We start from the raw sequence: 57671 nt of genomic DNA, 5'->3' as shown, positions 1-57671 counted from the left end.
ATATACGCATCATACGCTTGCCCAGAAACCCTTTCAATTACTTCGCCGGCCACGATGTACAACAGGTTGTCGTAATCAAATTTAGACCGAAATGACGACACCGGCTTTAAATACCGCAGGTTGTGGATCATTTCGGCTTTGCTCGTGGTGTTGTTTGCCGGGAAGACCATCAAATCGCCAGCGCCTAGCCCCAAACCACTTCGGTGGGTAACTAAATCACGTACCGTGAATTCACTGGTAACATAAGGGTCGTAGAGTTTGAACTCGGGAATGATATCGGTTACCTTGGTGTCCCATTCCAATGAACCGGCATCGATTAACTGGGCCAGGGCAGCGGTTGTAAAAGCCTTGGTATTGGAAGCCACCCCGAACATGGTTACAGTATTCACAGGTTTTTTTGTTTTAAGCGACTGCAATCCGTATCCTTTTTTTGAGACTACCTTTCCATCTTTTAAAACGGCAACCGCCATTCCGGGAACATTAAAGGTCTCCATAGTTTTGAGCACCAGACTGTCAATTTGTTTGGGGGTAAGTGCTTGCGAAAAACCGGTTAGGGTGATTAAAAAGAAAAACAAAGAAGCCGCCAAGGCTTTAAAAGATACGTTTATCATAGCGTATTGGTTATGGAATGAAGAATTATTGAATACGGTATAAAGGTATCAAAATATTTAAAGGTTTTTGATGGTAGGCCTGTGAATATCAAATTGCATTGTACTTGCATTTCTACCGAAGCCACACTTTTGAATGACAATGGGAAAGCCAGTGCAACTTTGTTGTCACTATAAAAATTTGTTGCCTTTCTTATTCTGAACTATTATCCTTCATTTTCTTTTGGCTGCTTTCCTGCTCTTCTTTTAGGCTTAGGTTCGGCCAGGTCGTCCACCATTTTAAAGAACCTTTCGGTATTGTTCACATAATTTTCGGCCAAGCTGTTGTAGTTCTTGATCATTTCTGGAGTCATTTGCCCCGAAGCGGCAATACAGCCGTCATTGTTGATGGTTTCCTTAAACCAAGCCAAGGTAAGTGCCGTCAACTGTACATAGTTGCTTCGGCTTTCCTGCAACCGGGCTGGTGGGTCTGCAATAAAGTGCGCCACGATATCGGCCATACCGAAGGTGCCAAAAGCAATGGCCAAAATGGTCTTGCCCTGTATGGCAAAGAGCACCGCTACCACAATAAGTGCCAGCCCCAACACAAAAGAAAGCACGTACATAATCTTGGTGATGTTCTGTGAATTTTCACTTTCTTTCAAGGTGTGCTTCAGGCTTTCCTTTAGGTCGTGGATCACCTCAAAAGTCTGTTCGCCAGATTGGGTCATTTTTTCTACTTGTGCCAATTGGTTCTTCAACTGTTTTTCTCCCAAAGGCGTCTGTAACAGCTGTATGGTGTTGTACTGGTTGGTCACCGTTTTGTTGATATCGTCAATGCGCGCCAAACTATCTTCAGAAAGTCCATATTTTTCAAAATAAGCCAGATCGGGCTGTAAATTGGGGTTTTTGACAATGTTGTAAATTTCGTGCAGCAGTTTATCGGTTTCCATAATGTGGTGCTTTTGGTTTTCCTTCCATCGAAATTAAAAGGAATTGTGAGCATGGAAACTTAAAGCTTTTCCCTTTTTTTAAATATACCCCGATTTTTTAAGTGTTAAAGATGCTGAACACCGGTACCTGAGCGGAGCCGAAATGAACCGGTCGCATCGGTACATTTCGGCTCCGTTCTATCCTTATTTTAACAAGGAATCAAATTTAAGACTAGCAAAGATGGTTGAGTGATTGTTAAACCCCAGCATGGTTTAATTTGTATCGAAGACCAATCACTTAATCCAGCCCCCGGGCTTTTAACATCGGTTCAATCTTTGGATCACTGCCACGCCAGTCGCGGTACATTTGTTCCAATTCTAAGGTGTTGCCGCGCGACAGCACCATGTCCCGAAAACGCTGTCCGTTTTCACGGGTGAGGCCACCGTGGTTTTCAAACCATCTATACGCATCGTGATGCAACATTTCGGTCCAGATATAAGAATAATATCCGGCAGCATAGCCTCCTGAGAAAATATGTGAAAAATAAGTAGAGCGGTACCGCGGTGGTACGGCATGGACCACATCGAGTTTCATTTTGTTAAGCGCTTTCTTTTCAAATGCATTGGCATCGTTTAGTGCTTCATCTTCCGAAACGGTATGCCACATCATATCCAAAGCTGCGGCGGCCAAGGTTTCGGTCAAGGAATAGCCTTGGTTGAAGGTACCCGATTTTTTAATTTTATCGATCAAGGCTTGCGGAATGGGCTCACCGGTCTTGTAATGCAGGGCATAGTTTTTCAGCACCTCGGGATAAAGCGCCCAATTTTCGTTTACTTGAGAGGGAAACTCAACAAAATCGCGTGCCACGGCCGTTCCTGAAAGCGATGGATACTGCTGGTCGGCAAAAAAACCGTGCAATGCATGACCAAATTCGTGGAACATGGTTTCCACATTGTCATAACTCAACAACGCAGGCTCCCCTTTAGCGGGTTTGGGAAAATTGCACACATTGTAAATAACCGGTTTGGTATCGTATAACTTCGATTGGGTAACAAAATTGGACATCCACGCCCCGCCACGTTTACTGGGCCTTGAAAAGAAATCGGCATAAAATAAGCCCAATGCATCGCCATTTTCTTCAAAAAGCTCGTAAACCAGCACATCGTCGTGATAAGTTGGGATATCGTGGCGTTCTTTATAGGTAATGCCATATAATTTTTCGGCAGCGTAGAATACCCCTTTTTCCAAAACGGTCTTCAGTTCAAAATAAGGTTTTATCTGGTTTTCGTCCAGATCGTATTTTGCCTTGCGTACCATTTCGGCATAATGGTTCCAATCCCAAGGTTCTAAGGTAAAATCGTTGCCTTTGGAGTGGATCATTTTTTGTATCTCGTCGGCTTCGCGTTGTGCTTTTGCCGTGGCTGCAGGTACCAATTTGTTAAACAGCTCAAATACTTTTTCAGGTGTTTTGGCCATGGTTTTTTGCAATTTCCATCCCGAATAACTGTCAAAACCTAAAAGGTTGGCTTTTTGGGCGCGGAGTTCTGCAATTTCGGTTATAATGTTCTTGGTGTCGTGTTCACTGCCATCGGCCCGGTAATAACTAGCGGTAAAGATTTTTTCGCGGGTGTCCCTGTTTTGCAACGACTGCAGTACAGGTTGTTGGGTGGTGTTTTGCAACGGTATTTTCCAACCATCACCATCGGGGTTTTTGTATCCTTCAAGATCAGAGTTGCTCAAGCCGGCCAATGGGGCTTTGTCGTTAAAAACACTGGCTCCTGCATTGTTCGCTGCCAAAAGGGTTTTGGTAAATTTGGTTGTGAGGGAAGCCAGTTGTGTGTTGATGTTTTTAAGGGTCTCTTTATCTTCGGAAGAAAGGTTGGCCCCGGCAATATTAAAGTCTTCCATATAATTTTCGAGCAACTTTTTGGATTCGGCGTCGAGGTCGAGGGTTTCTTTTTTATCGGACAGGGTTTTAAAACGTTGATACAAGGCTTCATTTAAATAAATGGCATCATTTAAAGCAGCGAATTTGGGCGCCATATCTTCTTGAATCGCCTGCAAGGTGTCATTGGTATTTGCCGAGGTCATTGCTCCAAAAACCTGCCGGGTACGATTGAGCAACTCACCGCTTTTTTCCAAGGCAACTACGGTATTTTCGAAGGTTGGGGCATCGGGGTTGGTGGCTATTGCTTCAATTGCTTGTTTTTTTGCTTCAATCCCTTTTTGAAGGGCAGGCCGATAGTCGCCGTCTTTAATTTTACTGAAATCGGGTGCTTGGTAAGGCAGTGAGCTTACCGTAAAAAACGGGTTTTCAATGGAATCGGTTTTCATTTCGGCATCGTTTTTCTCAGGATTTTTTGTGGAATTGTTACAAGCGGTTACCGTTAAGGCCAGCAACAATAGGGAGGTGATTTTTTTCATCGGAACGTGGTTTTTCAATTTATATGAACCATAAAGGCTAAAGGTACATGATTTTATGAAAAAAGCCGCCAACATGGAGATTGGCGACTTTCCTATATTCTTTTGACAAAAGGATGTTTATGCGCTAATGGCATCTTCTGTATCCACTTGTGCCACATTATTATAATGGAACAATTGCGATTTGTAAAACCGTTTGGCTTTGTCAGTCTTCTCCAAGCAGCCTTTTAAGGTTTCTTCCAAGTTGGTATAAGAAATAGTCGTTGCATTCAACTGGTTAATGTTGTACAACGTTCTAGGCGAATGGTCCACAATTGCACCGCCATATAACGTTATGGTCTTTTTACTGCGGTCTATAGATACCGAAGCTGCGTTGAAAAAGAACTTCAACAACGATTTTTGAAAGCTGTAATAATGTGGGTTCAACATCATATCGGCATCACAGCTTTTCTTAATCAATTTGCGCATTTCTTCAAGGATAATCTGACCTTTGTTTTTCATAATACCTTAATTTGATTGTTAAATATAGGAATTGAACACAAAGAACTATGACCGTAGCCGCAAGTTTAGCGTCATTTTAACGGCATGAAAATCAATTTGTTAATTATTTTAAGAATGGAATTGATTGATTTGCGAAGTATGAAATACGAAACACAAAGGAGGCAATAAGCAGTACTATTTACTAATTACAAACTAAAAGCACACTTTACGAAGTACGATTTGAGATTTTAAGATTACAGTTTATGAGGTATGATTTCAATAAAGTTTTACGGAATTGGCACTTTGATCTCCCTTTAAACCATTTGAGCCGTAAAATCATTTACTTAAAATAACAGAACCGGTAAGATTTTAAAAAAAAACAGCTTCCAACTTCCAGCACAGCATCCATCATCCAGCATTCAGCACCTAGCTTCCTACTGTTCGGTCTCTAACCCTTCTTCGTCCCAAGAAGTGATGCCGCCTTGCAGGTCGTACACCTTGGTAAAACCATTTTCTTCCAATATTTTGGCGGCGCGGGCACTACGGTTTCCGCTTCGGCAGTACACATATACTGGTTTGTTTTTATCCAATTCCTTGATGCGTTCTTCAAAATCGGCATCGGTCACACAGATGTTTTGGGCGTCTTTTAAATGGCTCACCTCAAATTCTTCGGTAGTACGCACATCGACCAATTGGCTGGACGAATCGTTTTCCATGGTTTCCAAAAAGTGATGCGGGTTCATAACTTCAACGGTACCGGACTTGTTTTCTTGGCAGGAAGCAAAAAGGACACTAAGACCAAGAAATATATGTAATACGTAATTTTTCATAATTGAACTTTTTTAAGAAACGGTTTCGCCTTCCCATTCGCTGATGCCACCCAATAGGTTATAACAGTTTTCAAACCCTTGCGACTTTAAAATAGCACAGGCTTGCGCACTTCGGGCGCCAGAACGGCAATACACATAATAATTTTTTGAAGCATCCAGTTTTTGCAGTTCCTCCATAAACTTAGGCGGGTTTTGGATGTCCATTTGTTTAGCGTTTGGAAGGTGTTTTTCTTCCACTTCCTCATCGGTGCGCACATCTAAAATCTGCGCGTTATCGTCTGCAGCAAGCTTTTCGCTCCATTCTTGTTGAGTGAGATCCATTGGTTTATTTTTTGTAAAAATAAGGAATCTCATTGCTATAGACATATAAAACAACGAAAAGCTTTTATGTTTGATTGAAGGGCAACATTTAATTTTGCCACCATCACCCGTTCAAGATTCCCATACTCAAAAAAAGCAGCAACCATATTTTGTTTGTTTCAATTTCATTTTTATCTTTGAAACCGAATGATCACACAAAACACACATACCTGGTGGCCTACTTTGCACACGTAACCCAACGTGAACAAAGCACCATGGTAGTTATAAAACCAAAGGCTTGTCTTTCACGATAAGCCTTTTTTGTTTTCAATACAATATGAAATATCACTTAAAAACGCACTCAAAAAAACTGTTGGCAGACACTTTGACCCCAGTCTCGGTGTATCTTCGCCTGCGCGATACGTTTCCAAACAGTTTGCTTTTGGAAAGCAGTGACTATCACGCCAACGATAATAGCTTCAGTTATATATGCTGTAACACCATCGCTTCCATTGAAGTTAAGGAGGGGGTGATTACGCAACAATTTCCAGATGGAAAGAAAGCCGAAATCACTATCAATCCTGAAACCAATGTCCCGGCTATTTTAGATGCTTTTGCCGCTTCATTTGTTTCCGAAGAGAACAATTTGAAGTTTATCAATAACGGTCTTTTTGGCTATATGGCGTACGATGCCGTTCAATATTTTGAAAACATCGACATTTCAAAAAAAGAACAGAATCTGGATATGCCCGATATGTATTATGCCGTGTATCAAAACATCATCGCCATCAACCATTTTAACAATGAAGCCTATTTATTTGCCCATTGTTATGAAACCGAAAGCAACATTCCACAACTGGAGCAGCTGTTGAAAGCTAAGGATTTTTCAGAATATCCATTCCATATACAAGGCGAAGCACAGACCAATATAGACGACGAAGGCTTTAAAGCATTAGTAAAAAAGTGCAAAGAACATTGCGCTCGTGGCGATGTGTTCCAGATTGTGCCCAGCAAGCGGTTTTCGCAGGCGTTTACAGGGGACGAATTTAACGTGTACCGTGCCTTGCGCAGCGTAAACCCGTCGCCCTACCTGTTTTATTTTGACTACGGAAACTTTAAGATTTTCGGCAGCTCGCCCGAAGCACAATTGGTAGTAAAAGGCGACACGGCCGAGATTCATCCCATAGCCGGCACTTTTAAACGCACCGGAAACGACGAACAAGACGCCCAACTGGCCAAACAACTTTCGGACGACGAAAAAGAAAACAGCGAACACGTGATGCTGGTCGATCTGGCAAGGAACGACTTAAGTCGGCATGGGACCAATGTAACGGTGGAGACGTATAGGGAAGTTCAGTTCTTTTCGCACGTCATTCATTTAGTGAGCAAGGTTACGGCCAACAAACACAAAGAAACGTCCACTATGCAAGTGGTGGCCGACACCTTTCCGGCCGGCACATTGAGCGGTGCCCCCAAACACAAAGCCATGCAACTGCTGGAGCAGTACGAAAACCGAAGTCGCAAATTTTACGGAGGCGCGATTGGCTTTATGGATTTCAGCGGAAATTTTAACCATGCCATCATTATCCGTTCGTTTGTAAGCAAGGACCACACCTTACATTATCAAGCTGGAGCGGGCGTGGTTTCAGAAAGTAAAGCAGAAAACGAACTGCAGGAAGTTTACAATAAATTGGGCGCTTTGACCAAAGCGCTGGAATTGGCGGAGGAAATATAAATCCTGATGCTAAAATAACAAAGTATATAATTGAAAAGCTTTGATAAAAACAAAGTAATAACCAAAAAGATACCCGTCTACGTGGGCATATAGATGAAAATACTGGTAATAGACAACTACGATAGTTTTGTGTATAATTTGGTGCATTATCTAGAGGAACTGGATTGCGATGTAACCGTAAAACGAAATGACAAATTTTTACTGGAAGAAGCAGCAGGTTACGATAAAATCTTGTTATCCCCAGGACCTGGCATCCCAGATGAAGCCGGCCTGTTGAAACAGGTTATCGAAAAATATGCTCCCTCCAAACCAATTTTAGGTGTTTGTTTAGGGCAACAGGCCATTGGCGAAGTCTTTGGCGGTAGCATCATCAACTTAAGCGAAGTATTTCACGGGGTTGCCACCAAAGCCACTATTATAGTGGATGATGAACCGTTGTTCAATGGCTTGGGCAATGAAATTGAAATTGGCCGTTACCACTCTTGGGTGGTCAATAAAAAGGAGTTACCCGAGGTTTTGGAAATCACCTCGGTAGATCCTAACGGGCAAATTATGTCGTTGCGCCATAAACTGTACGACGTTCGTGGGGTTCAGTTTCACCCAGAAAGCGTGCTGACGCCCAAAGGGAAAAAGATTATCAAAAATTGGGTGGAAAGTTAGTCCTTCGACTCCGATCAGGAACCGATTGGACAGAAGATAAAAGCTGGACGAGGGATGCTGGATGTCCCATAATTGAAGTTAAAAAAATAATTTAACAGGTGTTTGAGTGAAATTACAGTTGCTCACGCAGCTGTAATTTTGTATCGAAAACACATTTCGTATTTTTACAAGCACTAATGAAGAAAATCATCATCGCGCCTTTTGTGTTTTTAATCCGGGTGTATCAACTTGTGATATCCCCGCTCACGCCTTCCACCTGCCGCTACTCTCCCACCTGCTCGCAGTACAGTATGGAAGCATTGAAAACCCACGGCCTGTTAAAGGGAGGTTGGCTGGCCATAAAACGCATTGCAAGCTGCAATCCCTGGGGCGGTTCGGGCTATGACCCTGTTCCGCCAAAAAAAGAAAGACCCTGAGGTTTGTAAGCCTGTCGGATTTTCTATCTTTACATTCGCAAGCGGCAATGTTTAGTTGAACTTTTAACCGCAAGCCTAAAAAACTTTTCAGATGACACAATTTTTAGCTTTCACCTGGGACCCTTCCAAAGGGATCGACCTTGGTTTTATCATGATTCGCTATTACAGTTTAATGTTCGTGATCGCCTTTACCTTAGGATGGTTCATTATGAAGCGGATTTATAAAAATGAAAACGTTTCCGAAGAAAAACTGGACAGCCTCTTTATCTATACCGTGATCGCAACACTATTGGGTGCGCGCTTGGGTCACGTAATTTTCTATCAAACCGAACTTATTTGGGAAGACCCGCTGGCGGTATTGCTGCCCATTCGCACCGTACCCGAATTTGAGTTTACCGGTTTTCAAGGCCTGGCCAGCCACGGAGCCGCCATTGCCATTATTATTGCCATGTTCATGTACAGCAAAAGGGTGATTAAAAAACCGGTGTTGTGGATTCTGGACCGTGTGGTGATTGCCGTAGCTTGTGGTGGTATTTTTGTGCGCATTGGTAATTTTATCAATTCTGAAATCATTGGAAAACCCACCCATAGTGATTTTGGGGTGATCTTTAAGCAGTTGGGCGAAAGCTTTCCGCGGCACCCGGCGCAACTCTACGAAGCAGCGGGTTATATAATCGTGTTCCTTATCCTTTGGTTTATCTATTGGAAAACCAACAAACGCCAGTATCTGGGCTATATTTTTGGCGTGTTCTTGATTTTGCTCTGGACGGTACGCTTTTTGGTGGAGTTTGTAAAAGAGGCCCAAGTAGAAGACCGGGCCCAATGGGCGCTGAACACGGGACAGTGGTTGAGCATTCCGTTTATTTTAATAGGTATCTATTTAATGGTACAAGCCCCAAAACGAAAGTATCCGAAAGAGGAAATGTAAACAAGTATTATCATCCTGAAGGAGGCCCGCCTGAATTACAAGTATGGCAGGTACGATGATGGATCACATCTGAGTGAGAAAAAATAAATTGGAAAAAAGAATTTTAGAAGTGACTAGCAGGATGTGATTTCTCTCTCGTAACTACGGGAGAGAAATGACCAGAACGTAAGACCTTTATACTATGAAAAAAACACTTATATTATTGCTCAGCATCGCTATCACCGGTGCTGTTTATAGTTGCAAAGACAACAGAAACGAACAAAAAAGCATTACAAAAGAGGTTCAATTTACCAAAGAAGGCGAATTGACCTTGAAAAAAGCCAAGAACGATTCGGTTGTGGCTACGTTGGACATCGAGATCGCCGACGACGAATACCAAACCCAGACCGGCTTGATGTACCGCAAAAGCATGCCCAACAACCAAGGAATGCTTTTTATTTTTGAAAACGAACAACCCCGTTCGTTTTATATGAAAAACACGGCTTTTCCACTGGACATTATCTATATTGACAGCGACAAAAAAATAGTGAGCATCCAAAAAGGCGCCAAACCCATGGACCCCACTTCTTTACCTTCCGAAGGCCCTGCGCAATACGTGCTGGAAGTAAACGCCGGCCTTAGTTACACCTGGGGCTTGGAAAAAGGGGATATTGTGGCGTGGCATGTTGATAATTAATGGTATGGAAATTAGTGGATTGTGTTTATATTTATGTTGTAAACAATTTTGAAAAAAAATGAAAAAGTATAGATTATTACTATCAATTCTTTTAAAAGCAACACTTTTATCCTGTACTTCTGGTAATGATGATACGGAAATCCCAAATGAAAATGAGGTAATTCCACTACGTTATACTATAATTGAATCGGAAGGAAGCAATGATACTTTCAATTTTGAGTATATGAATAAATTGATAAAAAAACTTGATAATAATTTTGGAAAAACTACCATATATAATTATAATGGCAATCAATTAACTGGCTTTGAAACAATTGAAAGTAACGATACCTTAGTAACAAATTTGATTTACGAGAATAATAGACTTTCTGAATTAAGAACCGAAGATGAAAATCTAATAGTTCTCTATACTCACAATGATTCTGGCCAAGTGATTAGCACTGAACGAAATGAAAATGGTAAAAGCACAACGACAACTTATGAATATGACACCTCTGGGAATGTAATCTTAGCTCAAGATAATTTTTCAACTCTGAAATACACTTATAACGAAAGAAACAATCCATTTAAAAATGTTTTTCCGCAATTAGACGCAGAAATCACTTGGGAGTGGTTTGGAAGTCAGATTAACTTGCAACAAGAGGTTCAAGAAAAATTAACATCAGAAACAGAATTCACTACAAAATATACCTATCAGTACACATTTGATGACCCAAACTACTTCCCCTCTGAAAGAAGACAACTTGATAAAGATGGAAATTTAATAGAAACGGTTATCTATTATTATGGAGAATAAAACTGTTTACAGCAATGTATAACTCCAATTGAGGCGTTCCGTTGCTTCGGGAGGCTACATTGTACTAGATTGAAAATAAGCGCATATTAAACCGTAACTGACCGTTATATAAGACGTTTGGCAATATTTGCAGAAAACAAACTTTTCACCTACTTTTGACGTTAGTAACGTAAACCAAAAGTATGATTATCTCCTTTGGCTCGAAAGAAACCGATAAGATTTGGAACGGGATCCGAGTCAAAAAAATGCCCATTGAAATTCAAAACGTTGGACGTCGGAAATTGAGAATGCTGAATAGCTCGCAAGATATTGCCGATTTACAAATTCCGCCATCGAACCGACTTGAAAAACTGACTGGAAACTTGAGCGGATTTTACAGCATCCGAATTAATAAACAATGGCGAATAATATTTCAATGGAACAAAGGAAACGCAAGTGAAGTGGAAATAATCGACTATCATTAAAAGATAAAGAACATGGAAAAGCTGAATAACATACATCCTGGCGAAATTCTACTGTACGAATTTCTTGAGCCTCTAAAAATAAGTGCGTATCGCCTTTCAAAGGACTTGAAAATACCACAGACAAGAATTTCAGAAATTGTAAAGGGAAATCGGAGAATAACAGCAGATACGGCTTTGCGATTGAGTAAATATTTTGGAAATTCTGCCAAATTCTGGCTTGGACTTCAAGACGATTATGATATCGAAGAAAAACGTGATGAAAAAAAAGCGGAATTGGAGGAAATCAAAAAATACGAAAACAAAACCGTTGCCTAACAATGCACCACAAGAAAAACACGAATCCCATTCTTCAATAATACTATTTTAATTATCCCATAATGATGGTTTTGGGGTGTTCCTTTAATCATAGTTTCGAAAGGTTATCCAAATTCCATATCGTATCACTTCCACCGCACCTTCCTGCTGAACGGAGAAATTTAAAAACCGGCTTAAGTACAATCGAATAGACAACATCTATATTCCGTGTTGCCTTTCATCTACTTGACCGCTACAACCTAACAACAAAAAACCCGTCCATTCAACTGAAAAGACGGGGTTTTTATAGTTCCGAAGAAATTAGAAACCTTACTGTGAAACAGCTTCTGGTTGTTTTTCCTCTTCTTCTTTTTTATCGGTAAGATCGATCCCTCGTTTTTTAACGGTATCGAAAAATACCGGTGTAGCGATAAAGAGCGATGAGTAGGTACCTACCACAACCCCGACCATCAAGGCGAAGATCAATCCGCGGATGGATTCTGCACCAATCAAGAATATCGACAACAACACGATCAAGGTAGTAACCGAGGTGTTTAACGTACGGCTCAACGTACTGTTCAACGCCAAGTTGATAACACGGTTTATTTTCCAAGTGCTGTGTTCGTTGAAGTATTCGCGAATACGGTCAAACACCACCACGGTATCGTTTAGCGAGTACCCAATTACCGTTAAGATCGCCGCAATGAACGATTGGTCAATCTCCATATTAAACGGCATAAACTTATAGGTAAGCGAGAAGATACCCAACACGATCAATACATCGTGGAATACGGCCGCTACGGCACCCAAACTGAACTGCCATTTTCTAAAGCGCAGTAAAATATACAAGAACACCACGATCAACGAGCCCAATACGGCCCAGAAGGAGTCCTTTTTAATATCATCGGCAATGGTAGGGCTTACTTTATAGTACTCCATTCTACCTACCTGCTTGTTGTCGTCATCCGATTTAAAATCGTCATACGTCATGTCTGATGGAAAATTAGGCTTCAAGGTTTCAAAAAGCATTTGTTCAATCTCTTGGTCCACACCCTCACTGGCTTCATCTACCTTATATTTGGTAGTGATTTTAAGTTGGTTATCGCTTCCATAAGTTTTTGCTTCCGCACTTCCAAAAGTAGCTACTAAATCCTTTTCAATGTTTTTAGCATCTACGGTTTTATCAAAACGAACGGTATAGGTACGGCCACCCACAAAGTCAACCCCTTGGTTAAGCCCATTGGTAAACAACGATCCTAAACTTATTAAGATTAAAATAGCTGAAATAATATAGGCTACTTTACGTTTCCCAAGGAAGTTAATATTTACGTTCTTAAACAGGTTCTTGGTGGCACCGGTAGAACAGGTCAGCGGCTTTCCGTTTTTGGCATACATATCGATAAACAGTCGCGTAATAAAGATTGCCGTAAACAAGGATGTAAGAATACCTATTAACAAGGTAGTTGCGAACCCTTGAATAGGCCCTGTACCGAACACCAATAAAATCAAACCTGTAAGCCCTGTTGTAATATTGGCATCGAGAATGGAAGACAACGCATTGTTGAAACCATCTTTAATGGCATCGCGCTGCGCCTTCCCTTTGGCAAGCTCTTCGCGTATGCGTTCAAAAATAAGTACGTTCGCATCTACCGAAATACCAATGGTCAATACTATACCAGCAATACCGGGCAACGTCAATACAGCGCCAAGCCCTGCTAATATCCCGAAGATGAACAAAATGTTTACCACCAAGGCGACATCGGCAAACGCACCAGCTTTTCCGTAGTAAAACACCATCCAGACCAATACAAAGGCCAAGGCAAGAACAAACGATATAATCCCACTGTTAATGGCTTCGTGACCTAACGTTGGCCCCACTACTTCTGCTTGGATGATATCGGCAGAGGCAGGCAGTTTACCTGCGCGCAATACGTTTGCCAAATCTTGCCCCTCTTTAATGGTAAAGTCACCGGTAATCTGGCTACTTCCTCCTGCAATGGGCCCTGTGGTTACCCCTGGTGCAGAATACACAATATTATCGAGCACGATGGCTATCTGGCTCTGGTTCTTGTAGGCTTCACCGGTCATTTCTTCCCAGATACGGGCTCCTTTTCCATTCATTTGCATGGAAACGGCCACTTGCCCTCTTTGGTCGTAGGTTTGAGTTGCATCGGTTACTACGCCACCAGACAACGGTGGTTCGTTGTTTCGGTTTCCTTTAACGGCGTATAAAGAGGTTACTTCGCCAACCCCTTCCACTTGGCTTTCGGTGGGCAATCCCCAAGCAAATTCAACGTAACGGTATTCATTTGGCAACAACGATTTTACTTGCGGCATACGCAAATAGCTATTGATTGCTGCGGTATCCTGGACTTCAAAAGTGGCCAACACAGGGCTTCCTTGGAAACCTGGGGAAACCATTTTGTCCAAAATTGGGTTTTCTTCGGCTGCTTCCTCTACATCTTCACCACCTAATAATTTACTAATATCATCTTCATCGGTAGCTGTAGTATCTTGTGCGATTTCTGTGGAATCGGTTTCAGTAGCTGCTTCTGCTTGTTCGGAAACGTTCAACGAATCTGCAGCTTCTGCAGTTTCTTCTTTTTCTGAAACATCATCCCCTTTTAATTCTTTTACCTTTTGGTTGGCTTGGGCTAAAAAGCCGGCCATTTCGTCAAATTTATAAACGTGCCAGAATTCCAATTGGGCAGTACTCTGCAACAGTTTTTTAATACGCTCTACATCTTTTGCCCCTGGTAGCTCTACCAAGATACGACCAGAATTCCCTAAACGTTGGATGTTAGGCTGGGTAACCCCAAACTTATCGATACGCTTGCGTATAACCTCGAATGCTGAAAGGATGGACTCATCGATTTTACGCTCCAGAACCGATTTCACCTCTTGGTTGGTCATAGAAGCGTTGATATCATCTTCTAAGGTTTTATTAAAGAAAATACTGGGCGAAGCCAACGAGTTATCGCCGGGCAAAGCCTCAAAAGCTTTATAAAAAGACTCCAAATACGTGTCTTGACTATCTTTCTGAAGTTCGTTGGCATTGGCCAACGCTTGATTAAAGGCAGGATCTTTAGAGTTGTTTGCCAGTCCTCGAAGGATATCCTGAACCGAAACCTGAAGAATTACATTGATCCCTCCTTTTAGGTCGAGCCCTTTGTTGAGCTCCTTGTCTTTTGCCGTATTGTAATCAATACCGAGTATCACCGGCTCTGAACCAATGGAATCCAAGTAGCTCGATTCTGCCATTTCCCGCTCGTCATGCTGGTTTTCCTGTGGGTATTGGCTTTGTGCAAAAGCCTCTGCATCGCCTTCAACTTTGTTTGCAACAAACGTAAATGACAGTTGGTACAAACTTACCAAGCCAAAGAGTATTGCAAATACTGTAATGAGTCCTTTATTTTGCATTCTTGTACGTGTTTATATAAATTTTAAAACGTGCAAATATAGGTTTTCAATTAAGAAATGCCAATTATTTTCTTTGTAAAAACTTTAACATAATTATTTACATGCAATAAGCCGGCATAAACCGGCTTATCGTTATTGTCTGTTCCGTTTTAAACTTAAAACTCAATTTCAAAATACAGGCTGCTTTCAGGGTTTTCGTCGGTAACGTCTTCGCCTTTTAAAACCGCACCCTCATCATCTACCAATTTCATGTTTATTTTCCAGTATCCCGTCATGGATAGAGACAGTTTTCCCGCGTACATTTGGGTTTGCCCGTTATAGCTTAAATCGACGTTGTTTGGCGAGGAATGATTCCCCATCCCCGGCATCCTTGGATCTATCTCAACGGTATAGCCTTCTACCACGGGAAACTCCATCATGGTTTCCATCTTGTGCAGTACAGCGGTCATATCATTTAGGGCAACTTGAGGAGCTACAGGCCCCACGTATGCGAGCACATAACGGGTTTCGTCGGTGCCCATAAAGGTGTTTACGCGCTTTAAGCCATCGGCCGGGGCAACTACATCTATACGTTCTGTTTTTGAAAACTCCGTTCCGTTTAAGGAATAATTAAAAGTAATATCCCAATATTCGGTGGCATTTCCAGGCATTTGAAATACCACGTACCCGGTATAAACCGTTGGGTTATCAGTAGCCACAACCGGTGAAACAGGTGACGAATGCATCATATTTTCCATGTGCATCATGGGTTTTAAAGACAAGTCGGCGTTTTCTACATATTTTTCGGAAACCTTATCTTTTATACGCATATATAAAGGTGTATACCCTATTTCAAATTGCGTATTGTTTTCTGAATACACTTCCAAAGTGTGCTCATCATAGTCAAATTCCTTCAGAAGAGAAAAATCTTCCATTGGGTTTTCTTCAACTTCAGTATTATCATCGGCATCGTCCTTTGAACAGGAGATACATGTCATTATTGTGATAAGAGCGATTGCTATATATTTTAAATTTTTCATTATTTGATATTTTATTGTTGTTAATTTATGGAATACGATAGGGTAACGAACATATTTCGTCCCATTTGCGGGATGTTGTTCCAATCGTTAAAAGTGGTGTAGTTGGTATCGAAGATGTTCTCTATCCCGGCTTTGGCGTACAAACTGTTCCCAGCCACAAAAAACCGTTTACCAAAAGTAGCGGAGACCACATTATACGCATCGGTCTGTTTTTCGCCATAGGCAGGATTAAAATGTTCTTGGGTGGCATTTCCATTTACCGAAACCGTTCCCGAATACCCGTTTCGTGAATACGCCACACTGGTTTTGTAAGCCAATGGGCTTATCAACGGCAGGTTTTCACCTTTATTATCGGTACCTCGGTGCCACGAAACACGTGCCTTTAAAACCAACCGGTTAAACGGTCGCCACTGGGCCTGCAACGAGGTATTGAAAATTTGCGCATAGTCGAGATTGGTATAGACCTTAACGCCATTGGCGCCAATGGTCATGGGAGCAAACTCGGGGACTACCTTGCCTATTATATAATTGGGCAGGTGAAAATAATTGGCCTCCAATTTCAATTCTACTTGCTTCTCTTTATAGGAAATTGCCGCATGGGTTTCCATGGACGCTTCGGTACTCAAATTGGGATCGCCCAGGTAATCAAAACCATCGTAACTGTTGAACAAATAAAACCCATACCCTTCCGAAACCGACGGGGCGCGTTCGCCATAAGCAGCCCCAAAAGCAACTTCAAAGACATTAAAGCTCTTTTTGTACTCTCCCGAAATGCTTTTCAGCAACCGGGTTTGAGAACGCTCCAGTTCAGGATAAAAAATGGTCAAGCTGTTGAACCCAAAATCGTCCGCTATATGGTTGCGATGCACGCCCAAACGGGTGGAGAACAACAAAGATTGATCGTTTTTAAACGAAACAACGTCTTCCAAGTACAGACCTGTGTTCCATGTACGCACGTCTGGCCAAGTGAGCATAAACATGTTTGGCTCATTGGGGTTATTGGGATACATGGTCATTTCGGCATACGACCGGTTGTAATATCCATCAACTTTTAGCGTAAACACATGCTTGGACGCTGCATATTTTGCCTGTGAGTACATCCCCGCCGTTTCGCTCCACCCAGGCATATCCATGTGGATGGGCACGTTAGGGCGCTGCGTATCGTCCATGACATGTTTAATGGTATTGTAATACAGTTTGGTTTCCCAATCGCCAAACATCGACAATAGCGAATCCTGCTCCAAGCTTACCGATGCGATTACAGCCCGCGCCAAGGAGACATCCATGGGCAGTGCCGGATACCCAACATCTTTCGCCTCGTCGTAAATTAGGGACGCCAACAGTTTTTTACCTTCGGCCAACTTGTACCCCGTTTGCAACGAAGCATTGTACTTTTCATATTGCGAAAACTCAACCTCTTCGCCGCCACCGGCATAGTAATTATCGGCTTTACGGTAAAGGATGTCGCCATTGGCATAAAAACGTTTACTTTCAAAACCGACATCTGCGCCAACTACACGGAGGTTGTTGTTGGTTTCGAACGCATTTTCTATTGTAGCGGACAACCCCTTGTTCTCAAAGGTATTCTTTTGCAAACTAAGGTTGATGCCACCTCCAATGGTATTTCCAAACTGTGCCCCTTGTTGGGACGATTGTATCTGGGCTTCCGCTAAATTTGAAACGTCCACATAAGAGGTAACGGGATCCATTTTATCGGTGCACGCGCCAAATATCTGCATGCCGTCTATGGTCACGACCAATCGTTCGGAAGTCATATTGTTCAATGCAGGTTCCCAGGCGTAGGCCCCGCGTTTTATCATAGTCACTTTCTGCGCACCTTCCAGGTATTCATCAAGCGTCGCAAGGGGTTTCTGACCTGTTTGGTGTTTCAGTTTTTTGGCATTGCCTATCAGTACTACTTCATCTAAATGCACAGGAAATGCCGGCAAGCTGTCCAGTTGTTGTTCTTGCGCCTGCAAAACGGGCACTGCGACCACCACGCACAACAACAGCATCAAGCTACGGCATGCCACAGGCAAGCCAAGCCCATTGTTATAGGTTTTCATAATTCTATAATTTGAAATGTTAAAAAAGAAAAGCAAGAGCCTGTTTAAAAGCCCATTATTGTAGAACAGTTATGCCTGAGGTGGTTTTGGAATGTTATATGCGTAAAGCTGGGAGTCCGCACGTTGATCAGCTCCTACCGGAATTGCACAGACTTCAAAAGCATTAGGGGCGTTTAATGTGTAAGTCGAAACAGGCTCGACATAGACAACTTGAGACCATTCATATTTGGTTTGCGAGTTGCCCAAGGGGTTTGCATCGTCTTTGGCTTCTTTTGCCAATTCTTTTGTAAGGTAACAGGTACCGTTACATTCCAGTTCGGGTTTGTCACGGTTTTCACATACAAAAGCCACTATGTAATCGTAATTTAGCGCATAATCCACGATGGGCCAAAGAGGCTTTAGCATCATAAATATTACGGTAAAAAACAAGGCTGCTTTCATAGGAACAAAGATAGCCAGAACAAAAAGTTTCAAATATGATTTCGGTCAGTAATTTAAAAAAAATATCTCTACGTTTTGGTTGTTGAAGACTCTTGAAAACCATTGCTTTTCATGCAATCCCAGCCACAGCCATTCGTTTGACGGGCTACGTAATAAAAAATAAATATTTGTTAACTTTCTATTGTTGACAAATATTTATTACACTGTTTTTCAGCTTATTAACAATTTGTTCTTGACAACTTTTTAATTTCATTTTCGGAGAAGTGATTGTTATTTTTCTATATTTACAAATTCAAAATCGAAAGTACAAACAACTAAAAAACCACTTAATCTATGCACGTAAAAGCTCCCTCCACCACGCCCCCCAAAACCTACACACAAGATGAAGCTTTCAACGCTTCTTTGGAGTATTTTAAAGGAGACGATCTCGCAGCCCGCGTTTGGGTTAATAAATATGCCTTGAAAGATTCCGATGGCAACATTTATGAAAAAACGCCCAACGACATGCACCGCCGCATCGCCAAGGAAATCGCGCGAATAGAAAAACGCTATCCAAACCCTATGAACGAGGACGAGGTGTTCGACCTTATTAAAGATTTTAAATACATTGTGCCACAAGGGAGCCCCATGGCCGGAATTGGCAACAAATATCAAGTAGGCTCCCTTTCCAACTGTTTTGTAATCGGCAATCCCGGTAATTCCGATTCGTATGGAGGCATTATGAAAATAGACCAAGAGCAGGTACAGCTCATGAAACGTCGTGGTGGTGTGGGACACGATCTTTCGCACATCCGCCCCAAAGGGTCGCCGGTAAAAAACTCGGCTTTGACCTCAACTGGAATTGTACCGTTTATGGAGCGTTACTCTAATTCTACTAGAGAAGTGGCACAGGACGGTCGCCGCGGTGCCTTGATGCTATCGGTTTCCATCAATCATCCCGATTCTGAAAATTTCATCGATGCCAAAATGGAACAAGGAAAAGTCACGGGCGCCAATGTTTCGGTACGCATTGACGATTCGTTCATGAAAGCTGTGAAAGAAGGAAGCAACTACACCCAAAAGTATCCTATTTTCAGCGAGAACCCGAAGTATTCAAAAACCATTGAAGCCAATAAACTTTGGAAAAAAATTGTGCACAACGCATGGAAGTCTGCCGAACCGGGTATTTTATTCTGGGATACCATTATCAACGAATCGGTACCCGACTGTTATGCCGATTTGGGCTACCAAACCGTATCGACCAACCCGTGTGGCGAGATTCCGTTATGCCCTTACGATTCGTGTCGCTTGTTGGCCATCAACTTGTTTTCGTATGTAGACAAGCCGTTTACCGACAAGGCCAAATTCAACTTTAAACTTTTCAAGAAACACATTGCCGCTGCCCAGCGCATTATGGACGATATCATTGATCTGGAGCTGGAAAAGGTGGATGCTATTTTAGCTAAAATCGATGCCGATCCAGAAGGCGACGAAGTAAAAGCCGTAGAGCGCAACTTGTGGCTGAACATTCAAAAGAAAGCCGAAGAAGGGCGCCGTACCGGGATTGGCATTACTGCCGAAGGCGATATGTTGGCCGCATTGGGCATTAAATATGGAAGCAAAAAAGGAGTTGATTTTTCAGTAAAAATCCATAAAACCATCGCCCTAGAAGCCTATCGCGCTTCTGTTTACGCTGCGAAAGAACGTGGGGCTTTCGGGATTTTTGATTCCGAACGCGAAAAAGACAACCCGTTTATTTTACGCTTAAAAGAAGCCGATGAAAAACTGTATTACGATATGCTGGAATACGGCCGTCGCAACATTGCACTGTTGACCATCGCCCCAACCGGCACCACCAGTTTGATGACGCAGACCACCTCGGGCATAGAACCTGTATTTTTACCGGTTTACAAACGCAGAAGAAAGGTAAACCCAGGCGATAAAGATGCCCGTGTGGATTTTGTGGACGAAGTGGGCGACTCTTGGGAAGAATATGTGGTATTCCACCACCGCTTTAAAGAATGGATGGAAGTTAATGGCCACGAAACCAATAAAAATTACAGCCAAGAAGAACTGAACGAATTGGTAGCCCAATCGCCTTACCACCAAGCCACTTCCAACGACGTGGACTGGTTGAGCAAAGTGCGTATGCAAGGTGCCGTACAAAAATGGGTGGACCACAGCATTAGCGTGACCATCAACCTGCCAAACGATGTGGACGAAGAACTTGTAGGCAAGCTGTATTTAGAAGCGTGGCAAGCCGGCTGTAAAGGTGTTACCGTTTACAGGGATGGTTCCCGTTCTGGTGTCTTGATCTCCAATGACGAGAAAAAGGAAGAAAGCAACGAGTCATTGATTTCCTTCCCAACTAAACGTCCGGAGGTCTTGGAAGCCGATGTGGTGCGTTTTCAGAACAACAAGGAAAAATGGATCGCCTTTATTGGCTTAATCGATGACAAACCGTATGAAATTTTCACTGGATTGGCCGATGATGAAGACGGTATTTTAATTCCCCGTTGGGCCACCAAAGGGTTGATCATTAAAAACCGAAACGAAGATGGGGTTTCCCGATACGATTTCCAATACCAGAACAAACGAGGCTACAAGACCACCATTGAAGGCTTGTCGCACAAATTTGACCCAGAATATTGGAACTACGCAAAACTGATTTCCAGCACGTTGCGCCACGGTATGCCCATTGAAAAAGCCGTCGAGCTGATCAACAGCCTGCAATTGGACAGCGAATCGATAAACACTTGGAAAAACGGCGTGGCACGGGCTCTAAAACGCTACGTGGCCGACGGGACCTTGGCTCGCAAGCAAAAATGCGACAACTGCAACTCGTCGCAGCTTATTTATCAAGAAGGCTGTTTAACATGTAAAGATTGCGGCTCTTCGAAATGTGGATAATTAGTTGAAAATTTCAACGGGTTTCAAGAATTGATATGCAGCTATTAAAAAACCCCAAAGGTTTCAGAAACCTTTGGGGTTTATTTTTTGAAGTGTTCTTCAAACTACAGCTCTAACAGGCCGTTTGTTTTACTAACGCCTTTGGCACTTTCTTTTAAATGGTCTTTTTCGGCATCGTTCAATGGGATGTCCACGATTTTCTCGATACCATCACGGCCCAATACTACCGGCACGCCGATACACAAATCGCTCAAACCGTACTCACCGTCCAATAAGGTGGAGCAAGGAAATATTTTCTTTTGGTCGCAGGCAATGGCCTGTACCAATCCACTTACGGCCGCTCCTGGCGCGTACCAAGCCGAAGTACCCAATAGTTTGGTAAGTGTTGCACCGCCCACTTTAGTATCTTCTCTCACTTGGTCCAATCTATCTTCTGAGATGAATTCGGTTACCGGCACACTGTTTCTGGTGGCCAAACGGGTTAATGGTACCATACCTTTGTCACTGTGGCCGCCAATCACCATACCATCTACATCACTAATGGGAGCTCCCATGGCTTCGGCCAAGCGGTATTTAAAACGGGCACTATCTAATGCTCCGCCCATACCAATGATACGGTTCTTGGGAAGATCGGTGGTTTTGTGCACCAAATAGGTCATGGTATCCATTGGGTTACTTACAACGATGATAATGGTATTCGGGGAATGTTTTACCAAATTGGAAGAAACTTCTTTAACAATTCCGGCATTGATACCGATCAACTCTTCACGGGTCATTCCCGGTTTTCGTGGAATTCCGCTGGTGATTACGCAAATGTCGCTGTCTGCCGTTTTACTGTAATCGCCGGTGGTACCAATAATGCGCGTATCGAATGCGTTTAAGGAAGCGGTTTGCATTAAATCCATCGCTTTTCCTTCGGCGTAGCCTTCTTTAATGTCCAGAAGAACTACTTCGCTTGCAAAATTTTTAATGGCAATGTATTCGGCACAACTTGCGCCCACTGCACCTGCTCCTACTACTGTAACTTTCATTATATATAATTTTTTTGAATGAATGATGTATTTTGAAACGGTACTTGAAAAAGCCCGTTGTGCAAAAATACAATTATCATTGGTAAATGCCCTTACACGAGCGTATTAAATTCCGAAATGCATCCCGGCCGTGACCGTGTTGTATTCTGAAAAATTATAGTCTGCGTGCAAGCCAAAAAAGCCCAATTGCAGTTTGGCTCCCAAAGTGCCGCGTACCCCAGAAACTTTTGTCTGTACCGTAAACGGGTCGGTAAATTCGTTGGTGTCTTCAAACAAGGGGATACCATCGGCCACCCGATAGGTGCCCAACACATTGAAATCTGATGTCCCACTCACATAACCTATACCACCATAGACATTGAACACCGGTAATTTGGTAGAAGCCTGAACCTGAAAAAGCCAACTGTTCTGTTTTACATCAAATTGCTGGTTTTCGCCATTGATGATGCTGCTGTCCGTGAAATCGTAATTTCCGCTAAGGTTATTGTAGGTTACCAAGCCCGAGATAGCAACCGGAAATACTACATCTGCCGGAAGCCATTGCGTAAATTCGTGCTGTAGGCCCACGCCAAAAAGACCTGTTTTTACATCTTCCCGTTCTATTTTCGGAAAGTAGCGCACTTTTACTTCGGTAGCTTTAAACACGCCCAACCTTGCTTGTAAAAAGGCGGTGGGCAAAAAATCAAGATTGGCAGACGCCAGTCCTTGCGGAAGGGTAAACTCTACTTCTTGGGTAAAAGTACCGGTTTCATCTTGTACTTCGGCATAGACAATTATATTGGGGTCGTTCTCCCCAAAAGCCGTGGCCACCTGTTTTTGGGTACTCCCATCGCGAAAATAAAGGTTGTTGTATTCGGCCGTGTTCAGGGTAAAGGTTTTGTTCTCGTCTTTAATAAACGAGGCGTTTCCCACTACCGAAATCTCAAACCTTAACGGTTTTTTCACTTTGGCCGTCTGCACCCAGCCATTTGCTGTATTGTAGATCATCCCTTCTGCGGCCGGGCTTATGTAGCCCTTGGTAAAACGTTGTGCATCTTCAATGCCGGCAGCCAACAGATCTTCTAAATTATCCTGTGAAAAGATTGGCAACGTTATAAAGAAGCCAAGTAAAATCAAAATATGTTTCATGCCTTATCTATTTTAAAATCTAATTGCTTTTTTAAAGATAGGAAAAGAAATGGCATTAGTAAACCTTTGTTAGAAAAGGTATATCAAAAACGGTTCATTTTGAAAGTAAGCAACTGTGTTGCACCCTTATGTTTTCGGCCGTAAGCTAAAGCAGTTATAGTCTAATGCTATTGCCGGTTTAACAGTACCACGATTTCAACCCTTCGGTTTTGTGCTTTGCCTTCTTCGGTGTTATTGTTTGCTATAGGTTGAAGTTCACCGTAGGCACGGGCCGTTATCGCCTGTTCTTCGATCCCGTGGTCAAGGAAGAAGCTTTTTATGGCGCCTGCCCTTTTTTCTGAAAGAAGCTGATTGCTTTCGGTTGTGCCAACGTTATCAGTATGACCTTCTATAACAATGGAATAATTTTCCAAGCTTTTTATTTTCTCTACTACTTGAATTAACTCTTTAGTATCTTTTAAAACAGCCTTCCCTGTATCGAACAAAAAAGCATCGTTTAATTTAAAATTTAAACCCGAACCTATGGCACCAATCGCATCGATGTCTGCCCCGGGCCATTTGCCGCTTTTTTTATCTTTGATATCCACAACTTTCACATAGCGAAACACATCGTTTTTTTGGATAAATTCTGAAATATCCACTTCTGAAAATCCTCCGCCGGTACGGCCAACCGCGATCCAATTTTTTCCATCTTTTGAAATATAGACATCAACCGGTTCTACAGCTGGGCCAATTTCAAATATATACAAATCTGGCCCTTCAATATCGGCCAACGTATTGTCGTTGAACTTTACAATCAACTCCCCTCCATATCCCAAGGTGGTGTATTTTTCCTGAAATCCACCGGTATAATCTGGTATGTGAAGCGATTTTTCTGGCCCATACCCATCCACCGGAGCGGGATCGCCTACTTTAAAAGAAACCACCTCATCTGCAAACGAAACATCGCCCAAGGGAAAATACACTTCTCCTCCCTTACCATCGGGATAGGTTTTTCCTCCTTGCGCACGCACATAGGGAACAATCGTTAACAGAAGCAAAAAAATAATTGAATTTTTCATACTATTTGGTTTTCATTAAATATAACCAATTTATTTTAAGGGCAATTGCTATAGCATTGGGCAGGTTGTAAAAAAACCCACAACGGTTGTTATGGGTTTTTAAGTGAATTAAAAAAAGCTAATTTAATTACGCATCGATATTTGCGTATTTTGCATTTTTCTCGATAAATTCGCGTCTTGGGGGTACTTCATCGCCCATTAACATAGAGAAAATACGATCTGCCTCGGTTCCATTGTCAATGGTGACTTGGCGTAGGATCCTGTGTTCTGGGTTCATAGTAGTATCCCACAATTGTTCGGCGTTCATCTCACCCAGACCTTTGTAACGCTGTATGCTGGCACCGCCGCCAAAACCGGCATTGATCTCAGCCCGTTCTTCTTCAGACCAAGCATATTCGCTTTTCTTGCCTTTTTTCAGTAAATATAAAGGTGGCGTTGCAATATAAACGTGTCCGGCCTCGATTAGGTCTTTCATATACCGGAAAAAGAATGTTAGAATCAATGTGGCAATGTGGCTACCGTCCACATCGGCATCACACATAATCACTATTTTGTGGTAACGTAGCTTTGAGAGGTTGAGCGCTTTGCTGTCGTCCTCGGTACCTACGGTTACGCCCAAGGCGGTAAAGATGTTTCGTATCTCTTCGTTATCGAACACTTTGTGCTGCATGGCTTTTTCCACGTTCAAAATCTTACCGCGCAATGGCAAAATAGCCTGAAAGTTACGGTCACGGCCTTGTTTTGCCGTTCCACCCGCCGAGTCACCCTCTACGAGAAACACTTCGCATTTTTCGGGATCTTGTTCGGAGCAATCGGACAGTTTTCCGGGCAATCCGGCACCGCCCATTACGGTTTTACGCTGCACCATTTCACGGGCTTTTCGGGCTGCGTGACGGGCCTGTGCAGCCAAAATAACTTTTTGAACGATGGTCTTGGCATCGTTCGGGTTTTCTTCCAAGTAGTTTTCGAGCATTTCGGAAACGGCTTGGCTCACGGCCGAAGATACTTCCCGGTTACCCAATTTGGTCTTGGTCTGCCCTTCAAACTGAGGCTCGGCGACCTTTACCGAAACGATGGCCGTTAAACCTTCGCGGAAATCATCGCCCATAATCTCGAACTTCAGTTTATCCAGCATTCCGGAGGCATCGGCATATTTTTTCAAAGTTGTTGTCAATCCACGCCTAAAACCCGTTAAATGGGTTCCTCCTTCGTGGGTATTGATATTGTTGACGTAGGAGTGGAGATTCTCGTTAAATGAAGTATTATAAATCATTGCCACTTCTACGGGAATATCATTTTTCTCCCCTTCCATGGAAATAACATCATTGATTATCGGTTCGCGGGTTTCATCCAAGAAACGGATAAATTCTTTGAGCCCTTCTTCGCTGTGAAAGGTTTCAGAAATAAAATCGCCGTCTTCGTCGGTTTCGCGTTTATCGGTAATGCTAATGGTAAGGCCTTTGTTCAAAAACGCCAGTTCGCGCATCCTGCTAGAAAGGGTATCGTAGTTAAAGTGGCGTGTCTGTTTAAATATTTCCGGATCGGGCTTGAAGGTTACCACGGTCCCCCTGTAATCGGTTTCTCCTGTAGATTTTACTGGATGTAGTGGTTTGCCGCGCTCGTATTCCTGCTCCCATATTTTTCCGTTGCGATGTACGGTAGCTTTCAGGTTTTCGGACAGTGCATTCACCACCGAAACCCCTACCCCGTGAAGTCCACCGGAAACTTTATAGGAGTCTTTATCGAATTTACCTCCAGCACCAATTTTAGTCATCACTACTTCCAGGGCAGAAACCCCTTCTTTTTTATGCATGTCCACCGGGATACCGCGACCGTTGTCCTGAACGGTGATGGAGTTGTCTTCATTGATCCAAACATCTATAGTGTCGCAATAACCGCCCATGGCTTCGTCGATGGAGTTATCGACTACTTCATACACTAGATGGTGCAACCCACGAACGCCCACATCGCCAATGTACATCGACGGTCGCATGCGTACGTGTTCCATTCCTTCCAATGCCTGAATGCTATCGGCACCATATACTTTAATATTTTTTTCGTCCTTCATAAATATAGGTTGTTTTTCAAACAAATTCGTAACGAACAAATATAACGAAAGCCTTTATATATTAATGGGTTTCGCCTATTTTACCTTCGGAAGTTATTAACAGATTGTTGTGAAAAAAGCCGAAATTAAACCAAATGCCACAATTTTGGTCAAACAAAAAACAATCCTTGTAATTTACACGTTGAAAACACGACAAAAATCACAGGATATTATCAAGTGAAAACACATACCAATTTTACTTTTTTGAAGTTATATGTAAAAGAAAAAACATGAAACCAATAGTTACCGCAATCGTTTTTTTGGCTCTTACCGCTTTTGCCGTGCCAAGCGTTCAATCACAAACCTTCCCTAAAATGGACATGAGTCCTATGGATTTGGCTATGGCACGCCCCAATCGCAATGCCCCGCCAATCGCCCGTGTTATTTATAGCCGTCCGCAAAAAAAAGGGCGTGAGATTTTTGGCGAATTGGTGCCGTATGGAAAAGTGTGGCGCACCGGCGCAAACGAAGCTACTGAACTCACCATCTACGAACCCTTGCAACTTAATGGCACCCTGTTGCAACCGGGCACCTATACCATTTATACCATTCCCGAAGCGGACAGCTGGACGGTGATCATCAATAAAAACACTAATGTTTGGGGTACGGTTTACAACAAAGAAAACGATGTAGTGCGCATAGAGACCCCAGCCCGAACCGCGGCTGCCCCTTGTGAATCGCTATCGATGGTTTTTAGGCCTGAGACCCATGGCACCACCCTTATGATTGGATGGGACAAAACATACGTGGAGGTTCCTTTTAAAGAGGTGGATTAGTGTTCAGTGGATTGTTCGCCGTAATTGAAACGTTCTGGGTAATTTTCTACAAGCTATAGCATTTTATGTTTTTCCTTAGCTCTTTTGATGAAGAGAGCGGAGCAATAACAGTATTCTTTAAGAAGGTTTAAAGGGATAGCATTACTACGGAATGTTTAGGTATTTATGCGTTTGCAAAGACACTTTCCACTTGGGGTTTTGCATGACGTAGTCCACGATCAACGGCATCATTTTGTCGCGTTTGCTCCATTCGGGCTGTAAATACAAGATACAGTTGTCACCAACTTTCCCGGCTTGCTCTTCGGCAAATTTGAAGTCGTTTTTATTATAAACTATTACTTTTAATTCGTCTGCTTTTTTATAGACTTCAGGAGTCGGCAGTTTTATCTTTTTTGGCGAAAGGCAAATCCAGTCCCACGTGCCCGTAAGTTTATACGCTCCAGAGGTCTCAATGTGGATTTGCATGCCTTTTTCCTTCAGTTTTTGGGTCAATGGGTTCATATTCCACGTGAGGGGTTCCCCACCGGTCACTACAATAGTTTTGCTGTATTTATCGGCATTTTCCACTATTTGGTCAATTGCTGTGGGGGGATGCAAATCGGCATTCCAGCTTTCTTTAACGTCGCACCAATGGCAGCCCACATCGCAACCGCCAACCCGTATAAAGTAAGCTGCTGTACCCTTGTGAAAGCCCTCTCCTTGAATAGTGTAAAACTCTTCCATCAACGGAAGCATTTCTCCTTTATTTACCAAATCTTGATTCTCGTCCTGCATAGGCTGCAAAAATACGATTTATAGTTGGCAGTTTACGGAAACTTCGATTGCTTTTTATGCCTAAGCACTACTTATTTAAATTTACGGCTACCCGTCAAAAATCAATTGAAACCTGTATAAGTTAGACGTATTAGATATTAAGGATACTCTTCGGCAACTCATCTTTTAATTCTGTTGATTTATAAATTTTATTTCTGTTTTTTATATTAACAATCACCTCCCACTTGAATCTCACACCCTAAATCTTTCAGCGTAGCGGGCCTAAGTCTTAGTTGGGCACGACTAATTCAAAATATATTTCAGAAGCTTGCTTACAATTGCTATTTTTATCGAAAATTTGAACAATGGCTGACAAACAGGCTTTCTTTGATCATATTGAAAAGGGATACACCACCAAGGGCGACTCCATTACTTTGGGGGCCGCTATGCTGGGAGGTGAAACCCTTACCAATGCTTTGGTAAAAATCCCTTTGAAAACCCTGAACCGCCACGGGCTGATTGCCGGCGCCACGGGAACCGGAAAAACAAAATCACTACAGGTGTTGGCCGAAAACCTTTCAGAAAAAGGAGTCCCTGTGCTATTAATGGATATGAAAGGCGACCTCAGCGGAATCGCCCAACCCAGCCCTGGACATAGAAAGATCGATGAACGCCACGAGCAGATAGGCATCCCGTTTACACCCAAAAAATTTCCGGTGGAGATTATGACCCTTTCAGAACAAAACGGTGTGCGGCTACGTGCCACGGTGAGCGAGTTTGGTCCGGTATTACTATCCAGGATTTTAGATGTTACCGAAACCCAAGCGGGAATTATTTCGGTGATTTTCAAGTATTGCGATGACCATAAACTGCCACTTCTGGACCTTAAAGATTTTAAAGAGCTATTGCATTATACCACCAACGAAGGCAAAAAAGAGTTTGCCGATGCTTATGGCCGCATCTCCTCTGCCTCTACCGGAGCTATTTTACGCCGCGTGATCGAACTGGAACAACAGGGTGGCGATTTGTTTTTTGGTGAAAAATCTTTTGATACCGACGATTTGCTTCGGATTGACAAAAACGGTATGGGTTACATCAACATCGTTCGGCTTACGGATATACAAGACCGGCCCAAGCTATTCTCTACATTCATGTTGAGCTTGCTAGCCGAGATTTACACCACTTTCCCTGAACAAGGAGACACCGACCGGCCAGAACTGGTTATTTTTATTGATGAAGCACACTTGATTTTTAAAGAAGCGAGCGATGCGTTGTTGGACCAAATTGAAAGCATCGTCAAGCTCATTCGCTCTAAAGGTGTGGGGCTTTATTTTGTCACCCAAAACCCAACCGATGTGCCTGATGCCGTGTTAAGCCAATTAGGTTTAAAAGTACAGCATGCGCTGCGAGCCTTTACAGCCAAAGACCGGAAAGCCATTAAATTGACTGCTGAAAACTATCCCATTTCAGAATACTATAAAACCGATGAAGTATTGACCCAACTGGGAATTGGCGAAGCCTTGGTTTCGGCATTGAATGAAAAAGGGATCCCAACACCCTTGGCCGCTACGATGATGCGCGCACCGATGAGCCGTATGGATATATTGGAAGACCAAGAACTGAAAGAGCTGTTAGAACAGTCGGAACTTATTGAGAAATACAACGAAACCGTAGATCGGGAAAGCGCTTATGAATTGCTCAACGAAAAGATAGCCATTGCCGAAAAAGAAGAAGCACGTGAAAAAGCAAAAAAGGAAAAAGCCAAGGTAAGCCGTTCCAGCGGCCGTTCTTCTTCCCGAAGCAGCAGGCAAAACCCCATTGTGAAAGTATTGAGCAGCCCAACCGTGATACGAAGCGTATTGGGCATTTTAGGAAAATTATTAAAATAAACAGACAATAAAAAAAGATGAAAAAGACATTATTATTAGGCGTATTGGCCACCACTCTATTTGCTTCTTGCGATACAAACAAAGATCCGTTTTCCATTGGCGAAGGGAGTATTGGCAACTTGGATAAAACCATCCAGATGAAACAGGTGGACTCCATTTTTGCTGAAGACTCCATTGTAAAACTCAACCCCATTAAAAACGCATTGGGAACCCAAGGCGAAGTGGAGGTTTATGACAGGGACGGCAACAAACTGCTTTTGCTTTCCCCAGAAGATGAAAACGACCCCAATGCAACCATTACAAACGTTCAAGTGTTCGATTCGCGTTACAAAACCGATAAGGGGTTGAGCAGCGGCAGCACCTTCAAGGATGTAAAGGCCAATTATACCATCTCGAACATTGAGACCACTATTAATGCCGTGGTGGTATTTTTAAAGGACAGTGAAATTTATTTGACCATTGACAAAAAAGAGCTTCCGGAAAACTTGCGGTACAATCCCAATGCAAAAATTGAGGCCAGCCAGATACCCGATGATGCGGAATTCAAGTATTTTATGATTGGCTGGGAACCTGAAGTTGCTACTGAAATTGAATAAAATTTTGTAAAAATCATCTCAATATTTTGTTAAGCCCCGCCCAAAAGCGGGGTTTTTCTTTTAATTTTAACACCTAACCAATACATAATATTGTTATGATAAAGATTTTAGGATTCATATTAACTATAGGTGGTGCCATTGCACTGGTGCTTGGAATACTGAGCGTGTTTGGCAGTTTAGACGCTGGCATGAGCCCTTGGGCGCTCATCATATTGGGAGTGATTTTCTTCTTTGCAGGCATCGGTCTATTAAAAAGAAAAAGCGACACCGATGAGACCTAAAAACGTTATTTTTATTAACCTGTTGAATTATGCCAGATGCAAGGATAAAAATTGAAGATCGATACAAAACCTTGCACATTAAGTAATTTAACAAAGAAAAGCGGCCCGTATTGCCCATACCGAAGACGCTGGAACAAAGGGCGGAAATTCGATACCTAACAAAAAAAGAATTAAAGACGAAAAGTACGACCAAGCCACAATTATAGGCATTCATGGTTCGTTCCAAACAAGTAACAAATGATCAACGCCTTACACAGTAAATAATGAATATACGCCCATTTCATTTGGCCATTCCGGTTGACGACTTAGACGCATGTCGCATATTTTACCGTGATGTACTGGGTTTTACCGAAGGACGAAGCAGCGACCATTGGGTAGATTTTGATTTTTTTGGACATCAATTGGTGCTTCATTATAAGGAAAAACCAACGACTGAAACTTTAACCTCGAACCCAGTGGACGGTAAAGACGTGCCCGTTCCGCATTTTGGGGTGGTGCTTGACATGGAAACCTTTACCACTTTTTCTTCTTTGTTAAAAAGTAAAAATATTACCTTTATCATCGAGCCGTACATCCGGTTTAAAGGAAAACCAGGAGAACAGGCCACGATGTTTTTTAAAGACCCTTCTGGTAACGCCTTGGAATTTAAAGCTTTTAAAAACCTCAACCAACTCTTTGCCCACTAACCAAATGAAGTCAATTTCTCCAAACATTATCCGTCAGCTCTTTGTATTGTTGCTCATTTTATTGATGGGCAGCCTTATTTTCAGGGAAATGGTCCCCTATCTTTCTGGAGTGTTGGGCGCGGTTACCATCTACGTTTTATTGCGGGGCTGGATGAAAAAATTGGTCAATAAAAAAAAATGGAACCCTGATCTTGCCGCCGGGCTGTTGATGTTGCTTTCTTTTATTGGCATCTTGTTGCCGGTTTCGGGCATCGTACTGATGTTGGGCAATAAAATAGGAAACGCCGTTCAAAATTCTGAAGAAGTCATTAGGGCTCTTAAGGAGCAGTTGGGGGAATTGGAAACCCAGATTGGGTACGAAATAAGCTCACAAATTGATACTACCGCTATTTCAACTTGGATTTCCACACAGCTACAAAGTTTTGCCGGCGGAACGTTTAACATGTTTATTGCTATCGGGTTGATGTATTTTATGCTTTATTATATGCTCACCAACAGACAAGAACTGAAAGAATCCCTGTTTGACTATATTCCCATTGGAGACAATAACCTAAAGCAGATTGGCGATGAAGCCAATGCAATGGTACGTGCCAATGCGATTGGTATTCCATTGGTCGCCCTTGCTCAAGGGATTGTAGCCTTGATTGGTTTTCTAATCTTCGGGGTTGACGACCCATTTTTTTGGTTTGTCATTACCACAATTGGTTCCATGATCCCTTTTATTGGTACGTTAGTGGGTATTTTACCCGTGTTTATATTAACCCTTTCTGCTGGTCACACCTTTCAGGCATGGGGTGTATTGTTGTACGGATTTGTGGTGGTAGGCTCCACAGACAATATTTTCAGGATGTACGCCTTGAAAAGGCTGGATAATGTACACCCGTTGATAACCTTTATAGGGGTTGTTGTTGGTGTACCGCTATTCGGATTTATCGGGTTAATTTTTGGGCCGTTACTTATCAGTTTATTTTTGATCGTGCTGCGCATTTACCGCAAGGAATATGGAAAGGCCGGTGGAAAAAAAGTATAGCCATGTTCCGCAAGTTTAAAAAAACCAAATATCCACCTTCGCATAAACCGGTATTGGTCTGGGACGGCGAATGTGGATTTTGCAAGTATTGGGTAATCCGGTGGAAAAGCCTCACCTCTGGGAATATCGTGTATAAAACCTATCAAGAAGTAGCCTCCCAGTTTCAAGATATTCCAATAAAAGAATTCAAAAAGGCTTCCCGCCTCATTGAAACCGATGGATGTGTGTATAGTGGGCCCGATTCGGCTTACCGCAGTTATACCTATACAAACAAAACGTGGCCGTGGCATAATTGGTACACCCGTTATAACTGGTTTGCGACTTTAAGCGACCACGGATACAATTACATTGCCAAGCACCGTCCGTTTTTTTTTGATTTGACCAAATTATGTTTCGGAAGCGATCCCAAACACTTAAAACCCTATTGGTTGCTTTATCTTTTAGCGGTATTTGCGGCATTTTATTTCTTGTGGACCATTTTATAACACTTTTTTAAAACAATTTTCTTTTTTGAAGCAGTATCTTTCCAAAAATAGAAAAGATAAACTATGTTATTCGGAAAAAAGAAAGAGAAAGTGCATTTTAATCCCGGAAACCGTGATGATGGCGTCGATGAAAACTTCGTTGAAGAAACGGTGAACAAAATCGATGAAGACGATGTAGAAGTTGTTTTGAAAAACGAAGAAAATATCGACAAAAAATTCAGTGGAAACAATTCCCTTTCGAAATATATGGAATTGGGCAGAATTATGGTGAGTATGCTGAAAGACGTAAAAAACGGCCGCTACAAGAACATCCCGTGGTTTACCATTGCTACCGTAGTAATGGCATTGCTCTATGTACTGAACCCTATGGATATTGTCCCCGATTTTATACCCGGCGTTGGTTACATTGACGATGTGGCCGTATTGACCATGGGCGTAGGCTGGATAGAAAGTGACCTGCACCGGTACTTGGATTGGCGCCTAGAGAATGATTTAGGTATATAATTTTACCTGCTTTCGCCTAACAGCGCACAGGTACGTGGCACTCCCATTAAATAGAGCATCTTTTAGTATTGCAAATAATGGTTTATCGCTATTTTCTTCCCCTACGTTGTTCTCTGGCAAGCAGCGTGTTTTTCAATAACATAGCAATGGTCATGGGCCCTACTCCTCCAGGAACGGGAGTAATATACGAGGCTTTTTTACTTGCATTCTCAAAATCCACATCGCCTTTTAGCACGTAGCCTTTTTTAGCATTTTCATCAGGAACGCGGGTGATGCCCACATCGATCACTACGGCATCGTCTTTTATCATTTCGGCTTTTAAGAAATCTGGGATGCCCACAGCGATAATGACAATATCGGCTTGGGAGGTTATTTGCGTGATGTTTTTGGTGTATTCGTGCGTTAACGTTACCGTAGAATTGCCCGGAAAACCACTTCGGCCCATTAAAATGCTCATGGGCCTTCCCACAATGTGACTACGCCCAATAACAACGGTATGTTTACCCTTGGTAGGGATATCATAGCGTTCCAATAATTCCAAAATACCAAATGGGGTTGCGGGGATAAAGGAGGTCATATCCAGCGACATTTTTCCGAAATTCGTGGGATGAAATCCATCCACATCCTTATCGGGGTCCACAGCCAGAAGCACTTTTTGTGTATCTATTTGCGGTGGCAACGGCAACTGCACGATAAACCCATCGATGGCGTCTTCGTTGTTCAGTTTTTCAATTTTATCCATAAGCTCCACTTCGCTGGTGGTGCTGGACAGCCTGACCAAAGTTGACTCAAACCCCACTTGTTCGCACGCTTTAACCTTAGTGTTTACGTAGGTCATGCTGGCACCGTCGTTCCCTACGATAATGGCTGCCAAATGAGGTACCTTTTCATTGTTGGTTTTCATTCGGTCCACTTCGGCCTTGATTTCGGCTTTAATGTCGTTCGATATTTTTTTACCGTCTAATATTGTCATTTTTGTTGGGTTAAGGACCTCTCGACTGTGCTGGAGATGATTTTGTTAACTAATACCTTTTATCTACTGATATGAAAACTTAATTACCGCATCTTATTCATCATTTGCATCATTTTGCGACCACCACCGCCTTGCATCATCTTCATCATTTTGCTCATTTGGTTGAACTGTTTCAGCAATTGGTTTACTTCTTGTACCGAGGTGCCGCTACCTTTGGCAATTCGTTTTTTTCGGCTACCGTTTATTACTGATGGTGTACTCCGTTCTTCAGGCGTCATGGAATGGATGATGGCTTCGATCCCTTTAAAGGCATCGTCGTCTATATCTACTCCTTTAAGGGCTTTTCCGGCTCCGGGGATCATTCCCACTAAATCCTTCATACTCCCCATTTTCTTTACCTGCTGAATCTGCTTGATGAAATCGTCGAACCCAAACTGATTTTTGGCGATTTTCTTTTGTAGCTTGCGAGATTCTTCTTCGTCAAACTGTTCTTGGGCACGCTCAACAAGCGACACCACATCGCCCATTCCCAAAATCCGATCGGCCATACGTGCCGGGTGAAAGACATCGATGGCGTCCATTTTTTCACCGGTACCGATAAACTTGATGGGTTTGTTTACCACACTTTTAATGGAAATGGCCGCACCACCACGCGTATCACCGTCTAACTTGGTCAATACGACGCCGTCAAAGTCAAGGCGTTCGTTAAAGGTTTTTGCCGTGTTTACTGCATCTTGACCCGTCATGGCATCGACTACGAATAGCGTTTCATTAGGCGTAATGGCTTTATGTATATCGGCTATTTCGGTCATCATCGTTTCATCGATTGCCAAGCGTCCAGCGGTATCGATAATTACCGCATTATGACCATTTTGTTTAGCATGCGCAATGGCGTTTTGAGCGATTTCTACCGGGTTTTTATTCCCTTCTTCGCTATACACCTCTACTTTTATCTGCTCTCCTACTACATGCAACTGATTGATGGCGGCTGGGCGGTACACATCACAAGCAACCAGTAACGGTTTTTTGGTCTTTTTTGTTTTTAAGTAATTGGCCAATTTACCGGAGAAGGTGGTTTTACCGCTACCTTGCAACCCCGACATTAAAATAACGCTTGGCGAGCCGCTTAAATCGATCCCTGCCGTGTCGCCGCCCATAAGCTGGGTCAATTCGTCTTTTACCAATTTTACCATCAACTGCCCTGGTTGCAGGGTGGTCAATACGTTTTGACCGAGGGCTTTTTCTTTAACGGTATTGGTAAATTCTTTAGCGGTTTTAAAGTTAACATCGGCATCGAGCAAGGCACGGCGTACTTCTTTAAGGGTTTCGGCTACGTTTACTTCGGTAATCTGGCCGTGTCCCTTGAGGACGTGCATGGCTTTATCTAACTTATCACTTAAATTATCGAACATATTGTTGTATTCTTTTAAAGGTTAACCCCTTATTCGCCAAGGCTTTGGGTTTGGAAATGCAAAGATAACATTCTGATAGGGAGTTTCAAAGGGTTTTTTTAAATACGAAGGGTGAAGTGGGAAGTGGGGAGTTGGAAGTGGGAAGTTGGAAGTGGGGAGTGGGGAGTGGGGAGTGGGGAGTGGGGAGTGGGGAGTCCGAGTTTCGTTTTCAATTTCAATTTTGAAAACATTATCACTCTTTTAACACAGGCTTAGGTTTATAGCTGCTGAATTGAAGGGTGATTGCCTTATCTTTAAAAGAAATTTACAGTACGGAATGATTTTTAGCTTTTCGGATGAAAATTTAATTTTCAAGTTTACTGAGTAGCAGCACACTATACATCGCGGTTATTATAATCGATCCTATTTTCATTCCTTAAAATTTCAGAATAAAAAAGATCACTTAACTATTGAATACTTATATGAACCAACAAGCTCTATTACAACCTTATACTATGGGCGAGTTACACTTGCCCAACCGCGTGGTTATGGCACCTATGACCCGAAGCCGTGCCAACAACCCAGAAAAAAAACCAACCAAAGACAAACATGTTATTTATTACCAGCAGCGAGCTTCGGCAGGCCTGATCATTACCGAAGGCTCGCAAGTTTCGGAAAAAGCTGTGGGTTACATCCACACACCAGGGATCCATACCGAAGCGCAAATAGACGGATGGAAACAAGTAACACAAGCCGTACATAAAGCAAACGGACGCATTTTTATACAATTGTGGCACGTGGGGCGGATGTCGCATCCCGATTTTCACAACGGTGCGTTGCCCCATGCGCCCTCGGCCATCAATCCGAATGCGAAATCGTTTACGCCGGAAGGTTTTAAAGATACGGTTACGCCCAAGGCGATGACTGAAACCGATATACAACAAACCATTAAAGATTTCGCAAATGCCGCCGTGAACGCGATGAAAGCCGGATTTGATGGGGTAGAATTACATTCCAGCAACGGGTATTTGTTTCACCAGTTTTTTAATGCCACCTCGAATACCAGAACCGACAGGTATGGCGGCAGCATAGAAAACCGCGCCCGTTTCTTGTTTGATGTGCTCGACGCCGTGAAAAAAGTCATGCCCGAAAACAGGATTGGGTTGCGGCTGAACCCTTCGGCACACAACATTTTTGGCGTGACGGTAGATAAAGAAACCATCCCCACGTTCGACTATATCATTGAAAAATTAAACGCGTACGATTTAGCGTACCTTCATTTAAGCGAACCGTTTAACGATGTTAGCCATGTACCGTATGCAGAAACCGAAATTGCCAAACGCTACCGTCCCATCTACAAGGGTACATTGATGATCAATACCAATTTTGACCAAGAAAAAGGGAATGCGGTACTGGAGCAAGGCGATGCCGATCTAGTGGCCTATGGTAAACCGTATGTGAGCAATCCAGATTTGGTCGCGCGGTTTAAACACCACATTCCGTTAAGTGACTGGGACAAAGACACTTTTTATACTCAAGGAAAAGAAGGCTATATCGACTATGAACCTAAAGCAAAAACTGTTTGCGTGACAGAGAAATAGAAGTATACTTTTCTTCGGAAATTTTAACTATTAAAATAAAACACTATGAAAGAACAAATGGAAGGATTAAAAACAATAAACCCGGCAACGGGCAAGCTGATAAAGCGTTATCCGTTTATGACGGACAATCAAGCAAAAGAAGCCGTGCAACACTGCCACGACGCTTTTTTAAAATGGAAATCCAAACCTATTGAAGAACGGGCCAAAGTCATTAAGGCGATTGGTAAAAGTTTGCAAGACCATAAAGAAGAATTGGTGAACTTGATGACCCAAGAAATGGGCAAGCTGTTGAAACAAAGCAAACAGGAAGTGGATCTATGCACCGAGATTTGCGATTACACCGCCGAAAACGGCCCTAACGAACTGGCCGATGAAGAACGCGAACTTCCCAATGGCGGAAAAGGTGTCATCACCTATTCGCCTATTGGCGTGGTGTATGGCATACAACCGTGGAACTTCCCTGCTTATCAAGTAATTCGATATTCCATCGCCAATTTAATGGCCGGCAATGGCGTGTTGCTGAAACATGCCGAAACCGTAACCGGATCGGCCAAATTATTGGAAAAAATCTATACCAAAGCCGGGTTGCCCAAACACTTGTTTACCGTATTATTGGTCAATCACGATCAATCTAACGCTATTATAGAAAACGATTTGGTGCGTGGTGTTACCTTGACGGGCAGCCCTGAAGCCGGAAAGACCATTGGCAAAAAAGCAGGGGCCAAACTAAAGAAAACCGTATTGGAACTGGGCAGCAACGATGCCTACCTTGTTCTGGAAGACGCCAATATAGATAAGGCGGTAAAACATTGTGTAAACGGTCGTATTTACAACAATGGTGAAACCTGCGTGGCAGCTAAACGTTTTATCGTAGTAGATAAGGTCTATGATGAATTTAAAGAAGCTTTTGTAAAACGCATGAAAGGCGTAACCCACGGCGACCCAACCGATGAGAATTCTAAGATGGGCCCCATGGCCCGAGAAGATCTTCGGGACGACCTGCACCAACAAGTAACCGAAAGCGTAAAAAAAGGTGCCAAAATACTGTGCGGTGGTGAAATGCCCAATGAAGCAGGTTTTTATTATCCAGCGACCGTACTGGAAGATGTAGCACCTGGACAACCCGCCTATGACGACGAATTGTTTGGTCCCGTAGCATCATTGATACGCGCCAAAGATGCCGAGGACGCTATGCGCATTGCCAATGATAGCCGTTTTGGACTGGGCGGAGGTATTTTTTCAGAAGATACCGACAAGGCTTTTGACCTTGCCAAACACCATTTTGACACCGGGATGGTATTTATTAACTCTTTTGGGTTGGCGCAGCCTAATATGCCCTTTGGCGGTGTGAAAAACTCTGGTTACGGACGTGAACATGGTGGTTTTGGCGTTAAGGAGTTTGTGAATGCGAAGGCGGTGATGCGGTTGAGTTGATGTCGGTGGCTTCGATACATTTTGGCGTTCGCCAAAACACTCAGCCACCTTATATTTGGCTGTATCATTGGGGCTTCGATGCTTCGGCTCCGCTCAGCAACCTCTCCGCTCAGCCACCTTGGATTTAACTCACAATTATAAAAATTAAACGATTACTAATTTAAAAACGAACTATCATGAATACGATTAATTTAGAACAAGCAGAAAAGATGATCGCGGCGGCAAAGGCCAAAGCGAAAGAAATAGACACCAAAATGAACATTAGCGTGGTCGATGCCGGTGCCAATCAAGTAGCTTTTGTACGTATGGACGGTGCTTGGTTGGGAAGCGCTGACATCGCACTAAAGAAAGCCAAAACAGCCCGCTTTTTTGATATGAACAGTGGCGAAATAGGGAAACTCTCCCAACCGGGGGAATCGCTTTACAATATTGAGCATTCCAACGGGGGGCTGATTTCGTTTCCTGGCGGCATACCTGTCACCAATGACGACGGCACCATTGTCGGGGCCATTGGCGTTAGTGGCAGTACCGTGAATGACGACCACACGGTGGCCAAAGCTGGTGCCGATGCATTTTAATTTCCCTGTAATTTAGCAAATAAGATAAAGCGAGTTATTGTAGCTCGCTTTTTTTTATACCACGATTTCAAGCTCAGTACACTTAGCGGTTTAGTTTGTTGTTTTCGGTAGGTTTTTTTTCTTATTTACTTCGGGCGTTGTTCGGGTTTCGGTATATTTTAGGAAAACAACCTTAAACCGATCCCGAAGGACCCTCGAAGGGAACCCGAACAAAATCACAGTGTTTTACGCAATAGGCTTCAAATGACGGCAAATGAATGCAGCAGCATCTATAGGCCATCATACGTCTGCAACAGTTAGCAAACCCGGTCAAAGAACATCAAACGCCATCAATTTCTGACAATGGGTTGCTTCAAATAAATAGACGGTCGGTTTAGCAGCTACTTATATATGCTTTTATCATTTTTCAGAAGAAAAAAATAGTGGCATTTCAACTTTTGTAGGAAAAAAAGTGTTTATCCTACAAATCCATACACTATCCATACACTATCCATACACTATCTACGGAGTATCTATGGAGCATCTATGGAATATTTTTACTTTAGCGTGGAATTTTTTAACTTATTCGATGTATTTAAGACGACTATCTGGAGTATCATTCATGAGTTCGGCTACTAACAATAGTAATCTTATTGCTTTTTAGAAGATTCTACATTCTTTTAGAACCCATTTACCTTTTCCAGTCCATTTCTCTTATTTGAAAAACGAATTTGACCTTTCGCAACTTTATAAGGGTTTACAGTGGTTCATTTACAGAAATATACCTAAGCCAATACACGGTAGTTTCATTTTTTTAGTTATATTTGAAGATACTTCTCCCCCTTTATTTTTGCTTATAATTTTTGTAAATAGTCAGCCTATTTTTATGGATCAGGCAAGTTTTCAAATTAAATTAACGGAGTCCGTTTATCGTGGGCAAGCTTGTTATTTTATTCTTTTTTTCTCTAAGCTTGCGCAACAGACTGTTGTTAGCGAGTTAGGTTGCTTTCAATGGAGCGATGAGCATGAGCAGTATTATGTGGCACAAAGACACAAGACATTGCATGTTCTGTTTACTGAATTAAGGAAATTGAACTGTTATGTCGATTATTCTGAATTGCTCAAAACACAAAAGCACAAACCCGCACAGGTTAAAAAACCGATAGAACTGCCCATATTAGCCAAAACTGCTGAGCAGCAGTTGAATAAATTTGAACGGTGGATGCTTGAAAAGCGTCTTTCAAAAAACACCATATACACTTATAAAGGGGTAACGGCTTTGTTTTTACGTTACCTGCAACTTAAGAAAGCAGCTGGGATTAACCCGATATGGGTACAGCGTTTTAACCATGATTATGTTATTTTGAGGGCGTATTCTGTTTCCTATCAAAACCAATGTATTAACGGCATAAAGAAATATGCTGAGTTTTGCGGTATGGACATTCAATTGGAATCGCTTGAAAGACCCCTAAAACCTAAAAAATTACCTATTGTATTAACCAAGCAAGAGATAAAAAGCATATTGGATGTTACGCACAATGTAAAACACAAAACGCTGTTGGCGTTACTTTACAGTGGGGGCTTGCGTATTGGGGAAGCGCTATCTATGCGCATTACCGATGTGGACAGTAAACGGGGATTGATTTTTGTGCGCAGCGCCAAGGGCAAAAAGGATCGTTATACGCTTCTTTCGGTCAAGATTTTAGCATTGTTACGCCGATATTACATACAATATAAGCCAAAAAAATACTTGTTTGAGGGTCGCCACCATGATGTTTATAGCAACAGCAGTGCACGAGAAGTGTTGGCACGGGCAGTTAGACGAGCCGGAATTACCAAACAAGGCATTACGTTGCATACGTTACGGCACAGCTTTGCTACTCATTTATTAGAAAATGGCACCGATATTAGATACATACAAGAGTTGTTAGGCCATAACAGTCCAAAAACCACGATGATTTATACACACGTAACCGATAATAGTTTAAAAAAAATTAAAAATCCATTAGACGAGATTTAATTAAAATAATTATATTGAAAAAATGAATGAACCTATGAACTATTTAGTTAAAAATATGAATGTATTAAAAGTAAAAAAACCGTTCATAGCATGCCAAACGGGAAAACTAAAAGCGGAAAAAGTGTTCATATAAACAAGTTACCTGCAATATGGAGCAACGTTGTGGTAAAACAACAATCGAATGGAAATAAAAGATTTAGAAGCATTTATGAAATTCAGAACACGAAGAGGAGAGATTGACCATTCTCTGACTAGATTATATGCTGTAACATTAACTCACGACCCACAAACAGGAGATGTAAATTTACCAATGGCAAATGGAATTTGGGATTTTGTTATGACAGGCTCTTGGAATTCAGGAGCGGGATATGAAAAACGAACAATTGACCGTATGGTAGGAACAGATGAGGAATCTACTCGATAGAATGTACTAACTTAATTTTTTCTACAAGAGAATGAGCAGAATCCAAATCAAAATCTGTAGAAATATAAGCATAATCACCTTCTAAAGAGTTTAAGTGTTCATTACTTAAAATATTAAAAAACTTAACGACCTTATAAACCCTTTTACTTTTATACTTTGGACTAAATGTTGTAACAATGCAGTTTTTAAAATTAATAATATCTTCGGTAGGTAAAGAATAGCAAAATTGAACATCTAAAAACGTTTTCTCTGATAGAGAAATAAAGTCAGTATTAGAAACAGGTTGTCTTGACATAAATAATTAAATTAGACAACTAATATAAACAAAACGGTTGAAAAAATACAGCAGGTAACACCGTATATAAAACATTGCTTTTCCTCACACACTTGGAAAAACTAATTATAAACCAAAAAACAGTAAATATTAACTAAAATAATTATTAACCCACGCAACGTTCCATATACAAAAACGTTACCACACATTTAAGAAAAAAATTATGAGCAAAAAAGAATTAACTCTCAACAAATCTATAGTCAAAAACATACTTCTATCGTTATTATGTTCATTAATTTTCTTTTTTATTTTGGAGCATTTTGGGAGTTTTACTTATCAGTTTTTTGGTGGCCAACAACCCTATAAGACACCTGTGACAGGAATTACTTATGAAACATTGTTCGGGAATAAAGTACAAACTGACGGTCAAGGATACACTCTTAGTGATACTTCATACAAAGGCGGAGAATTTGACAGCTACTTAAAAAGATTACCTTATTACATAAAAGCCATATATGCGGATATAATGTATGTGGCAATACTTGCAATCATTATTTTTTCTATTTTATTTATAAGAAGAAATTATTCAATTAAAATATCGTAATTGATAAAGAAAAAAAAATATGAAGAATTTTGTAACTGAGAATTTAGATGAAAACGACATAATATTTATTGTTAACATTGGGAGCGACAGTAAATATTTTGGACTGGAAGGTATGATTAAAATTCGTCGTAAATTACCAACAACAGTTGAGATTATAGTGAGCCAAATGGGGTCAAATATTAGTAAGATTATTTGTAGAACTCAAAATAAATCTGATTTGCAATTTATAAGTGAAAATTTGCTTGTAGAGGTAATCAAAGTATAAATATAAACCAAAAAACGTGTGGTAACAACGTATAAAAACAATAGGGCAATTGTAGTTAAACCCAATGGTTCGGGTGCATTTGCGAGGTCGCCAAATTTTTAAATTTGGCTTATTGACAAAGAAAAAATAATAAGAAAATTTAAAAATTCGGCTTGTGTCCAACCGAATGGTAACAGCTCATTTTCAGCCCTACTGTTCTTATACACAACCGTTGGCAAAAATACCTCGGAATGAAAAGCAAAGCGGAAAAATAATGAATCCGACTGCTTGAAAAGATGAAGTAAAAAACAAAAATTAGTTCTTAAAAGAAATAACTGACTTAAAAAGAAAACAGCGGAATTGAAAAGCATTACGCCGAATGAAAAACACAACGCTGACAAGAAAGATGGATTGAATAAAAATAAAGAAACGGAAAAAAAATTAGCCGGAGTGAAGATCAAATCAGAAATTTGAAGTAGAAGAAAAAAAGAATTTGAAGTCTCAGTTTTAAAAATAAATCAGATAATTTTTAGACATAAAAAGTGGACGGAAAAAGAGCAAAGTGGAAAAAATTGTACGGACGGCATAACAGAGCGTTCCAAGCAGAGCGTGTCGGTACTTTAGCCAACAACGGCTATAATTCATTGCGGCGGAATTTTCTACCGAAAATTCCATCCTTTTTTCTATCTTTGAGCTACAACCGAATAAATCCTGCGTATTTTTCCGCAACGAAATCATAGCCAAAGCCGTTGTGGCGCATTTGACCAAAAAATCGTACTGAGTTATTTAAATCAATACTTTCAAAAAATGAATTACTCTCTAAATGTCCTGAAAGAAATTGAAATTAAAGCTAATTCCTTCGAAATATGGAATACCATAACTTCGAACAAAAAATTATCAGATTGCTTAAAAATATCTGTTAACTGTGATTTATGGGAAAAAGGACAAACAATTTATTTTAATGGATTTAAAAACGACTTGAAATTTAGTGATAAAGCGAAAATTACGGAATTTCTGCAAAATAAATTATTGACTTATAATTACTTTAAATCTGGTTCTGATGATTTTACCGAGTTAAGTTTTTCAATAAAAAGAAATGGAAAAAATTCTTCCAAACTTATTTTAAGAGGAAAAGGCTTTTTAGATACAGATGACAAAATTCACGCAGAAAAAACTTGGGCTGGAATGTTACAAATATTAAAAACTGAAATTGAAAAAACGCACCACAACAATGGCTATAAGTAATTGCTTGTTCTCGCCTACTTCTGAAAATCCTCTCGGATTTTCAGTTTAGTGTGTACTTGCAAAGTTAATCGCTAAACCACGCAACTACTCATAGCCGAGACCGTTGTAAGCAAGCTGAAAAACCAGCCGCACAAACAGCACATTTGGTTTTTGCCGACACACGAACCAACGCTGAAAAAACCAAAAGAGCTGTTTTTTGCCAACGCTCGAACGAAATGAGAAAAACCGTAAATTGAATTAAAAAAAAGACCGTATTTTAAGCGACTGAAACCAACCGAAAAAATGGAGATAACCGAAAAGCTACTGATTGAATTACAAAACCGACTAAAAGTTGGTAGCCGAAGAGGAGTTCATTTAAATGCTATTCCAGCACGTTCAAGATACAAGTTTGACTTAACGAGATTATCTCATATAGACGAAAATCTTCCCGCAAATTTTATTAATGCCTTACTGACCGAGTTGCCATTAAAATTTAAAATTAGTTGGAAAGATAATGTTCCCGATTTGAATTCACTCTTTGAAGATGACCAAACACAATTAGTGAAAATAACAAAGTCTTTTGAAAATCTAATTAATCAAACAGATGCAATAGAATCGGAAAAAGGAATAAACACATTTGGTTTTGGCTTTCCAATACTTATAAGACGAGACCAATCAGACAACAAATTAACAGTTGCACCAATTTTAATTTGGTCATTAAGAATAAGAAGAACAAAAGAATTTAATACTTGGGAGATACTACGAACAGAAGATGACCCAATTTATATAAATGAGGTTCTAATAAACCATTTACAAAATGATTCCAAGATTGAGATTAACCAAATTTCAACGGACTTGTTGGATGACGGTTTAATTGACAAAAGTGAACTTTTAGATATTTGTGTAAATATCATTGAATCTATAAACAGTTCGATACCAAATGACCTTCGTGAAACATTTGAGAAAAAACTGAATGAAATAAAATCTATTCCAGAAAAGAAACATTACGAAAAGCTTCCATTAACATCTAATAATTCATTTATAGATTTTGGCGGACTTTTTTCAATTTTTGAGGTTCAGAAGCAAAATATCATTCACGATTATACGAATTTACTAGAATTACAAGGTGCAACAATTGACCTTGAGGATATGGAAGAACATACGTTTCAACCAATATCATCAGTCGAAACCGACCCTTCACAACAAGGGATTTTACATTCTTTAAAAGCATCTCGGAATATTTTAATTCAAGGACCACCAGGAACAGGGAAAAGTCAATCGCTTACAGCGATTTTAGTAAATGCTTTAGAGAATCAAAAAAAGACAATTGTTGTTTGTGAAAAACGAACAGCTTTAGAAGTGCTTCACAATGCCCTAAATGAAAAAGGTCTTAATTATCAATGCGTTCTGCTAAAAGACATTGTTAAAGACAGAAGAGTGGCAGTTGATTCTGTAAGAGATAGAGTTGATAATTCCTCATATCGAAGATATAGATACACTCATTCTAAAGAAACGTTAGACAACATAATTGAAAAATCAAAAAACTTAATTGATTCAATAAATAAGAGGCATAAAAAATTAGGAGCAAATTTAGTTGGCAATAAAAATTGGACTCATATTGTCGGCTCACTATTGTCAGAATTAAAAGACAATTCCGAAGAATACAATCTTGATTTATCAAAAGACACATTCAGTTATGAATCATCTGAACTAAATCACTTATTAGAACTCATTAGAAAAGGACAAAATTTATATGACGAGTTTAAACCTCATTTAAATCTATCTTTTATCAACTCTGCAAAATTAGTTGGAGACAATCCATTTATTATAGAACAGCAGATTGAAGAAGACTTTTCAATCTATAAAAAAGAGTTGAAAATAATATTAGATGACATTTCAAGCTATGAAGTAGAATATTATAAAATTAGAAATGAACAATTTAATTTGCAAAAATCCTCAATTAGCGATATTGAAAATTCTATCCAAAATATCCTAACAAACCACGAAACAAACGACGACTTTTTTGATGAAGAAAAAACAAATGGATTTTTATTTAAAACAATTTCCATCTTCTCAAAAGAAAAGAAAACAACACTTACTGACCAACAAACAATAAATTCACTTTTTGAAGATTATTTGTCAAAAACCATTGATAACAAAGACTTTGAAAGCATTAACTTCTCTAATTCAATTAAAGAGAATCAAGACATTCTTAAAAACTATAAGCTAATTATCGAGAGAATTAATAATGAATTTCAATCTAAAATAGAAAATGAGTACAAATTCTTAAACTTACTCAAATCAACTGAAAAGGAATTTGACACAGAACTACTTCAAACAATAAAAACAAACTTTAGCAATTTAAAGACGAAAATCCAAGAGCAAAATTGGACTAAAAAAGAAATGAATGGAGATTCTCACAATGTTTTAATCTCTCAAATTCAGGCTTTAGTAGATTCAAAGGAACAATTTTTCGCAAATGAAAACGACCTTTTTTCAATTGAGTTTAAGTGGTTTCAATTTTACAATTCATTATCAAAAGAGAATAGACTAATAATTGACCAATTAAAGGAAAAAACAGATTGGAGAAAAACATTTTTGATTTTCTACCTTAATTCTATGCTTGTAAATTCTGCAAACACAGATTTACCAACAAATGATAATGACCATATTGAATTAGGAAAATCATTATCCGAACTTGAAAAAGAACAGATTAAATATATTAGAGAATATTGGTTTTCAAAACAAATAGATGCAACGAGAGAATTTGATAATAATAATCCAAATTTAGCTGTTGAAAATCTATATAACAAACGAGCAGGAAAAAGACATAAACGATTATCCTTGCGAGAAATAGTAAAGTTGGATATGGATTTATTCACTACTTTCTTTCCAATAATTCTAACAACACCAGACGTAGCAAGTAATCTATTTAAAGGCAAAAATCAATATTTTGATATTGTAATGTTTGATGAAGCAAGTCAATTAAAGTTAGAAGATAATTTACCAGCACTTTTAAAAGGGAAACAAATTATCATTGCAGGAGACGAACACCAAATGCCACCTTCAAATTATTTCAGCAAAATATTTGACGGTGTAATTGATGATGAGGATGAGTTTGAAGATGAAATAGATAAAATTAAAAACGATATAAGCAATTCACTTTCAGATTGTGAATCACTTCTTGATTTTGCATCCGAATTGGGTTTTGAGAAAAAACATTTAGACTTTCATTATCGTTCAAGACATCCTTACTTAATTGATTATTCAAATTATGCCTTTTATAATCAACGGTTAAAACCACTTCCAAACAGTTTTGAATATATTCCGATAAATTATGTTCCCGTAAATGGCACATATTCCGATAATTCTAATGATGCAGAAGCTGAAACAGTTCTTTCAATTATAGATAACAACATTTCAAGACTTCCAAACGGAGAATACCCAACAGTTGGTGTGGCAACTTTCAACATCAATCAACGAAACCTAATTTTAGGTAAGATTAATGAAAGAAGAAAATTTGAAAAATATAAAGATTTTAACGACAAAATAATTGAACTAGAAGAAAACGGATTTTTTGTCAAAAATTTAGAAAATATTCAAGGAGACGAGAGAGATGTAATAATTCTTTCAACCACTTACGGTATTAACAAAGAAGGGAAATTTGCTCAAAGATTTGGTTCAATAAATCACCAAAAAGGTTACAAGCTTTTAAACGTTATTGTTACAAGAGCAAAATACAAAGTATATGTATGTTCTTCAATCCCAGAAGATGTGTTTTTAAATTACAAAGAGCACTTAATAAATGAAGGTTCAAATAACAGAAGAGGTGCTTTATATGCTTATTTAGCGTACTCAAAAGCTGTTAGTGACCAAGACAATGAAGCTAGAATTTCAGTCTTAAATACACTAGCAGAAAATTCTACGAAAAGTACTACAATTGACAACTTAAATGAAGACCTCGAATCACCATTTGAGGAAGAAGTTTATGAAGCATTAACTGAACATTTTGACGAAAAAAATATAATTCCTCAACTTCAATTTGCAGGTTTCAGAATTGATTTGGTTTACGACACAAAACATATTGGACTTCCAAAAATCGCAATAGAATGTGATGGAGCTGCTTATCATTCTAGCCAAGAAGCATATTTGCACGACAGACACAGACAAAAGATTCTTGAAGGTCACGGTTTTGTATTTCATAGAATATGGAGTACAAATTGGTGGAGAAACCCACAAAAGGAAACAAAAAAATTAGTTGAATTTATAAAGAGTATTGAAAACAGCAGTCCTTCAATTTTTGAAGATAAATCAAAAACAGGGTTAGCGTTTACAGATAATATTACGATTATCGAAAATGAAATTTCTAAAGTTTCTTCACATCTTAAAAAGGATTTAAAAGAAACAATTGAAGCTGTAAGTAAAAAAGAGGAAGTTCAAACAACATTATTTAAAGAAACCATTACTGTAAATAGTAAAGTGAAAGTAAAATATTTGAATATTGATAAAGATTTGAAAGTTCATTTAGTAGACCAAATTGTGTCAAAACTTGAAAAATCAAATGGTATTCAGAAAATAAATATTAAAACACCTTTAGGAGTTGCTTTAAAAGGAAAATCTGTTGGAGATACTGTGAAAATTGGTGGATTAGATAAATATGTTAGAATATTAGAAATTATGAATTAAGCCAACGCTAAAAAGCCATACACATTTGCAATTCGCACCAGCCAACGCTACGCCAAAAATTGCAAAAGAGTATGTCTCGCCAACGCTCACTTCCGAAATAACAGAAAACTTCGGAAAACCAAGCAGGACGTGGAAAGCCAGCTTACAACAATGTATAAAAATAATAGCGGTTTTATCGCTAAAACGAAAGTATGTAAATATAAATAAGGTCTGTGTTTAACCGAAAATTAGTGCATTTTAATCCGCTACTATTCTTATACTAGACCGTTGTGCCTCATTTAGACAAACCCGAAATTTCTTCAAAAAATGAGGAAATAATTTTCTACCTTTGAAAAAAAACTTAATTAGGAATATGTCAAGACTTGAAAAAACAACAGATTTAATTGTTTTTAATCAGCTTCGATTAAAAAACTATGTTGATGGAGACTTTAATGAATTGGACAAAAAAGTAAAAGTCTGGGCTAAAAAATCTTCTAATAGAAAGATAAATGACATCCTATCTAAATCTTCTAAAAAAGGAACAGGTCAAAAAGGTTTTCCTGAATATTTAATATATGACGAGAAAGAAAAAATAGTCATAGTTATAGAAAACAAAAAAGACCTGAATAGACATTTCTATGAAAATGCAGATGAAAAAGTATCAGAATATGCAGTTAATGGAGCATTATGGTACGCTTCATTTTTAAAGGAAGAATTTAATGTTATTGCTATTGGAATTTCTGGTAATAAAACAGAAGAATTAAAAATTGACTCTTTTGCTTGGCGAAAAGGTGTTGAAACATTTACGAACCTTAACTTACACGAACTTTCAGAAATAAAGGTTTATAGAGATATAATAAACAAATCAATAAAAGCTTCAAAATCAAGAAATTCATTAATTGAACTTAACGAAAAAGCAATTGAGATAAATGAGTTTTTAAGAAATATTCTTGGCGTAATTGAACACGAAAGATTATATGTTGTAGGTTCAATTTTATTTGCACTTGAAGACCCTGTTTTTAAAATATCATATGGTCAAATAAATTCGGACAATGATTTAGCTGTTTTTATTTTTCAAACTATAGAAAGAAAAATTAAAGGTTCAAAATTAGAGGAAAAAGAATTAATCGCTAATGAACTTCGTCCTGTTTTATTGGGTTTGAAAGATTCAGGTAAAGAAAAAGTAAAAGAATTATATCCAAACGGAGCTTTATTAGAATTGGTCAAAAATGTAGATAACATTCTTTTTGACTTTTACAAGAATAGTGAGTTGGATATGATTTCAACTTTTTTCAATGTATTTCTTTCATATTCAACTTCTGGTGGTTCTGATTTAGGGATTGTTTTAACACCTTCTCATATAACATCTTTGTTTTGTGATTTAGTCGAGTTTGACCTCAATCATAAAGTTTTGGACATTTGTGCGGGAACAGGTGGATTTCTAACAAGTTCTTGGAAAAGAATATCTCTAAACAACAAATTAACCTTTTCTCAAAAAGAAGAATTTAGGAAAAATAATATTTTCGGAATTGAAAAGGAAAAAAGCATTTATACAATTATTGCTTTAAATATGTTCTTGAACAAAGATGGTCGTTCAAACTTACATCACGGAGATGCTTTTACATTAAAAGATAAAATTAAAGAATTTGAGTGTAATGTAGGATTTATAAACCCACCATATTCAGATTCTATTTATTCAGAAATCAGTTTTGTAGAATTAATGTTGGATTCATTATTGCCTAATTCTAAAGGAATAGCAATTATCCCTGTCAATTCTGTTTCCTCTAGAACAAAAAAACATTCAGGATTAAACACTGTAAAAGAGCGTATTCTTAAAAAACATAAATTGTTAGCTTCAATTCAAATGCCAAATCAGTTGTTCTATCCTAAAGGGACAGAGACAATAATTTTAGTTTTTCAGACTGGAATACCAAATGAAAATCATAAAACTTGGTTTGCCAAATATGATGATGGTTATAAGTTAATAAAACATAAAAAAACTAGAACACCATCTCTTAAATCTGAAGAACATCACAAAGAATTTATTCAAGCTTATAAAAGTAAAGAGGATACTATTTTCTCTTTTAATAAAGAAATGACATCTGAAGACCAATGGGTTTATACAATTCATTACGATGTTAGTTATAATCTGGAAACAATTGATTTTCAAGAGACACTGAATGAATATGTTTCTTATTTATTTTTAAATAATTATTTATGAAAAAGGTTAAACTTTCTACATACTTTAAAATAAATTCTGCAATTCAAGATGACAAAATTAATTTTGAGTTAGCAAACAAAAATGACAAAGATGCTATTCCTTTTCTTGGTCGTTCTGCGACAAATAATGGTATTGTAGATTATGTTAAATTTCGAAAAGGTTATGTAAACGATGGTGGTCAAATAACCATAGCTCTAGATGGAAGTACAGGCTCAACTTTTTACCAACATCATCCGTTTAGTTCTGGTCAAAATATTTGGATTTTAGAGCCAAGAGAAGAAAAAATTGAATACATAAACCCTAAAATTGCAATTTACTTAATAACGACAATTAGAAAAGCAGTTGCCGATTATTCGTATAATCTAGGCTTGACTAAAACTAGATTGGAAAATAATATAGATGTAATACTTCCACTTAATAAAGACGGAAAATTAGATTTAGAATTTATCGAATCTGAAATTGACAATTTGAGAAACGTTAATATGATTGAAAAAATAAACAACAGTCGATTATAAAAAACGAGGCACAACAATGGCTATAAGTAATTGCTTGTTCTCGCCTACTTCTGAAAATCCTCGCAGATTTTCAATTTGGTGTATACTTATAAAGTTAACCGCTAAACCACGCAACTACTCATAGCCGAGACCGTTAGCTGTAATTGTAAAAAAACTCAGATAAACAAATAAAAGATTTGCAACATTTTAAAAAATATTGACTAATTTTTGAAACAAAATCCAACTATATATAAAGTAGAGCGAGAATATGACTTCACCTCTGTGGTTGATGGAATTTTAGCTCACTTATCATTAAATAAAAAGCCTTCAATTGTTCGTGATATCAAGCTGAGCGAATATGATGCTAAGCTTATTGTAATTCAATCTAGCGAAAAAGAATCGGAATGGGCTAAGTTCTTTCCAAAAGAATACACCGAAGGAATATCCCTTGAATATCAAATACCCTCTATCCTAATACTTGTAAATACAACTTCTGGAATCTTTTCAATAATTGGAGGAGCATTCTATAAATATATCTTACCATTTTTAGACACATCTTATGGTTTAAACACTTATTCGCGTATAATGAATCCTGTCCAAGACAAAATAATTACAATCAAAACTAGAGGTGTTACTGGCTTACGTGCTGGAATGTCAGAACAGTTTAAAGATAATTATCGTTTAATGGACTATATTAAGTTTGGTAAAATCCCGACAGAGTTAAAAATTAAACTTTCAAATGAAACAGCAGAACTTTATTTTAGTCAGTATCTAACGAATAGATCGCCAAATATAATTTTAAATATATCAAGTGGTTTCAATATAAATAAAAAGCTTTCTTTTCAGGAATTAGGTCTTTTAGTAGAAATATTAGAACATATCGAAAAAAAGAAAGCGGATGATTTTTTTAGTTCTTACAAAGAAATCACGAATAAAGATGCAATTTCTAACTCATTAAAACCAGCTGTAATTAACGAGTTATTCAACAAACGAACAATTATTATAAATAATAAAATTTCGAATTTTGATATATGCTATCCTAATAAAGTCGAGGATTTTTACAGTGCTGATGAATATGTAATTAAGCTAAAAGAAGCCAAAAGAAAATATAAGGAAATTGGTAGAACAAATGACAAAAGCGAAATTCTGAATATGATTTTGGCATACTTGAATGCCGAAAATTTTGATGCCAATTTGGAATCGTTCAGTTATAGGTTATATAATATTTACATATACACTTATAAAAATGGAACAAAAAAACCAATTTTAAAAACAGCTCTAATTTATCATCTGAATACAGAACTTTATATCAAAAGCTTAGGCACTTATATTTATTTAGACTCTAAATGGTATAAATTAAGAGACATTTTCATAAATGAAATGAACGACCGATGTTCTGAAATACTAAATGGGCAAGATTTAAGAAATAAGGTTCTCGATGAGGAATGGATTAAAAAGGCAAGTGGTAAACGAGAAAATGAATCGACATATAATGACAGGTATGACAAGAAAAATTATCTTGTCTTAGATACAATAAGTCCAGAATCGATTGAATTAGCAGATGTTATGTATATCGAGAATAACGTTATTTATTTATGCCACGTAAAATATGGTTTCAGCACAGATATGAGAGAACTTTATAGCCAAATCATATCTTCGGCAAGGCGACTAAAAAATGACCTTAAAGACGAAGAAAATAAATATTTACGAGCTGTCTTTAAAGGTTTAGAAGTAAAAGAAAAAAATAGAAACTTAACAGAAGAACAGTTTGTGAACCTTTTTAAAGAAAGTGATAGCATTAAATATGTAATGTGTATCACTAGCCATTTAAAAAACAAACCGCTTCAGAAAAATATAAGCAAATATACCTCTAACATTGCGAAGTTATCTCTAATACAATGTTATCAAGAAATGAGAACAGAATATTATGATTTATCTTTTGAGGTTATAAAGAATGATGCTTGTTTCTCATAATAAACCATTGCGAAAACAACTACAGCTAACACTGTATATAACTCATAGCTAAGCAGTTGTCTAATCATAAGTTTCGGCTTGTTTGGAAAGTCGCCAAATTTTTAAATTTGACAACTTTCCACTAAAAAAGATAAGTAGTAAATTTAAAAATCTGGCTTGTGTTAAATCCGAAAATAATCGCTAATTTAGACGCTACGAGCCATATACAAAACCGTTGTAAGTAATGCCGAAAAACCCAGAAACCAAGTGAATAAAACAATATTTGAAATAACCAAAATGGATTGTCCTTCAGAGGAAAATCTTATCCGAATGAAATTGGACGGAATTTCAAGCATTGCGAATTTGGACTTTGATATTCCGAATCGAAAATTGACCGTTTTTCACAGCGGAGAAATTGACCAAATCGAAAAGTCCGTTATCGAATTGAATTTAGGTGGAAAAAAAATCTCAACGGAACAAACCGACCAAACGGAATTTAAAGAAAACGCAAACCAAAAAAAACTACTTTGGTCTGTACTTGCAATCAATTTTGCTTTTTTCATTATCGAAATAACAACAGGAATAATCTCAAAATCAATGGGACTTGTTGCCGATAGTTTAGATATGCTTGCGGACAGTTTTGTGTACGGAATTAGTTTGTTTGCGGTTGGCGGAACAGTAATAAAGAAAAAACGGATTGCCAAACTTGCTGGATATTTTCAAATAATACTTGCGATTATTGGATTTGTGGAAGTCTTGAGAAGATTTTTCGGAAACGAGAAACTTCCCGATTTTTCAACAATGATTATAGTTTCGATTTTTGCACTTATTGCAAACGGAATTTGTCTTTATATTTTGCAAAAGTCAAAGAGCAAAGAAGAAGCACATATGAAAGCGAGTATGATTTTCACTTCGAATGACGTGATTATCAATTTGGGAGTAATTATTGCAGGAATTTTAGTGCATTATTTGAGTTCTAATAAACCTGATTTGATTATCGGAACAATTGTTTTTGCATTGGTAATTCAAGGTGCATTCCGAATACTGAAATTGAGCAAGTAAGCGAAAAAGCACTACTTACAACAACGTGTATAATTAATGGCTAGTTCTCGCCTACTTACGAAAATCCTCGCGGATTTTCTATTCGGTTTTTATTTGCTAAACTAGGTGCTTAAACACGCCACTAATCATACACAAAACCGTTACCTGCAAGCTGAAAAAAAATTTGCGGATTAAAAAATTGATGAAAATGAAAAACTATTTTTGGATAATTTTTGTTCTACTGATTATAACATCTTGTCAGTTTAATAAACAAAAAGAAGAAAAATATTATCCATTTACAGATTTAGAAATTTCCGCAATAAAAAAGGATTCAGAAAACAACTTTGAAATTAAAGATAGTGCTGCAATTCAGGAAATTTCGAGTTTTCTGAAAAAATTAAGTAGCGAAGATTTAATTAAAGGTAAAAGGTTACACGGAGCAGAAAAATTGTGTGATATAATAATTAAAAATAGCACCGATGATGATATTCAGATTTTTATAAGTTCACATAAAAAAGATGGAATAACAGCAGATTTTTTACAAGAAAGACAAGCTGACAATTTCACTTATTTCTTGGGTAGATTATATGATGCGAATAAATTTGTACATCTCTTTGAAAAACACGGACTGAATTGCGATGAATAAAGCAATAATAAAAACCGATAGTAAAAAAAGCCAGCAGGTAACAATGTATATAAAAAATAGCTAGGTGGTTTCTAAATCGTAAATTTTGGTATATTTGGTAAGTCGCCAAATCTTTTGATTTGGCTTTTGAAAGGTAAAGATAAAATCAAAATGCAAAAGTTTTGGCTTGTTTTATAACGGAAAGTTAATCGCTAATTTCTACGCTACTTTTCATATACAAACTCGTTAGCCACAAGCTGAAAAACCGAATGGATAAAGAAAAACCAAGACTTGCAAGATTAACAGCAATCCTAACACAACTACAATCAAAACGGATTGTAACCGCTACAGAAATTGCCGAAAAACATAATGTAAGTATCAGAACGATTTATCGGGACATTCGGACACTTGAAAAATCAGGCATTCCAATTGTAACAGAAGATGGAAAAGGCTATTCAATGATGGAAGGCTACAAACTTCCGCCCGTTATGTTTACCGAAGAAGAAGCCAATGCTTTGCTTATGGCAGAACATTTAATTCTGAAAAACAAAGACAAATCGCTATCCGACCAATATCAAAATGCCTTAACCAAAATCAAGTCAGTACTTCGGTATAGTCAAAAAGAAAAAACCGAATTTTTGACCGACCGAATACAAGTCCGTAACAATCAAGAAAACGAAAAAACAAGTAACTTACTCATTCAACTTCAATCCAATATCGCTAATTTTCAAGTCATTAAAATCGATTACTTTTCATTGGAAAACAACCATACTAAAAGAGCGATTGAGCCATTTGCATTATATACCACACAAGACAATTGGATTTTAATAGCTTATTGCCAAATGAGAAATGCGTTTCGGGCATTTCGCCTCGACCGCATTCAAAACCTAATGGTAACCGACAAAAAATTCAATCCGCATAAAATAACCTTGGAAGAATATTTTGAGGAATGCAGAAAAAATTGTTTTCCGACCCCTGACACACCTTTGACACAAGGTCAATCTAACTTTGCATTGAACAATAAAATTTAGAACTATGCAAACGGTAAAAATTCAATCTTTTAAAATAATTGGAATTAAAGTAAGAACAACCAATGAAAATGGTCAATCGGCACAAGATATTGGAGCTTTATGGACAAAGTTTCTGACCGAAAAAATCGCTGAAAAAATTCCCAATAAAGTTGAAAACTCAGTTTTCTCGATTTACACAAATTATCAGGGAGATTTCACACAGCCATACGACACGATTTTAGGCTGCAAAGTAAATTCATTGGAAGAAATACCCGAAGGAATGATTGGACAAAAATTTGAAGGCGGAAACTATGTGAAGTTTATTTCTAAAGGTAATTTGAACGAAGGAATTGTTTATAAAACTTGGGAAGAAATCTGGAAATCAGAGATAAAAAGAGCATATACGGCTGATTTTGAAGTTTACGGAGAGAAAGCACAAAACCCAGAAAATGCGGAGGTGGACATATTTATCGCAGTTAAAGAATAAATAATGGAACTAAAAACCAATCCGAAAGTAGCTGAAAAATTTGAGAATTATCCTGATTTCGTTCGGGATAAGATGCAGAATTTACGGGAATTGGTAATTGAAACGGCAGAAGAAATGCAGGATATAGCTGTTTTGGAAGAAACCTTAAAATGGGGAGAACCCAGTTTTGTTACTAAAAACGGTAGTACTTTACGAATGGATTGGAAAGAAAAAACACCTGACCAATATGCAATGTACTTTCAATGCACCAGTAGATTGGTTGATACATTTAGGCTAGTTTTTGACCACAAATTTCAATTTGAAGGAAAACGGGCAATCATTTTCCAACTCAACCAAAAAATCCCTGAATTGGAGTTAAAAGAATGCATAAAAGCATCGTTAAGGTATCATAATGTAAAAGACCAAATAACATTGGGAATTTAAAAATGAAACAAAAAAGCCAGTGGCTAACAATGGCTATAAGTAATGCGGGCTAAAGGAAAAATTTAAAGGTCAATCTTTCTAATTCGCTCGCAATTTGTATATTAGCTAGATAATTTAACAAATATAAAAATGGCTCGCTTAGGTTCGGGGTTAATCGAAAGTTTCGGCTTCAAAACCCCGCACTACTCATAGCCGAGACCGTCAGACTGTCTCAAAACCATGCCATTATTGCAGCCTTTTTCCAAGGATATAATTTTAATTTGCCTTATCTTTAGGAATGGAATACCAACAAGGACAAGACCGGGAACAGCTTACCCTTTACAG

General features: G+C 39.3%; 52 protein-coding genes (1 of these 52 running past the window's edge). 34 read left to right on the top strand and 18 right to left on the bottom strand.

Features of this window, described 5'->3' with window-relative positions:
* The 6 genes from DDV96_RS02900 to DDV96_RS02875 form a co-directional block, all read right to left on the bottom strand.
* On the bottom strand, positions 1 to 611 hold the 5' portion of the coding sequence (locus DDV96_RS02900) for a serine hydrolase (protein WP_116693254.1). It extends 958 nt beyond the left edge of the window; the window shows 611 of its 1569 coding nt (coding positions 1–611); the start codon lies at positions 609 to 611; the stop codon falls past the left edge of the window.
* A 203-nt stretch (positions 612 to 814) separates the two neighbouring features.
* On the bottom strand, positions 815 to 1540 hold the full coding sequence (locus DDV96_RS02895; protein ID WP_116693253.1) for a hypothetical protein: 726 nt from the start codon (positions 1538 to 1540) through the stop codon (positions 815 to 817).
* A gap of 277 nt (positions 1541 to 1817) precedes the next feature.
* Positions 1818 to 3944 carry a M3 family metallopeptidase gene (locus DDV96_RS02890; RefSeq protein WP_116693568.1) on the bottom strand — a complete coding sequence of 709 codons (2127 nt, stop codon included), beginning with the start codon at positions 3942 to 3944 and terminating at the stop codon, positions 1818 to 1820.
* A gap of 117 nt (positions 3945 to 4061) precedes the next feature.
* The gene (locus DDV96_RS02885; RefSeq protein ID WP_116693252.1) at positions 4062 to 4442 is read right to left on the bottom strand and encodes a hypothetical protein; all 381 of its coding nucleotides are present in this window, start codon (positions 4440 to 4442) and stop codon (positions 4062 to 4064) included.
* A gap of 413 nt (positions 4443 to 4855) precedes the next feature.
* Positions 4856 to 5251, bottom strand: a complete 396-nt coding sequence (locus tag DDV96_RS02880; RefSeq protein ID WP_116693251.1) for a rhodanese-like domain-containing protein — start codon at positions 5249 to 5251, stop codon at positions 4856 to 4858.
* Between the two features lie 12 nt (positions 5252 to 5263).
* Complete coding sequence (locus tag DDV96_RS02875; RefSeq protein WP_116693567.1) at positions 5264 to 5572, bottom strand: rhodanese-like domain-containing protein; 309 nt, start codon at positions 5570 to 5572, stop codon at positions 5264 to 5266.
* Between the two features lie 316 nt (positions 5573 to 5888).
* Here DDV96_RS02875 and DDV96_RS02870 point away from each other — a divergent pair, with 316 nt between their 5' ends.
* From DDV96_RS02870 to DDV96_RS02835, 8 genes are all read left to right on the top strand, one after another.
* The gene (locus tag DDV96_RS02870; protein ID WP_116693250.1) at positions 5889 to 7286 is read left to right on the top strand and encodes an anthranilate synthase component I family protein; all 1398 of its coding nucleotides are present in this window, start codon (positions 5889 to 5891) and stop codon (positions 7284 to 7286) included.
* A 93-nt stretch (positions 7287 to 7379) separates the two neighbouring features.
* Positions 7380 to 7946, top strand: coding sequence for an anthranilate synthase component II (locus DDV96_RS02865; protein WP_116693249.1), 567 nt, complete (start codon positions 7380 to 7382; stop codon positions 7944 to 7946).
* A 176-nt stretch (positions 7947 to 8122) separates the two neighbouring features.
* On the top strand, positions 8123 to 8362 hold the full coding sequence (gene yidD / locus DDV96_RS02860) for a membrane protein insertion efficiency factor YidD (RefSeq protein WP_116693248.1): 240 nt from the start codon (positions 8123 to 8125) through the stop codon (positions 8360 to 8362).
* Between the two features lie 91 nt (positions 8363 to 8453).
* Complete coding sequence (gene lgt, locus DDV96_RS02855) at positions 8454 to 9290, top strand: prolipoprotein diacylglyceryl transferase (RefSeq protein WP_116693247.1); 837 nt, start codon at positions 8454 to 8456, stop codon at positions 9288 to 9290.
* A 181-nt stretch (positions 9291 to 9471) separates the two neighbouring features.
* Positions 9472 to 9966, top strand: coding sequence for a DUF192 domain-containing protein (locus DDV96_RS02850; protein ID WP_116693246.1), 495 nt, complete (start codon positions 9472 to 9474; stop codon positions 9964 to 9966).
* A gap of 58 nt (positions 9967 to 10024) precedes the next feature.
* Positions 10025 to 10762, top strand: coding sequence for a hypothetical protein (locus DDV96_RS02845; RefSeq protein ID WP_116693245.1), 738 nt, complete (start codon positions 10025 to 10027; stop codon positions 10760 to 10762).
* A 182-nt stretch (positions 10763 to 10944) separates the two neighbouring features.
* A complete protein-coding gene (locus DDV96_RS02840) occupies positions 10945 to 11226 on the top strand; it encodes a type II toxin-antitoxin system RelE/ParE family toxin (protein ID WP_116693244.1) in 282 nt (93 codons plus the stop codon).
* A gap of 12 nt (positions 11227 to 11238) precedes the next feature.
* Positions 11239 to 11541 carry a HigA family addiction module antitoxin gene (locus DDV96_RS02835; RefSeq protein ID WP_116693243.1) on the top strand — a complete coding sequence of 101 codons (303 nt, stop codon included), beginning with the start codon at positions 11239 to 11241 and terminating at the stop codon, positions 11539 to 11541.
* A gap of 309 nt (positions 11542 to 11850) precedes the next feature.
* Here the strand turns inward: DDV96_RS02835 and secDF are convergent, their stop codons facing one another.
* From secDF to DDV96_RS02815, 4 genes are all read right to left on the bottom strand, one after another.
* A complete protein-coding gene (secDF, locus tag DDV96_RS02830) occupies positions 11851 to 14940 on the bottom strand; it encodes a protein translocase subunit SecDF (protein WP_116693242.1) in 3090 nt (1029 codons plus the stop codon).
* A gap of 155 nt (positions 14941 to 15095) precedes the next feature.
* Positions 15096 to 15959, bottom strand: coding sequence for a hypothetical protein (locus tag DDV96_RS02825; RefSeq protein WP_133240803.1), 864 nt, complete (start codon positions 15957 to 15959; stop codon positions 15096 to 15098).
* A 20-nt stretch (positions 15960 to 15979) separates the two neighbouring features.
* Complete coding sequence (locus DDV96_RS02820; protein ID WP_116693240.1) at positions 15980 to 18025, bottom strand: TonB-dependent receptor; 2046 nt, start codon at positions 18023 to 18025, stop codon at positions 15980 to 15982.
* A gap of 69 nt (positions 18026 to 18094) precedes the next feature.
* Complete coding sequence (locus DDV96_RS02815) at positions 18095 to 18466, bottom strand: hypothetical protein (protein ID WP_116693239.1); 372 nt, start codon at positions 18464 to 18466, stop codon at positions 18095 to 18097.
* Between the two features lie 333 nt (positions 18467 to 18799).
* Here DDV96_RS02815 and DDV96_RS02810 point away from each other — a divergent pair, with 333 nt between their 5' ends.
* Complete coding sequence (locus DDV96_RS02810; RefSeq protein ID WP_116693238.1) at positions 18800 to 21355, top strand: adenosylcobalamin-dependent ribonucleoside-diphosphate reductase; 2556 nt, start codon at positions 18800 to 18802, stop codon at positions 21353 to 21355.
* Between the two features lie 104 nt (positions 21356 to 21459).
* Here the strand turns inward: DDV96_RS02810 and mdh are convergent, their stop codons facing one another.
* The 4 genes from mdh to gyrB form a co-directional block, all read right to left on the bottom strand.
* Positions 21460 to 22386 (bottom strand): malate dehydrogenase, encoded by a 927-nt coding sequence (mdh, locus tag DDV96_RS02805; RefSeq protein ID WP_116693237.1) that lies wholly within the window; start codon positions 22384 to 22386, stop codon positions 21460 to 21462.
* Between the two features lie 105 nt (positions 22387 to 22491).
* Positions 22492 to 23514 carry a DUF6588 family protein gene (locus DDV96_RS02800; RefSeq protein ID WP_116693236.1) on the bottom strand — a complete coding sequence of 341 codons (1023 nt, stop codon included), beginning with the start codon at positions 23512 to 23514 and terminating at the stop codon, positions 22492 to 22494.
* Positions 23515 to 23681: 167 nt separating this feature from the next.
* On the bottom strand, positions 23682 to 24575 hold the full coding sequence (locus DDV96_RS02795; RefSeq protein WP_116693235.1) for an OmpA family protein: 894 nt from the start codon (positions 24573 to 24575) through the stop codon (positions 23682 to 23684).
* Positions 24576 to 24702: 127 nt separating this feature from the next.
* Entirely contained in the window at positions 24703 to 26643 is a 1941-nt protein-coding gene (gene gyrB, locus DDV96_RS02790; protein WP_116693234.1) for a DNA topoisomerase (ATP-hydrolyzing) subunit B, read from the bottom strand.
* Positions 26644 to 26912: 269 nt separating this feature from the next.
* Between gyrB and DDV96_RS02785 the strand changes: the two genes are divergently transcribed.
* Complete coding sequence (locus DDV96_RS02785; protein WP_116693233.1) at positions 26913 to 27458, top strand: DUF2911 domain-containing protein; 546 nt, start codon at positions 26913 to 26915, stop codon at positions 27456 to 27458.
* Between the two features lie 144 nt (positions 27459 to 27602).
* On the opposite strand, the gene DDV96_RS02780 is transcribed toward DDV96_RS02785, so the two are convergent.
* Complete coding sequence (locus tag DDV96_RS02780; protein ID WP_116693232.1) at positions 27603 to 28232, bottom strand: 7-carboxy-7-deazaguanine synthase QueE; 630 nt, start codon at positions 28230 to 28232, stop codon at positions 27603 to 27605.
* A gap of 344 nt (positions 28233 to 28576) precedes the next feature.
* On the opposite strand from DDV96_RS02780, the gene DDV96_RS02775 reads away from it, so the two are divergent.
* The 7 genes from DDV96_RS02775 (at position 28577) to DDV96_RS02740 (ending at position 33682) form a co-directional block, all read left to right on the top strand.
* Positions 28577 to 30100, top strand: a complete 1524-nt coding sequence (locus DDV96_RS02775) for a helicase HerA-like domain-containing protein (protein ID WP_116693231.1) — start codon at positions 28577 to 28579, stop codon at positions 30098 to 30100.
* 17 nt (positions 30101 to 30117) lie between these two features.
* Positions 30118 to 30696 carry a hypothetical protein gene (locus DDV96_RS02770; protein ID WP_116693230.1) on the top strand — a complete coding sequence of 193 codons (579 nt, stop codon included), beginning with the start codon at positions 30118 to 30120 and terminating at the stop codon, positions 30694 to 30696.
* A 95-nt stretch (positions 30697 to 30791) separates the two neighbouring features.
* A complete protein-coding gene (locus DDV96_RS02765) occupies positions 30792 to 30977 on the top strand; it encodes a hypothetical protein (RefSeq protein ID WP_116693229.1) in 186 nt (61 codons plus the stop codon).
* 263 nt (positions 30978 to 31240) lie between these two features.
* Positions 31241 to 31663 carry a VOC family protein gene (locus tag DDV96_RS02755; protein ID WP_394340097.1) on the top strand — a complete coding sequence of 141 codons (423 nt, stop codon included), beginning with the start codon at positions 31241 to 31243 and terminating at the stop codon, positions 31661 to 31663.
* Between the two features lie 4 nt (positions 31664 to 31667).
* On the top strand, positions 31668 to 32693 hold the full coding sequence (locus DDV96_RS02750) for an AI-2E family transporter (RefSeq protein ID WP_116693227.1): 1026 nt from the start codon (positions 31668 to 31670) through the stop codon (positions 32691 to 32693).
* Between the two features lie 2 nt (positions 32694 to 32695).
* Complete coding sequence (locus tag DDV96_RS02745) at positions 32696 to 33178, top strand: thiol-disulfide oxidoreductase DCC family protein (RefSeq protein WP_116693226.1); 483 nt, start codon at positions 32696 to 32698, stop codon at positions 33176 to 33178.
* A 63-nt stretch (positions 33179 to 33241) separates the two neighbouring features.
* The gene (locus DDV96_RS02740; protein ID WP_116693225.1) at positions 33242 to 33682 is read left to right on the top strand and encodes a YkvA family protein; all 441 of its coding nucleotides are present in this window, start codon (positions 33242 to 33244) and stop codon (positions 33680 to 33682) included.
* Between the two features lie 88 nt (positions 33683 to 33770).
* On the opposite strand, the gene DDV96_RS02735 is transcribed toward DDV96_RS02740, so the two are convergent.
* Positions 33771 to 34655, bottom strand: a complete 885-nt coding sequence (locus DDV96_RS02735; RefSeq protein WP_116693224.1) for a bifunctional 5,10-methylenetetrahydrofolate dehydrogenase/5,10-methenyltetrahydrofolate cyclohydrolase — start codon at positions 34653 to 34655, stop codon at positions 33771 to 33773.
* Positions 34656 to 34738: 83 nt separating this feature from the next.
* A complete protein-coding gene (gene ffh, locus DDV96_RS02730; RefSeq protein WP_116693223.1) occupies positions 34739 to 36067 on the bottom strand; it encodes a signal recognition particle protein in 1329 nt (442 codons plus the stop codon).
* 461 nt (positions 36068 to 36528) lie between these two features.
* On the opposite strand from ffh, the gene DDV96_RS02725 reads away from it, so the two are divergent.
* The 5 genes from DDV96_RS02725 (at position 36529) to DDV96_RS02705 (ending at position 42082) form a co-directional block, all read left to right on the top strand.
* A complete protein-coding gene (locus DDV96_RS02725) occupies positions 36529 to 37647 on the top strand; it encodes an alkene reductase (RefSeq protein WP_116693222.1) in 1119 nt (372 codons plus the stop codon).
* A 45-nt stretch (positions 37648 to 37692) separates the two neighbouring features.
* Entirely contained in the window at positions 37693 to 39081 is a 1389-nt protein-coding gene (locus tag DDV96_RS02720) for an NAD-dependent succinate-semialdehyde dehydrogenase (protein ID WP_116693221.1), read from the top strand.
* A 176-nt stretch (positions 39082 to 39257) separates the two neighbouring features.
* On the top strand, positions 39258 to 39659 hold the full coding sequence (locus DDV96_RS02715; RefSeq protein ID WP_116693220.1) for a GlcG/HbpS family heme-binding protein: 402 nt from the start codon (positions 39258 to 39260) through the stop codon (positions 39657 to 39659).
* Between the two features lie 865 nt (positions 39660 to 40524).
* Complete coding sequence (locus tag DDV96_RS02710) at positions 40525 to 41658, top strand: tyrosine-type recombinase/integrase (protein WP_240607659.1); 1134 nt, start codon at positions 40525 to 40527, stop codon at positions 41656 to 41658.
* Between the two features lie 181 nt (positions 41659 to 41839).
* Complete coding sequence (locus DDV96_RS02705) at positions 41840 to 42082, top strand: hypothetical protein (protein ID WP_116693219.1); 243 nt, start codon at positions 41840 to 41842, stop codon at positions 42080 to 42082.
* Here DDV96_RS02705 and DDV96_RS15765 read toward each other — a convergent pair.
* Complete coding sequence (locus tag DDV96_RS15765; protein ID WP_133240802.1) at positions 42072 to 42377, bottom strand: hypothetical protein; 306 nt, start codon at positions 42375 to 42377, stop codon at positions 42072 to 42074. The genes DDV96_RS02705 and DDV96_RS15765 overlap by 11 nt on opposite strands.
* 202 nt (positions 42378 to 42579) lie before the next feature.
* On the opposite strand from DDV96_RS15765, the gene DDV96_RS02700 reads away from it, so the two are divergent.
* The 12 genes from DDV96_RS02700 (at position 42580) to DDV96_RS02640 (ending at position 57347) form a co-directional block, all read left to right on the top strand.
* Positions 42580 to 42960, top strand: coding sequence for a hypothetical protein (locus tag DDV96_RS02700; RefSeq protein ID WP_116693218.1), 381 nt, complete (start codon positions 42580 to 42582; stop codon positions 42958 to 42960).
* A 19-nt stretch (positions 42961 to 42979) separates the two neighbouring features.
* Positions 42980 to 43225: a hypothetical protein gene (locus tag DDV96_RS02695; RefSeq protein ID WP_116693217.1), complete on the top strand. Its 246-nt coding sequence runs from the start codon at positions 42980 to 42982 to the stop codon at positions 43223 to 43225.
* Between the two features lie 786 nt (positions 43226 to 44011).
* Positions 44012 to 44449, top strand: a complete 438-nt coding sequence (locus DDV96_RS02690; RefSeq protein ID WP_116693216.1) for a hypothetical protein — start codon at positions 44012 to 44014, stop codon at positions 44447 to 44449.
* 282 nt (positions 44450 to 44731) lie between these two features.
* Positions 44732 to 49114, top strand: coding sequence for an AAA domain-containing protein (locus DDV96_RS02685; RefSeq protein ID WP_116693215.1), 4383 nt, complete (start codon positions 44732 to 44734; stop codon positions 49112 to 49114).
* 352 nt (positions 49115 to 49466) lie between these two features.
* Positions 49467 to 51314 (top strand): HsdM family class I SAM-dependent methyltransferase, encoded by a 1848-nt coding sequence (locus DDV96_RS02675; RefSeq protein WP_116693213.1) that lies wholly within the window; start codon positions 49467 to 49469, stop codon positions 51312 to 51314.
* Positions 51311 to 51829: a restriction endonuclease subunit S gene (locus DDV96_RS02670; RefSeq protein WP_116693212.1), complete on the top strand. Its 519-nt coding sequence runs from the start codon at positions 51311 to 51313 to the stop codon at positions 51827 to 51829. The genes DDV96_RS02675 and DDV96_RS02670 overlap by 4 nt, the downstream gene beginning before the upstream one ends.
* A 207-nt stretch (positions 51830 to 52036) precedes the next feature.
* Positions 52037 to 53782: a DUF6119 family protein gene (locus tag DDV96_RS02665; protein ID WP_116693211.1), complete on the top strand. Its 1746-nt coding sequence runs from the start codon at positions 52037 to 52039 to the stop codon at positions 53780 to 53782.
* Between the two features lie 246 nt (positions 53783 to 54028).
* Positions 54029 to 54823, top strand: a complete 795-nt coding sequence (locus DDV96_RS02660; RefSeq protein ID WP_165805947.1) for a cation transporter — start codon at positions 54029 to 54031, stop codon at positions 54821 to 54823.
* 187 nt (positions 54824 to 55010) lie between these two features.
* A complete protein-coding gene (locus DDV96_RS02655; RefSeq protein ID WP_133240801.1) occupies positions 55011 to 55448 on the top strand; it encodes a hypothetical protein in 438 nt (145 codons plus the stop codon).
* Between the two features lie 248 nt (positions 55449 to 55696).
* Positions 55697 to 56458, top strand: coding sequence for a helix-turn-helix transcriptional regulator (locus tag DDV96_RS02650; RefSeq protein WP_116693209.1), 762 nt, complete (start codon positions 55697 to 55699; stop codon positions 56456 to 56458).
* 4 nt (positions 56459 to 56462) lie between these two features.
* A complete protein-coding gene (locus tag DDV96_RS02645) occupies positions 56463 to 56924 on the top strand; it encodes a GyrI-like domain-containing protein (RefSeq protein WP_116693208.1) in 462 nt (153 codons plus the stop codon).
* A 3-nt stretch (positions 56925 to 56927) separates the two neighbouring features.
* Positions 56928 to 57347, top strand: a complete 420-nt coding sequence (locus DDV96_RS02640) for a DUF1801 domain-containing protein (RefSeq protein ID WP_116693207.1) — start codon at positions 56928 to 56930, stop codon at positions 57345 to 57347.
* Positions 57348 to 57671: the final 324 nt, after the last annotated feature.

Origin of the sequence: Marixanthomonas spongiae (genome assembly GCF_003095375.1) — a bacterium.
Lineage (GTDB): Bacteria > Bacteroidota > Bacteroidia > Flavobacteriales > Flavobacteriaceae > Marixanthomonas > Marixanthomonas spongiae.
This window is presented reverse-complemented; position numbering and strand designations above follow the sequence as displayed.

Excerpts from the sequence above, each read along its gene's own strand:
- DDV96_RS02895 (WP_116693253.1), bottom strand. The coding sequence starts at position 1,540 with ATGGAAACCGATAAACTGCTGCACGAAATTTACAACATTGTCAAAAAC.
- DDV96_RS02890 (WP_116693568.1), bottom strand. The coding sequence starts at position 3,944 with ATGAAAAAAATCACCTCCCTATTGTTGCTGGCCTTAACGGTAACCGCT.
- DDV96_RS02885 (WP_116693252.1), bottom strand. The coding sequence starts at position 4,442 with ATGAAAAACAAAGGTCAGATTATCCTTGAAGAAATGCGCAAATTGATT.
- DDV96_RS02880 (WP_116693251.1), bottom strand. The coding sequence starts at position 5,251 with ATGAAAAATTACGTATTACATATATTTCTTGGTCTTAGTGTCCTTTTT.
- DDV96_RS02875 (WP_116693567.1), bottom strand. The coding sequence starts at position 5,572 with ATGGATCTCACTCAACAAGAATGGAGCGAAAAGCTTGCTGCAGACGAT.
- DDV96_RS02870 (WP_116693250.1), top strand. The coding sequence starts at position 5,889 with ATGAAATATCACTTAAAAACGCACTCAAAAAAACTGTTGGCAGACACT.
- DDV96_RS02865 (WP_116693249.1), top strand. The coding sequence starts at position 7,380 with ATGAAAATACTGGTAATAGACAACTACGATAGTTTTGTGTATAATTTG.
- yidD (WP_116693248.1), top strand. The coding sequence starts at position 8,123 with ATGAAGAAAATCATCATCGCGCCTTTTGTGTTTTTAATCCGGGTGTAT.
- lgt (WP_116693247.1), top strand. The coding sequence starts at position 8,454 with ATGACACAATTTTTAGCTTTCACCTGGGACCCTTCCAAAGGGATCGAC.
- DDV96_RS02850 (WP_116693246.1), top strand. The coding sequence starts at position 9,472 with ATGAAAAAAACACTTATATTATTGCTCAGCATCGCTATCACCGGTGCT.
- DDV96_RS02845 (WP_116693245.1), top strand. The coding sequence starts at position 10,025 with ATGAAAAAGTATAGATTATTACTATCAATTCTTTTAAAAGCAACACTT.
- DDV96_RS02840 (WP_116693244.1), top strand. The coding sequence starts at position 10,945 with ATGATTATCTCCTTTGGCTCGAAAGAAACCGATAAGATTTGGAACGGG.
- DDV96_RS02835 (WP_116693243.1), top strand. The coding sequence starts at position 11,239 with ATGGAAAAGCTGAATAACATACATCCTGGCGAAATTCTACTGTACGAA.
- secDF (WP_116693242.1), bottom strand. The coding sequence starts at position 14,940 with ATGCAAAATAAAGGACTCATTACAGTATTTGCAATACTCTTTGGCTTG.
- DDV96_RS02825 (WP_133240803.1), bottom strand. The coding sequence starts at position 15,959 with ATGAAAAATTTAAAATATATAGCAATCGCTCTTATCACAATAATGACA.
- DDV96_RS02820 (WP_116693240.1), bottom strand. The coding sequence starts at position 18,025 with ATGAAAACCTATAACAATGGGCTTGGCTTGCCTGTGGCATGCCGTAGC.
- DDV96_RS02815 (WP_116693239.1), bottom strand. The coding sequence starts at position 18,466 with ATGAAAGCAGCCTTGTTTTTTACCGTAATATTTATGATGCTAAAGCCT.
- DDV96_RS02810 (WP_116693238.1), top strand. The coding sequence starts at position 18,800 with ATGCACGTAAAAGCTCCCTCCACCACGCCCCCCAAAACCTACACACAA.
- mdh (WP_116693237.1), bottom strand. The coding sequence starts at position 22,386 with ATGAAAGTTACAGTAGTAGGAGCAGGTGCAGTGGGCGCAAGTTGTGCC.
- DDV96_RS02800 (WP_116693236.1), bottom strand. The coding sequence starts at position 23,514 with ATGAAACATATTTTGATTTTACTTGGCTTCTTTATAACGTTGCCAATC.
- DDV96_RS02795 (WP_116693235.1), bottom strand. The coding sequence starts at position 24,575 with ATGAAAAATTCAATTATTTTTTTGCTTCTGTTAACGATTGTTCCCTAT.
- gyrB (WP_116693234.1), bottom strand. The coding sequence starts at position 26,643 with ATGAAGGACGAAAAAAATATTAAAGTATATGGTGCCGATAGCATTCAG.
- DDV96_RS02785 (WP_116693233.1), top strand. The coding sequence starts at position 26,913 with ATGAAACCAATAGTTACCGCAATCGTTTTTTTGGCTCTTACCGCTTTT.
- DDV96_RS02780 (WP_116693232.1), bottom strand. The coding sequence starts at position 28,232 with ATGCAGGACGAGAATCAAGATTTGGTAAATAAAGGAGAAATGCTTCCG.
- DDV96_RS02775 (WP_116693231.1), top strand. The coding sequence starts at position 28,577 with ATGGCTGACAAACAGGCTTTCTTTGATCATATTGAAAAGGGATACACC.
- DDV96_RS02770 (WP_116693230.1), top strand. The coding sequence starts at position 30,118 with ATGAAAAAGACATTATTATTAGGCGTATTGGCCACCACTCTATTTGCT.
- DDV96_RS02765 (WP_116693229.1), top strand. The coding sequence starts at position 30,792 with ATGATAAAGATTTTAGGATTCATATTAACTATAGGTGGTGCCATTGCA.
- DDV96_RS02755 (WP_394340097.1), top strand. The coding sequence starts at position 31,241 with ATGAATATACGCCCATTTCATTTGGCCATTCCGGTTGACGACTTAGAC.
- DDV96_RS02750 (WP_116693227.1), top strand. The coding sequence starts at position 31,668 with ATGAAGTCAATTTCTCCAAACATTATCCGTCAGCTCTTTGTATTGTTG.
- DDV96_RS02745 (WP_116693226.1), top strand. The coding sequence starts at position 32,696 with ATGTTCCGCAAGTTTAAAAAAACCAAATATCCACCTTCGCATAAACCG.
- DDV96_RS02740 (WP_116693225.1), top strand. The coding sequence starts at position 33,242 with ATGTTATTCGGAAAAAAGAAAGAGAAAGTGCATTTTAATCCCGGAAAC.
- DDV96_RS02735 (WP_116693224.1), bottom strand. The coding sequence starts at position 34,655 with ATGACAATATTAGACGGTAAAAAAATATCGAACGACATTAAAGCCGAA.
- ffh (WP_116693223.1), bottom strand. The coding sequence starts at position 36,067 with ATGTTCGATAATTTAAGTGATAAGTTAGATAAAGCCATGCACGTCCTC.
- DDV96_RS02725 (WP_116693222.1), top strand. The coding sequence starts at position 36,529 with ATGAACCAACAAGCTCTATTACAACCTTATACTATGGGCGAGTTACAC.
- DDV96_RS02720 (WP_116693221.1), top strand. The coding sequence starts at position 37,693 with ATGAAAGAACAAATGGAAGGATTAAAAACAATAAACCCGGCAACGGGC.
- DDV96_RS02715 (WP_116693220.1), top strand. The coding sequence starts at position 39,258 with ATGAATACGATTAATTTAGAACAAGCAGAAAAGATGATCGCGGCGGCA.
- DDV96_RS02710 (WP_240607659.1), top strand. The coding sequence starts at position 40,525 with ATGGATCAGGCAAGTTTTCAAATTAAATTAACGGAGTCCGTTTATCGT.
- DDV96_RS02705 (WP_116693219.1), top strand. The coding sequence starts at position 41,840 with ATGGAAATAAAAGATTTAGAAGCATTTATGAAATTCAGAACACGAAGA.
- DDV96_RS15765 (WP_133240802.1), bottom strand. The coding sequence starts at position 42,377 with ATGTCAAGACAACCTGTTTCTAATACTGACTTTATTTCTCTATCAGAG.
- DDV96_RS02700 (WP_116693218.1), top strand. The coding sequence starts at position 42,580 with ATGAGCAAAAAAGAATTAACTCTCAACAAATCTATAGTCAAAAACATA.
- DDV96_RS02695 (WP_116693217.1), top strand. The coding sequence starts at position 42,980 with ATGAAGAATTTTGTAACTGAGAATTTAGATGAAAACGACATAATATTT.
- DDV96_RS02690 (WP_116693216.1), top strand. The coding sequence starts at position 44,012 with ATGAATTACTCTCTAAATGTCCTGAAAGAAATTGAAATTAAAGCTAAT.
- DDV96_RS02685 (WP_116693215.1), top strand. The coding sequence starts at position 44,732 with ATGGAGATAACCGAAAAGCTACTGATTGAATTACAAAACCGACTAAAA.
- DDV96_RS02675 (WP_116693213.1), top strand. The coding sequence starts at position 49,467 with ATGTCAAGACTTGAAAAAACAACAGATTTAATTGTTTTTAATCAGCTT.
- DDV96_RS02670 (WP_116693212.1), top strand. The coding sequence starts at position 51,311 with ATGAAAAAGGTTAAACTTTCTACATACTTTAAAATAAATTCTGCAATT.
- DDV96_RS02655 (WP_133240801.1), top strand. The coding sequence starts at position 55,011 with ATGAAAAACTATTTTTGGATAATTTTTGTTCTACTGATTATAACATCT.
- DDV96_RS02650 (WP_116693209.1), top strand. The coding sequence starts at position 55,697 with ATGGATAAAGAAAAACCAAGACTTGCAAGATTAACAGCAATCCTAACA.
- DDV96_RS02645 (WP_116693208.1), top strand. The coding sequence starts at position 56,463 with ATGCAAACGGTAAAAATTCAATCTTTTAAAATAATTGGAATTAAAGTA.
- DDV96_RS02640 (WP_116693207.1), top strand. The coding sequence starts at position 56,928 with ATGGAACTAAAAACCAATCCGAAAGTAGCTGAAAAATTTGAGAATTAT.